Here is a 56,834-nt window from a genome sequence, read left to right on the forward strand (position 1 = left end):
CTATAATCCTGAATGACCTCTAAAATCACCCCTACCGTCGCTTGATTGGCATTCACCGTATCACTGATCCTGGCAACTTTCGCAGGCCACTGCTGCACGAAATCCCCACTAGATAATTGAATATAAGCACTTAAATCCAATTGATCAGCTCGAGGACGACCATCGGCATGAGCGGTATATTGCGTTAAGCTAGACGCTAATACTTGCATATCATGCAGTGCGATCTGCGCATCGATCTCTACCATATCGATACCATGCGCCATCACCATAGTTTGCTGGCTGTTTACGACTTGCTCTTGTTCAATATCAACACTCGATATCCTTGCATCAATGGGCAGCGTGATCACTGTTTTTTCCAACGATCTCTCCGCTTCCGTTACTCTAGATTGGTTGACTTCAAACTGGGCTACGGTAACCTTTCTTTCATTCGGCAAGACAATGAGCTGATTTTCGATATCCTGAACAACCTTTTGATTTGATAAAGCATTCTGCTGTTCTAAATCAACTGCTGATTGTGATGTCAGCCCTTTTACGCGTAACTCTTGCTTACGGGCTAACTCTTTCCTACTGATCGCTAAGCGGTTTTTTTCAATTTTCAGTGTTGTTTTAAGGTTCTGCTCTTCTTGGGCTAATTTAGCAAGTTGAGCCTGACTGGCACTGACATCAGCCTGCGCTTGTGCCAGCAGTAATTCATAGTCCAACGGATCAATTTTCAGCAGTACTGTGCCTGCATCTAATACACGGCCTTTATTTAAATCAGGATGTCGATAAACGACCTTTCCCGATACTTCGGCAATCGCCTGCCATTCGACTTTAGGTGCCACGCGACCAAAACCAGCCGCTTCTGGTGCGATCAACTGCTGCTGTAAACTGATAACATCGACCACGCGAGCTCGCTCAAGTGCAGGCTTTACCTCCGGTGAAGGGCGGAGCTTAATGGCCATCACAAGGATCAACGCACCAAGGAATATTGCTGGAAAAATGAGAAGTTTTCGGTTTTTCAACATGCTGTACTCTCTTCCTTTGGCACCATTAGTCCATGTATTAGCAAATTAACATTGTGCTCAGCTAACTCTGCTAAATAAGCTTCATTCATTTCCACCCCCTGCCGTTCAAGCATGGAAGGAGGGGCGAGGAAAGGGAATATCATCAAACTAATAAAGCTCATCCGCGCTTTATCCGGGCACACGCCAGGCTGAAGTTGTCCCTGCTCTTGAAGTTGCTTGAACATCAGGTTGGCAACCGGACGAGCAACATCTTGCATTATTTTTTCCATTGTTTGACGCTGCAGATCGGTCGATTCCATCATCATCGATCGTGCAATCAATTTGGGCATATCAGGGGTAGGCGCCATGATCCGATAATAAGTACGCATCAAGTCCCCCAAGGAGTCAAAATCCCCCTTACTTTGGACGATCTCTAACTGGGCGCGGATAGGCGCGATCGTTTCACGCAACATGGTTTCGTACAAACCGGCTTTATTGGCAAAATAATACCGGATCAACGCCACGTTCACTTCTGCTCGCGCAGCTATCATTCGCGTCGAAACCTTACTGTAAGGTAAAATGACGAACAGCTTTCTCGCCTCATCTATCAACCGCTCACGAGCGTCAGATTCACCAACAGGGCGCCCCGCTTTTCCAGCCATCACTCCACCTCTATATGCTTGCCATTCAAGCTTAATTTAATTAATCAGCTGATTAATATTAGCCCATCACACCAGTAAGAAAATCAGAATAATTAGCCACTATTTAAACAAATGATTAATTAACTATACGCGACTCCCAACAGCCGAAAGTGACACCGTTAACAAATAAAAAACAATTTACGTAACCTTATTGTTATGAATAGCGCCGTCAGACATTCACTGGGGCTATACCCTCTCATTGAATACAACTGGTCTGATATCTACCTATAATGTTAATAATCAACTTAATAACCACAAAAACAAAATAAACATGCAATTAATGGTTGACGGTAGCACTGTCTATTTGGTATTCATTTGTTAACCAACTTTGTGGATATATTTCAATTATGAAAACACGTTTCTCAATGCTCCTAAGCCTCCTCCTTATCGTGAATAATTTGCGCGGGTAGCTTATGGGTGGGAAACACCACTAAGAATTCAAAAAACCCGCGCAGTCAGCGCGGGTTTTTTCATATTACAAAGCCAGCGCAAGCGGATGCAGACTAAGCCAATACAGGCAGGCGAACGAAAGGAAGTTGCAATGAAAGATCAAGTCATTATTTTCGATACCACTTTGCGTGATGGTGAGCAGGCCCTATCAGCCAGCTTGACGGTAAAAGAAAAACTACAAATTGCCTACGCCCTTGAGCGTCTAGGTGTTGATGTGATTGAAGCCGGTTTTCCAATTTCTTCACCGGGTGACTTTGAGTCAGTTCAAACCATTGCTAAGCACATTAAAAATAGTCGAATTTGTGCACTTTCTCGTGCCGTTGCCAAAGACATCGATGTCGCAGCCGAATCGCTAAAGGTCGCAGAAGCTTTCCGTATCCATACTTTCATCTCAACCTCGACCGTCCACGTTCAAGACAAGCTGCGCCGCAGCTATGACGACGTAATTGAAATGGGTGTAGCAGCAGTAAAACGCGCACGTAACTACACCGACGATGTTGAGTTTTCTTGTGAAGATGCGGGTCGTACCCCAATTGATAATCTGTGCCGCATGGTAGAAGCCGCGATCAACGCCGGTGCAAACACCATCAATATTCCAGATACCGTAGGTTACACCTTACCCAATGAGTTTGGCGGTATCGTTAGCCAGTTATTCGAACGTGTACCAAACATCGATAAAGCCATTATCTCAGTACACTGTCATGATGACTTGGGCATGTCGGTCGCAAACTCAATGGCAGCCGTTCAAGCGGGTGCTCGTCAAGTCGAAGGAACAATTAATGGACTGGGTGAGCGTGCAGGTAACTGTTCACTAGAAGAAATCGCGATGATCATCAAAACACGCGCTGATTTCCTGGGTGTTCACACCAACCTTAAGCATGATGAAATTCACCGCACCAGCAAGATGGTTAGCCAGCTTTGTAATATGCCTATTCAAGCAAACAAAGCCATTGTTGGGGCCAACGCCTTTAGCCACTCATCAGGTATTCACCAAGATGGCATGCTAAAGAACAAAAACACCTACGAGATCATGACCCCCGAGACAATTGGTCTTAAGAATCAAGCCTTGAACCTAACGTCACGCTCTGGCCGTGCCGCAGTGAAAAGCCATATGGATACATTGGGTTATACCGAAAACGAGTACAACCTAGATGAACTATATGCCGACTTCCTAAAACTTGCCGACCGCAAAGGCCAAGTGTTCGACTATGACCTAGAAGCCCTAATGCATTTTGCTAACCTGCGCGATGAAGATGACTTCTTCAAGCTGAACTACCTTAGTGTTCAATCGGGCAGTGTTATGGCCACCACCAGCATCAAACTGCAATGTGGCGATGAAGAGAAATGTGAAGCGGCTGTCGGCAACGGTCCGGTTGATGCGCTATACCAGTGTATCTACCGCCTAACAGGCTATGAAATCGTATTGGATAAGTTCGACCTTACAGCCAAAGGTGAAGGTGAAGATGGCCTAGGCCAAGCAGACATTATCGCCAACTACAAAGGTCGTAAGTACCACGGTACAGGTCTAGCAACAGATATCGTTGAAGCATCAGGTCAAGCCCTACTACACGTGATAAATAGTATTCATCGCGCAGATCAAATTGAAGAAATTAAACAAAAATCCCAAATGGAGACAGTATAACCATGGCAGGTACATATAAAATTGCCGTTTTACCGGGTGACGGTATTGGTCCAGAAGTAATGCAACAAGCACACAAGGTGCTAGATGCCGCTCAAGAAAAATTTGGTTTCACCCTTACCTGCAACGAATATGATGTCGGTGGTATTGCTATCGACAACCATGGTTGTCCTCTTCCTGATGCAACATTAAAAGGTTGTGAAGAGTCAGATGCCGTTCTATTTGGCTCGGTAGGTGGTCCAAAATGGGAGCACCTTGCACCGAATGATCAACCAGAGCGTGGGGCGCTGCTACCATTACGCAAGCATTTCCAACTGTTCTGTAACCTACGTCCAGCACAGATCCACAGTGGCCTAGAAGCATTCTCACCACTACGCGCAGATATTTCAGAGCGTGGCTTTGATATTGTTGTCGTACGTGAGCTAACAGGTGGCATCTACTTCGGTCAGCCAAAAGGTCGCGAAGGCGAAGGTCCACAAGAAAAAGCTTATGATACCGAAGTGTATCATCGCTATGAAATTGACCGTATTGCCCGTATCGCGTTTGAATCTGCCATGTTACGTAAAAAGAACGTCTACTCAATTGATAAAGCAAACGTGCTACAAAGCTCTATCTTATGGCGTGAAGTGGTTGAAGAAGTTGCAAAAGACTACCCAGAAGTCACGCTAAACCACATGTACATTGATAACGCGACCATGCAGTTGATCAAAGATCCTTCACAGTTTGATGTAATGCTGTGTTCTAACATCTTTGGTGACATCATCTCTGATGAGTGCGCAATGATCACCGGCTCTATGGGCATGCTTCCGTCAGCCAGCCTAAACCAAGACAAGTTCGGCATGTATGAGCCAGCAGGTGGTTCTGCGCCTGATATCGCTGGTAAAAACATCGCCAACCCTGTTGCTCAAATCCTATCAGCGGCATTAATGCTGCGCTATAGCTTAGGTGAAGACGATGCAGCTCGCGCTATCGAGCTGGCAGTATCACAAGCACTGGAAGCCGGTGAGTTAACAGCTGACCTAGCGGGGAATACCCCAGCTCTAAGCACCAGTGAGATGGGCGATAAGATTGCCCAGTACATTCGTCAAGCCTAAGATCGCAACAAGGAGCAAGAGCAATGTCAAATAACAAAGCGCCTAAGACGCTATATGAAAAAGTCTACGATGCCCACGTTGCGGTCGCCGCTGAAGGTGAAAACCCGATTTTATACATCGACCGTCACCTAGTACATGAAGTGACCTCACCGCAGGCATTCGACGGACTACGAGAAAAAGGCCGTAAGGTACGCCAAGTGGGCAAAACATTTGCCACGATGGATCATAATGTATCAACGCAGACCAAAGACATTAACGCGTCTGGTGAAATGGCGCGTATTCAGATGGAAACCCTGGCCAAAAACTGTGAAGAATTTGGCGTCACTCTGTATGACCTTAATCACAAGTACCAAGGTATCGTCCATGTAATGGGGCCTGAGCTTGGCATTACCCTACCGGGTATGACCATTGTTTGTGGTGATTCACACACCGCAACTCACGGTGCATTCGGTTCATTAGCATTTGGTATCGGTACGTCTGAAGTTGAGCATGTATTGGCAACGCAAACCTTAAAGCAGGCACGAGCCAAGACCATGAAAATTGAGGTCAAAGGCCAAGTTGCTGAAGGCATTACCGCAAAAGATATCGTACTGGCGATCATTGGCAAAACGACCGCGGCAGGTGGTACAGGCTATGTAGTTGAGTTCTGTGGTGAAGCCATCACCGACCTAACGATGGAAGGTCGAATGACGGTTTGTAACATGGCCATTGAACTTGGTGCTAAAGCTGGTTTGATCGCACCGGATCAAACCACCTTCGATTACATCAAAGATCGCAAGTTCTCGCCAACAGGCGGTAACCTTGATGCCGCTATCGAATACTGGAAGACCCTGAAAACAGATGCCAACGCAGAGTTTGATGCTGTCGTAACACTAGAAGCGAAAGACATCAAACCGCAGGTAACTTGGGGAACAAACCCTGGCCAAGTGATTGCCGTTGATCAACCAATTCCAACCCCTACGGACTTTACCGATCCAGTAGAGCAAGCTTCTGCAGAGAAAGCATTGGCTTATATGGGCTTAGAAGCTGGCAAAAAACTGTCTGATTTCAGTATCGATAAAGTGTTTATAGGTTCTTGCACCAACTCGCGTATAGAAGATATGCGAGCAGCGGCTGCAATCGCTAAAGGTCGTAAAGTAGCAGCAAATGTTCAGGCGCTTGTTGTACCAGGTTCTGAACAAGTTAAAGCACAAGCCGAGAAAGAAGGTTTGGATAAAATCTTCATCGATGCAGGTTTTGAATGGCGCCTACCAGGCTGTTCAATGTGCCTAGCAATGAACAATGATCGCCTTGGCCCTGGCGAGCGCTGCGCGTCAACCAGCAACCGTAACTTTGAAGGCCGCCAAGGCCGTGATGGCCGAACGCATCTAGTCAGCCCAGCCATGGCTGCAGCAGCGGCATGTGCTGGTCACTTTGTCGATATCCGTGAACTAGATAACGTTGCAGTAACTGCTTGAGAAAAGGAACGAAACAATGACAGGATTTAAACAACATACTGGCTTGGTTGTTCCATTGGATGCCGCCAACGTCGACACCGATGCCATCATTCCAAAGCAGTTTTTACAGAAAGTAACTCGCACCGGTTTTGGTCAGCATCTATTCAATGATTGGCGTTTCCTTGATGATGCAGGCAAACAGCCAAACCCTGAGTTTGTGATGAATGCCCCACGCTATCAAGGTGCAAGCATCTTGCTAGCTCGCGAAAACTTTGGTTGTGGTTCATCTCGCGAACACGCCCCTTGGGCATTAGCCGATTACGGTATCCAAGTGATGATCGCACCGAGCTTTGCTGACATCTTCTATGGCAACTCAATCAATAACCAAATGGTACCTGTTCGTCTAACCGATCAAGAAGTTGATGAGATCTTCCAATTTGTTGAAGCCAATGAAGGCGCGGAAGTGACGGTTGATCTAGAAGCGATGCGCGTGACAGCCAACGGCAAACAATACAGCTTTGAAATTGATGAATTCCGTCGCCACTGTCTGTTAAACGGCTTGGATAACATCGGCCTGACCTTACAGCATGAAGATAAGATTTCAGCTTATGAAGAAAACATTCCCGCTTTTCTTGCATAATCTTCTGCGGTAATTAACTATCAACACCTCGGTTAGCGCCGGGGTGTTTTTTTATCTAGGCATGAAATAAATATTGATAAACCAAGGTCATATATAATTAATACCAATCTGGGTAAATAACAAAAAAGCCAGCAAGCCCACACTAAGGATTTCTCATGCGCCTATTCGCCGCCTGTTTACTGCTACTCACTTCAACATTCTCACTGGCAGCCCCCAAGGCCGATCTCTGGGCTTATTGGCAAGCAAACAATGCATCCAATCAACAAGTTATTGACCACCAGCGTTGGCAAACACTACTTGATAAATACCTAAAAGTTCAGTCAAACCAAACTCTTTTTCGCTATCAGACGGTCACGAGTGATGACAAATATGAGTTAAATCGCTATATCCGAGAACTCACTGACAGCGATCCGCGTCAATTGAATCGTAACGAACAGTTTGCTTACTGGGTAAACCTCTACAATGCACTAACAGTACAGCTGATCCTCGACAACTACCCAGTTAAATCCATCACCAAATTAGGCGGCTTTTTTAGTTTTGGGCCATGGAATGAAAAGCTGATCACCATCAGTGGCCAGACGCTATCCCTAAATGACATTGAACATCGGATCTTACGTCCGATCTGGCAAGACCCTCGTATTCACTATGCTGTAAACTGTGCCAGTCTCGGTTGCCCTGATCTGCTACCAACAGCCTTTACATCGAAGAGCAATGAATCATTACTTGAGCAAGCAGCGCATCGCTTTATCAATAGCAGTAAAGGTGTAAGTGCCGCAGGCACGAGTGTTCGCTTGTCATCCATTTATGACTGGTATAGCAGTGACTTTGGTACTTTGTCACAGCTACAAAATCACATCAATCAATATCATCAGGGCGCAACGATCCAGCTCAATAAGGTGCGTTATGACTACAATTGGTCATTAAATGAAGCGCGTTAAGCGCCTTGCCGCGTCGTAAGTAATCACCGTTTTGCGCTGGCAACAAAATAGTAGGCACATTACAATAGCGCTCGTCTTCGTTGGGGTTTCCCCAACCCACCTTCCTCTCGCAGGATGCGAGAGTATCAGGAGCGCACCGTGAAACAGCTATTACCCATCATTACCCTTTCTATCGCAGCAAGTTCCGCTTGGGCTTCAGACAATACCCTTACCGTGTATACCTACAGTTCATTCGCTTCAGATTGGGGACCCGGTCCAGCAATCAAGCAAGCATTTGAAGCCGAGTGTGATTGTGATCTTGAGATGATTGCGTTGGATGATGGGGTATCAATCCTGAATCGTGTCCGCCTAGAGGGCAAGAACACCAAGGCCGATGTACTGCTGGGGCTTGATAACAATCTTATCAGCGAAGCAAAGAAGACAGGGCTTCTGGCCGAACACCAAGTTGATACCAGCAACGTGAACTTGCCAAATGGCTGGTCAGATACCACTTTCGTACCGTATGACTTTGGCTATTTTGCCTTTGTTTATGACAGCAGCAAGCTGACGAACCCACCTAAAAGTCTGAAAGAACTCGTTGCTAGGGATGATCTCAGCATTATCTATCAAGATCCCCGCACTTCAACACCAGGGCAAGGGCTGATGCTGTGGGTGAAATCCGTCTACGGTGACAAGTCTGCAGAAGCTTGGCAGCAACTAGCAAAGAAAACCGTTACGGTGACTAAAGGTTGGTCTGAAGCCTATAGCATGTTCCTCAAAGGGGAGTCTGATATGGTGCTGTCATATACGACCTCACCCGCCTATCACCTAATTGCGGAAAGCGACGATAAATACAAAGCCGCTGACTTTAGCGAAGGGCACTATATGCAGGTCGAGGTTGCCGCGAAATTAAAAAGTAGCCCCAACCAGGCACTGGCAGATCAATTCATGGCTTTTATCTTAACGCCTGAATTCCAATCTGTGATCCCAACTGGTAATTGGATGTACCCTGTCATTAAGCAAACGCTTCCTGAGGGGTTTGAACAGCTTACCCTCCCAGCCACATCGCTAGAGTTTGATGCTGATAAAGTATCGGATCAGCGACGAAATTGGATTAGAGAGTGGCAACAAGCGCTAACCCGATAGTAGGCACTCACATTTGAACACCCGTATTCGCACTTTATTGCCCGGCATTATCACCGCCGGGCTGATCATATGCCTCGTTATTGCAGCACTCAGCGCATTAGTGGGTGAAGCTCTTGAGCTGAATATACTCACGCTATGGCAAGATAGTTACCTTCGCCATGTCACTCGCTTCACCTTTATCCAAGCTTTACTGTCGACCTTGCTAAGTGTACTGCCTGCCATTCCAACGGCTTACGCACTGTCACGCAGGCAGTTCCCGGGAAAGGCTTTGCTGCTGAGGTTGTTTGCGATGACCTTGGTACTGCCTGTTTTAGTCGCTGTTTTTGGCTTACTCGCCATTTACGGTAAAAGCGGCTTAATAAACCAATACCTCCAAGCTGTGGGCTGGCAAGGCTCACTGTCGATTTATGGCCTCAATGGTATCTTGCTCGCGCATGTTTTTCTGAACCTACCGCTCGCCGCTCGCTTGTTATTACAGAGCCTTGAAGGCATCCCTTTTGAGCAACACCAATTAGCCACCCATCTTGGACTATCAAGCTGGCAGAAATTCAAGCTGGTCGCATGGCCTCGTTTACGTCAACAACTACCCCATGTGGTTGGTCTGATCTTCATGCTCTGCTTTACCAGCTTTGCCGTGATCATGTCTCTAGGAGGCGGTCCAAAAGCAACCACCATTGAGCTCGCGATTTATCAAGCATTACGTTATGACTTTGATTTAGCCGGCGGTGCAATGTTAGCCCTGTGGCAAATGCTGCTTTGCTGTAGCTTGGTATTATTTAGCCAGCGTTTTACGAAACCGCTGCCTACATCCAATCAATCCGTCGCGAAAACCCTCCCAAGCCGTTTTGATAGCAATAGGTCAAAGCTCTGGGACTGTGCCTGGATTGGCTTGTCGATGCTGTTGGTTTTACCGCCTCTTATTGCCGTATTCATCGCGGGAATAAACAATCAAACCATCGCCCTATTAACCACGCCCAGCCTATGGCAAGCCGTGATGAATTCACTTCAAATCGCCCTCTTGTCATGTGCCTTAGCATTAACCGGAGGCATCGCCATTTTACTGACCAGCCGTCAGTGGCGGCTGCAATTTAAGAAATGGCGGGCAGATGGCATTGAGCTTATTGGCACCATGATTTTAGTCACGCCCGGCTTAGTGCTCAGCACCGGAATTTTCTTACTGCTACGCCAGTATACCGATGCCTTTGCAGCGGCTTTTTGGGTTGTAGTTGCCGTTAATGCCCTCATGGCGCTGCCGTATGTACTCAAGACGCTAAGTCAGCCGATGCTCCATGTCGCTCAGCAATATGAACCGCTATGCCAAAGCCTTGGCATGTCTGGCTTTGCTCGTCTAAAACTGGTTGAATGGCGGGCCTTGAAAGCCCCTATCGCCCAAGCTCTGGCTATTGGCTTTGTTCTATCATTAGGCGATCTCAGTGCCATCGCACTCTTTGGCAGTAATGACTTTCAAACCTTGCCGCTGTACTTATTTCAATTACTGGGCAGCTACCAAATGGATGCCGCAGCCGTTGCTGCACTGATCTTGCTAACCCTGAGTTTGGGGCTGTTTAGCCTCGTAGAAAAAATGATCATTCGGACCTCGTCATGCTAACAATTCAGCAATTAAGCCATCGCTATCGACACCCTACCCATCAGGATAAATCAACCACACTGTGTTTCGATCTGAATGTTGAACAAGGGGAGATTGTTGCTTTGCTTGGGCCAAGTGGCGCAGGAAAAAGTACGTTATTGGCTATGATTGCGGGCTTTTTATCGCCTGATAGTGGCCAGTTAATCATTAACGGCAAGCTCATTGAACATCAGCATCCAGCCCAAAGGCCGCTGTCGATTTTATTTCAAGAACATAATTTATTTCCCCACTTGAGCGTATTTGAAAATATCGGCCTTGGATTACATCCAGGATTAAAGTTAACGAACAGTGAAAAAGAAAGCATCGTGGTGACGGCCGCCAAGGTGGGGATTCAAAGTTATCTCGACCGCCTGCCAGAGCAGCTGTCTGGAGGCCAACGCCAACGGGTCGCGCTGGCCCGTTGCTTGATCCGCCAACGTCCAGTGCTTTTATTGGATGAGCCCTTCTCAGCCCTAGATCCTGCCCTGCGTAAAGAAATGCTCGAGCTGGTAAAAAAACTGGCAAAAAAACATGCTACGACCGTACTAATGGTGACCCATAGTCCAGAAGATGCACTGAAGATTGCCGATAAATGCGCCTTTATTGAACAAGGGAAAGTGACCGTTTTTGGTCCGACTAAAGACGTTATCGAATCGCCGAATCATGAAGCACTGATTCGTTACCTCGGACATTAATCTCAATCACGGCTTCATATTAAAAAAGGAGTGATGCTGGTGCACCACTCCTTGTTATGGTTGTAAGTTTCATTCTAAGCTAACAAAAAACTATAGGTTTTCTTCTGCAAATTCAGCCAAACGGCTACGTACAACACCGTTAAGGTAAATGTTGGCGCTACCCTCGAAGTTTTTGAATCGCTCGACGATATAGGTCAAGCCCGAGGTGACGGGAGAAAGGTAACTGGAATCAATCTGCGCTAAGTTACCGGAACAGACAAGCTTGGTGCCTTCCCCACAGCGGGTAATAATGGTTTTGATCTGTGAGGCGGTTAAATTTTGACATTCGTCCAATAGAACAAATGCATTCTGGATAGAGCGACCACGCATAAAGTTAATCGATTTGAACTGGATGTTGGCTTTATCGTAAATGTATTTCATCGAACCATCGGTACACACATCATTCTGATGCAATGCTTCCATGGTATCGGTCACGGCAGCGAGCCATGGCATCATTTTTTCTTCTTCGGTGCCCGGTAGATAACCGATCGACTCTGCTATCTCTGGGGTATTTCGGGTGACGATAATTTTATCATACATCCCTTTTTCGATAACTTGCTCAAGCGCTGTCGCCATCGCAAGAATGGTTTTACCGCAACCAGCAGGACCCGTTAGGATCACTAGGTCAATACTCGGATCCATCATGGCATCAATCGCCATGCCTTGATAAATATTTTTCGGATGGATCCCCCACGCTTGGCGATGCATGAGTCGCTCATGGCCGATGTCTTTCAGGGTTAATGTCTCCCCCTTAATCGCTTGTACTCGCCCAGCAAAATCAGACTCTTCATCGATTAAGTACTGATTAACAAAAGGCGTTTCAAATAATTCCGCAGGTAAGGTATGCAGCGTTGAACGACCTCGACTTTCCGAATGGCATTCGGCCACCCTCTCCCAGAAATTTCCCGGATATTTATGGAAACCTTTGGTTAGTAGTTTCACATCATCAATAAGCTGATCTGAGCGGTAGTCATCAACATAACAAACCCCAGCCCCTTTTGCTCGCAAGCGCATGTTGATGTCTTTGGTAATGAGCACCACTTCACGGGGAGCGTAATGTGCCTGTAGGTAAAGCACGCCGTTTAAAATCCGGTTATCACCGGCTTTATCAGTAAAAGCGTGCACAGTTTCAGTGACTTCGTAATCGGCAAAGATCGCAATCGTGCCTGATTTTCCTCCTTGTTTATGAAATGAAATCCCTTCAGCTATCTGTTCCGGTGTCGCATCATGAAAGATATCTTCTAGGGCGCGGATAGCAACTCGAGCATCACGGGCGACATCGCGCTTACTGTCTTTGATGCGATCAAGCTCTTCAAGCACCGTCATCGGGATCACAACGTCATGCTCATTGAAGGAATAAATAGCGAGGGGTTCATGAAGTAGAATATTGGTGTCTAATACAAAGACTTTCCGTCCTACGTCATCCATAGGTACCTCCTTGGTAATAAGTTAACAGTAAAAATTACTGTTGTTTTTGAAGCATCAGCCAAATCGCTGCTGTTACTATTAAAGACCGGAGATAATTAAATAAATGTGACACTTAGATAATGCGAGTTTCTTGACACTTTAGCCGTGACCTTGCTCACGGCATGCAGTAACATAACTCCCCTTTTTTACCGATGCGAATTCTGGCTTACACTTATATACCGACAACCTTGCAATTAGCAGGAAGTTTTCTTTCTGTTGTACGGTATTACTTTGAGTGTAGTTCAAAAATGCTAGCGCATCGGTTTAGCATTTTCCTTAATATCAAATAATTAGAAGGTTTTAACCACTATGCCATTTGCTTTGGGTCAACGTTGGATCAGTGATACTGAAAGTGACTTAGGTTTGGGTACTGTTGTTGCAGCTGATGCCAGAACCGTATCCCTAATGTTCTCTGCCTGTGAAGAGAACCGCCTGTATGCTCGAAATGACGCTCCCGTGACCCGCGTAATGTTCAATGTCGGTGATGTGGTTGAAAGCCATGAAGGTTGGTCGCTGAAAGTAGAGCGTGTCGACGAAGACGGCGGTGTTTTCACGTATGTGGGTACACGTACTGATACCGAAGAAGAAGATGTCACGTTGCGTGAAATCTTCCTGAGCAACCAAATCCGCTTCAACAAGCCACAAGATAAGCTCTTTGCAGGTCAGATCGACCGGATGGATCGCTTTGCGCTCCGCTACCGAGCACTGAAGAATCAGTATGAACAACATAAAAGCCCGCTGCGTGGCCTTTGTGGCATGCGCGCAGGCCTGATCCCGCATCAGCTCTATATTGCTCATGAGGTTGGTCGTCGCTACGCGCCACGTGTGTTACTGGCCGATGAAGTTGGTTTAGGTAAAACAATCGAAGCCGGTATGATCATCCACCAGCAAGTGCTGTCTGGCCGTGCCGAACGCATTTTGATCCTTGTGCCTGAAACACTTCAGCACCAATGGCTGGTTGAAATGATGCGTCGCTTTAACCTTTATTTTTCCATCTTTGATGAAGAACGCTGTGTTGAGGCTTTTGCTGACTCCGCGAACCCATTCGATACTGCTCAGTATGTACTGTGTTCGCTCGATTTCTTGCGTAAGAGCCGTCGTCGCTTCGAGCAAGCACTCGATGCCGACTGGGACTTAATGGTTGTGGATGAAGCCCACCACCTAGAGTGGAGTGAAGACAAGCCAAGTCGCCAATATCAAGTTGTCGAGCAACTAGCAGAAAAGACCCCAGGGGTACTGCTACTAACGGCAACGCCTGAGCAGCTTGGTCATGAAAGTCACTTTGCCCGTCTACGCTTACTCGATCCCGATCGCTTCTATGACTATGAAGCCTTTGTCGAGGAAGAGCGTCAATATGCCCCCGTTGCTGATGCTGTCTCCCGCCTACTTTCGGGTGAAGCACTGGATGGTAACGCCAAGAATACACTTGTTGAATTGCTGCCAGAACAAGATATCACTCCAATGCTTCACACCATTGAAGCCGCAGACGTTGATACCGAGCAGCAAGAAAACATTCGCCATGAGTTGATCGATAACCTTATGGATCGCCATGGTACAGGTCGCGTATTGTTCCGTAATACTCGTTCAGCAATCAAAGGTTTTCCGCAACGCCACCTCAATATGTACCCGCTCGCGCTACCAGCCCAATATCAAACGGCAATGCGTGTCGCTGCGATGATGGGTGGTCAAATGAACGAAGAGCAGAAGGCTGTTAAGCTGCTCTACCCTGAAGATATTTATCAGGAGTTTGAAGGCGAATCAGCAACGTGGTGGAACTTTGATCCACGTGTTAACTGGTTGCTAGACATGCTAAAAGCCAATCGCCAAGAAAAAGTCTTGGTCATTTGTTCGCGTGCCCAAACAGCATTAACCCTTGAGCAAGCATTACGTGAACGTGAAGGTATTCGTGCTACCGTGTTCCATGAAGGTATGTCGATTATCGAACGCGATAAAGCCGCGGCATACTTTGCTCAAGAAGACGAAGGCGCACAAGTTCTGCTTTGTTCTGAGATTGGTTCGGAAGGACGTAACTTCCAATTTGCCAATCAGTTAGTGATGTTCGATCTGCCCAATAACCCTGATCTTCTGGAACAGCGTATTGGCCGTCTTGATCGTATCGGTCAACAACGTGATATCGAAATTCATGTACCTCATCTGCAAGGTACATCGCAAGCATTGCTAGCGCGTTGGTACAACGAAGGTTTAAATGCCTTTGAAGAAACCTGTCCAACAGGCCGCGCTATCTACGATGCTTTCAGCAGTGATTTGATCACTCTGCTTGCTAGTGATAAGCCTTGCGGTGAAAAGCTTGAACAGCTGATCGAGCAAAGTGCCGTCATGCACCAAACACTGAAGAGTAAACTCGAGCAAGGCCGCGACCGCCTATTGGAAATTCACTCAAACGGTGGTGACAAAGCGCAGCAGCTGGTAGAACAAATCAGTGCCAAAGATGGCGATACCAATTTGGTCACCTTTGCATTGGGCCTATTCGATACCATTGGTCTTAACCAAGATGATAAAGGCGAGAACGCTATTGTCGTTACACCATCGGAACACATGATGGTGGCAAGCTATCCAGGCTTGCCTTATGACGGCTGTACCATCACATTTGAACGTGATACTGCGTTATCACGTGAAGATCTGCACTTTCTCAGCTGGGAGCATCCGATGATCCAAGGTGGCATTGATTTGCTACTGTCAGAAGGTGTCGGAACAACTGCGGTATCTCTGCTTAAAAACAAAGCCTTACCTGCAGGCACGCTACTACTTGAATTAGTGTATGTGGTTGACGCCCAAGCACCGAAACAATCGGGTATTGGTCGTTTCTTACCAAAAACACCGATCCGTATTCTGCTTGATGCCAAAGGCAACAATTTATCGGCCAATGTAGAGTTCGAAGGCTTCAATCGCCAGTTAAGCCCAGTTAACCGCCACCTTGGTAGTAAGTTAGTTAACTCGGTACAAAAAGACATTCATGTCTTAATTGAGCATGCTGAAGAGGCTGTTGCCAAAGAGCTGGTTACCGTTCGCGAAAACGCTCAAGTCGAAATGGAAACTAACCTACGTGCTGAGCTTGCTCGCCTACAGGCACTGAAAGCGGTCAACCCGAATATTCGTGATGACGAGTTAGAGTTGCTGGAAAACCAAATCCAAGAGCTCACAGGCTACATTGCCAAAGCGCAAGTTCAGCTTGATTCATTACGCTTGATTGTTGTTAGCCACGGTTAAATTTATCAATCAATGTAATACTCAAAGCCGCCATTCATATGGCGGCTTTTTAATGCCTGCTAATAACCATATCAGTATGCTCAACACTAGGGGGGACTCACCGTGCTGTGATATTATTCCCGCCCTCGCAACTAGATGATCAGGTCTTTGATGAAACCCTTGCCCGTATTGGATTACCACCCACCAACCGACCCTTGGCTCGATATTTTATACCTCGATGACGATCTCATCGCTATCGATAAGCCATCGGGGTTGCTTTCAAACCCGGGCCGGGACCCAATCCACTATGACAGCGTTTTTAGCCGGGTGATCCGAGATTATCCTGACGCCCAGTTAGTTCACCGACTGGATATGTCCACCTCTGGATTAATGATCCTTGCTTTGCATAAAGAAGCTGAACGCAATCTAAAAATACAATTTCAGGACCGCAAAACTGAAAAGGTTTATTACGCCCGAACCTATGGTGCTGTTGAGCAAGCCTCCGGCACTGTTGATCTTCCACTGATCTGTGATTGGCCCAACCGCCCTAAGCAAAAAGTCTGCTTTGAACATGGCAAGCCATCTGTCACCCACTACCAACGGCTCAGTCATGATGAACAATCGAGCCTTGTTCGTTTAAGGCCAGTAACAGGCCGCTCGCATCAGCTACGAGTCCACCTTTTGGCGCTCGGTCACCCCATTCTTGGCGATCGGTTTTATGCCAACGAAAAAGGGCGCGCCATGGCGGAGCGATTGCAACTGCACGCTGCGGAGTTGTCATTCTTCCACCCAACAACGGGGGAGGCAATGCACCTGTTTGCCCCTTGTGATTTTTACCCTGAAGCGCCGAAGAACACACTGTTAAACCAAGAAAGTTAGCGTTGGTTCAAAAATTCGATACGACATATTGAGGCTAGGTATAGAAGTAAGGTTAACTGATACTATTATCCCTATACCCAGACTCAAATTATGCCGTCACCCGCAACTGAAACCATTGTTTTTCTTGACCGAGACACGATCCCTCCGCATATTCAGCTTTCCGCCCCAAACTTTCCTCACCAATGGATTGATCACCCTGCGACTGAGCCAGAGCAAATTGTTGAACGCTTGGCGAATGCCACGATTGTAATCACCAATAAAGTAGTGCTTGATGCCACCATACTGAGTCAGTTGCCTCAGCTTAAAATGATCGCAATTTCTGCCACCGGCACCAATAATGTGGATCTTAATTATTGCCGAAGTAATGGCATTATTGTCAGTAACATTCAAGGCTACGCGGTAGATTCCGTGCCTGAGCACGCCATTGCGATGATGTTTGCATTACGCCGTAATCTAATGGGCTATCATCGGGATATTCAAAATGGTGTATGGGCAGAAAAAGGGCAATTTTGTTTTTTCACCCACCCTATTGGCGATATTCGAGGTGCGACGCTTGGGATCATCGGCAGTGGTGGTCTTGGTCAAGCAATGGCAAATTTAGGCAAGACACTAGGAATGAACGTCGTATTTGCTGAACGCAAAGGGGCATCGACCTGCCGCGAGGGGTATCACTCGTTTGATGAAGTCATTTCACATGCGGATATAATTAGCCTTCACTGTCCGCTAACAGAACAAACAACGAACCTGATTAGCAAACCAGAACTTGAAAGCATGAAAAACAGCGCATTACTGCTCAATACCGCCCGCGGTGGCCTTATTGATGAACAAGCTTTGGTCGATGCTCTAAAATCAGGCTCTATTGCAGGGGCGGGCATTGATGTATTCACTGCTGAACCAGCCCCACATGACAATCCATTAATTGCCAACGCCAATCTACCCAACTTATTACTAACGCCGCATGTCGCTTGGGGCTCTGACAGCGCCATTCAGGGGCTCGCCGATCGCTTGATTGATAACCTCAACGCCTTTGCCGCGGGAACGCCACAAAACAGGGTATAACCCCTTCTTCTAGAAACTCTAAATCATCGCTAAAAAAACAAAAAACGAGAGCTTTAGCTCTCGTTTTTATTGACAAGCAAACTCGATAAAACGGATTGAGCTTACTTAAACCCTTTTTCCTTACGGATTAAATCATAAGCAGCCTGTAGCTCTTGGGTCTTCTGTTTTGCTAATTCCATCATTTCAGGTGGTAGCCCTTTTGCTGCCAACTTATCGGGATGATGTTCATTCATTTGTTTCCGGTATGCCCGCTTCAGCTCTTGCGCTGTGGCCGTTTCTTTTACACCAAGCACTTCATAGGCATCAGCAAGTTGATCTTGCGTCGGCGCTTGCTGAAAACCGCCTTGCTGGTTGAAACCACCTTGCTGAAAACGAAAGGCTGCTTCTTGCATATGTAGGCGCTGCTCTAATTGGCGCTCTGAGAACCCCAAATACCGCGCAATAACATGCAACAGTTGACGCTCGCTCGGATGCAACGTGCCATCAGCAAAAGCAGCTTGAATTTGCAGCTCAAGGAAAAACTGTAATAAATCCGCTCGACCCGCACAGCCTGTCCGTACTTTGCTCAATGTCTCTTCGAGTGGAAAGCCTTCTTCTTTGCCATCACGAAACGCATTTTGGGCTTGACGACGAGATTCACCATGAAGTCCCATCCTATCCATAATGGCACTCGCGACTCGGATCTCATCTTCTGTTACATGCCCTTTTGCTTTAGCAACATGCCCCATAACCGCAAAGCCTGCATGAAAAAACTCAGCCTGACGCTCGGCATTTGATGCCTGATTTCCACCAAACCCCGCAAAACTTCTTCTTCGGTAAACTATTGATCGTGCTTTATCGAACTTATGCCCCAAAAAGAGACCTAATAACAAACCAAATGGTCCACCGAGAAGGAAACCAAAAAATGCCCCTAAGATTTTGCCCCAAACTTGCATTCGCTACTCTCTGGTAATTTGCTAAATTTAGAAATATTTATAATAAATTAAACCCGATACAATAACGCCAAAAGATGCCGTCGGGTAGAATTTGCATTATGATAGCTGGCATTTCTCGGGAATGCTTGTGAAAACCCGGTCAGCAATAACAAATGCGCTAAAAAAATTTAATACAGGAATGTTTATTTAGATGTCATCAACTTCCCGCAGCTTATTGGCAACCATGATCAGCCTCGCGCTATTCGGCCCGACAATGGCTTATGCAACACCTGCAACCGATGAAGAGGTTAATGACCATTCATCGGTCAAAGATGGCACTGATGAACTAGAAATGGTTCGTGGCGTGTGTATTGCGCCACAGGATATGCCAGCTGACCCAAACAACGAGCCCATTTTTGTTTCAGCGGATCATGCTGAAGCCAAAACAAACCAGAAAGTGACCTACTCTGGCGATGTAGTATTGCAGCAAGGAAATCGCACTGTTGCCGCAGACAACGCCACGCTACGCCAGCCCGAGAACATAGTGACGGCTGAAGGTAATGTTTATTATCATGATGGTACGCTCGAAGTGTACTCAGATCGGATTCAAAATAATTTGGATACCGACGACGCAGAAATGAACAATGCCGTCTACAGCATGACCTGTGAAGCTGGCCGGGGCGAGGCAGAGAGGGTCACAAAAAGTGGTTTGTCTTATTACCGCTTGAAAAACGGCACCTATACCACATGCCCACCGGGTGATAAAAGCTGGCAGTTTTCCGCCTCTAGCATTGAGCGAGAAAACGATTCTCCTTTTGCAGATATGTATAATGCCCGCTTTGAAATTGCCAATGTCCCTGTTTTCTACATGCCATATTTACGCGTGCCTGTCGGAAAAGAGCGCTTAACGGGTTTTCTCTACCCCACCGTAAGCTTCGGCTCTCGTGATGGCTTTGAAATGGAAGCCCCGTTCTATTGGAACATCGCCCCTAACTACGACATGACCATTACGCCAAAGTATATGAGCAATCGTGGCCTACAACTGAACTCTAAGTTCCGATACCTCACCGATCTTGGCAGCGGTAGCTTAGAGGGCGAGTATTTAGGTGATGACAAGCTGGCGACCGAAGAAGATTCACGCTGGGCCTTTAACTGGTCTCACCGCGGCTCTTATCAAGGGCACTGGCTCTTCGAGGTTGACTACAGCAAAGTCAGCGATCCAACATACTTTTCTGATATTAGCTCCGGTATTGGTAATCGAGAAGATAACAACCTACTCCAAACGGGTGAAGTGTCATATCGAGATCTTAATTGGGATTCAACACTCAGGGTGCGTAATTTCCAGCCGTTAACCCTTGGCGTATCCTCGAATTACCGCCTCATGCCGCAGCTAGAGTTTAACTATTATCAAGACGATATCCCTTATGGTTTTGATTTTAAGATGAACAGCCACATCAGCCGCTTTGAAAATGATGACTCAAGCAAGCCATCGGCTGATCGTGTTCACCTTGAGCCAACACTAATGCTGCCCTACGCAACACCATGGTGGTCCATGACGAGCGAAGCCAAACTGATGTATACCTATTACAATCAGGACTTCGATGCGTCATTAAATCCAGAGTTGGAAGAAACAGCGTCACGCACCGTGCCGAGCATTCGTCTCCACAGCGGGCTTTATCTTGAGCGTGATACTTTACTTTGGGGAGAGAGTTATACCCAAAGTTTGGAACCTCAAGTCCAATACCTATACGTGAAAGACGTTGAGCAAGATGATATTTTTGCCGCGTACGATACAACGCTGATGCAGACCGACTACTACGGCCTGTTCCGTGACAAACGCTACTCAAGCGTCGATCGCATCGCTGCTGCCAACCAGTTCACTGTCGGCGCAACCTCGCGCTACTTTGATAATGGCTTCAAGGAACGCTTTAACATCGCGGTAGGACAAATATTCTTCCTCAATGACTCTGGGCGTAACTTAGAAGACGGTGATGAGGTCACGCCGAATTACTCTGCGACCGCTTTTGAGTCTGAGTTCAACTACGATGACTGGTTATTCTTCCATGGCGGATTGCAATATGACGCCAACAAAAAGGATCTCCAGTTCGCCAACGGTGCACTCGAATACCGCGAAGGCGGCCTTTTCAGTCAAATCAACTACCGTTATATCTCTCGAGATTATTTACTAGAAAACGTTCTTGATGAGGATGATTTAGATCGCTACACCGAAGACGGAATTTCTCAACTGGGCTTCTCTACCGGGTTCCCCGTTGCTGATGGCGTTACACTCCGTGGCGATTACTATCATGACCTGACTGAAAACCAAATGCTGGAAGGGCAAATCACCCTGAACTTCCGCACCGCGTGTTGGATGATTAGCCTTGGCTATAACGAGTACCTCAAAACGCGAGGTAACGTGTCTACCAGCGCTGCGGAGTATGAGCAGAACTTTAGTATCTCATTTAGCTTACTCGGCTTAGCGGGTGTGCCTGCGGTTGGTTCGAGCTCCGATGGAAACTCAATTAGCTACGGTCGTCCATTTTATCTAAACAACTAATGTTACTGGTAGCTTGCTGCTAGAACCTTGATTTACTGCGCCTTCGCGCCACATGGAAATATGATATGAAAAATTGGAAGTCTGGCCTGCTTGGCCTTGCTCTATGGGGGCTAACTGCGGGAAGCATTGCCGCTCCACAAGAACTCGATCGCGTTGTCACTATCGTCAATGAAAGTGTGATTTTACAAAGTGACGTCGATGGTATGTTAAAAACAGTTCGCATGAATGCTGATGCTCAAAACCAGCCTTTGCCACCTGAGGAGCTACTCTCAGAGCAAATTATGGAAAAATTGATCATTGAAACGCTGCAAATTCAACAGGCCGAGCAGTTCGGTATTCGTGTTGATGATACACGCCTTGATCAGTCTATTGCTCAGATGGCTGCAGAGCGCCAGGTAACCGTGGCACAACTGCAAAACGATCTCGCTCAATACGGCATCAGCTTCTCGATGTTCCGTGAGCAAATGCGCCGTGACATTACTGCTGAAGAAGTTCGTACAATCCAAGTTCGTCGTCGTATTAATATCTTGCCACAAGAAGTGGAGTTGCTTGCCGAGCAGCTTAATCAACAAGAGCAGCAAAGTGTACGTTATAACCTTAGCCACATTCAGCTTCGTGTTGAAGAAGGGGCTAGTGCCGCAGAACGTGCAAAAGTTGCTGATCAAGCTAAGCAAATTATCAGCGAGCTTCAAGGTGGGGCAGATTTCGCCAATTTAGCTTATAGCTACTCGAAAGGCCCTAAAGCCTTAGAAGGCGGTGAATGGGGATGGATGCGAGAAGAAGAAATGCCAACCATTTTTGCCGACCAAGTAAAATCACACGGTACTGGCGCTATCATTGGTCCATTCCGTAGTGGTGTGGGCTACCACATTCTTAAAATCAACCAAGTTGAAGGCCTCGAAACGGTATCCGTCACTGAAGTCAATGCTCGTCATGTCTTAGTCAATACATCAGTAATTCTGAGCGATGAGGCAGCACAAAGACAATTGATGGAAGCACGACGCGCAATCATTGCGGGCGAACGTAGCTTTGCCGATGTTGCTCAAGCGCTAAGTGCCGACCCTGGCTCAGCAGCCAATGGTGGTGAGCTAGGCTGGCAAACGCCTGATTTATACGTACCGGAATTTAAAGAGAAAGTAGAAACATTACCAAAAGGCACAATCAGCGAACCATTCAAAACCGTTCATGGCTGGCACATTGTGGAAGTGCTTGAACGTCGTGATGTTGACCGCACCGATGCTGCAGTAAAGAACCGTGCTTATCGCATTCTGTTTAGCCGCAAATTCAATGAAGAAGCACAGACTTGGTTACAAGAGCTGCGTGCTGGTGCTTTCATCGAGCAACCGGAAGAAAATAATGACCAAAGTTAATCGTATCGCAATCACTCCAGGAGAGCCTGCAGGGATCGGGCCTGACTTGGTGTTATCATTGGCTCAACAAGACTGGCCACACCAATTAGTCATTTGTGCTAATGCTCAGGTTATGGTAGAACGTGCAGCCACATTGGGTTTGCCCATTGAGGTGATCCAATATGATGCCACATTGCCCGCTCAGCCTCACAAGGCTGGGACGTTAGTGGTCGCAAACCATGATTTAGCGGCTCCAGTCGTTGCTGGTGAGCTAAATGATAAAAATGGTCATTATGTACTACATACTCTGACACAAGCGGCTGAAGGGTGTATGAGCGGTGAATTCGCGGCGGTTGTGACTGGCCCTGTACATAAAGGGGCGATCAACCGAGCCGGTGTTTCATTTAGCGGCCATACCGAATTTTTTGCCCAGCAGTCAGATACGGATCAAGTGGTAATGATGCTGGCAACAGAAGGACTGCGTGTCGCTTTAGTGACCACGCATATTCCTCTAGCCTATGTATCAAAAGCGGTGACCGAGGAACGCTTACAGCAAGTAATTCGAATTTTACATGCTGATCTTGTCAGCAAATTCGGCCTCGCAAACCCTAAAATATATGTGTGTGGGCTTAACCCACACGCTGGTGAAGATGGCTGCTTAGGGACGGAAGAGATTGATGTAATCAATCCGGCTCTAGAGCAACTCCGCCAACAGGAAGGTATGAATTTGATCGGCCCACTGCCGGCAGATACTATTTTCCAAGAAAAATATTTGGCCGATGCCGATACGGTATTGGCTATGTATCACGATCAAGGGCTACCAGTGCTGAAATACAAAGGCTTTGGTAAATCTGTCAACATTACGTTAGGCCTGCCCTTTATCAGAACCTCAGTAGATCATGGTACCGCACTGGAACTCGCCGGTACCGGACAGGCGGACACCGGTAGCCTTTGGACAGCGCTATCGCACGCCCTTGAATTGGTAGAAAAACAAACATGAGCAGCGATCAGGTCCATTTAGGCCACCGTGCGCGTAAGCGCTTTGGTCAGAACTTTTTAAAAGACCCTTATATCATTGACGGCATTGTGTCTTCAATTAACCCTCTTCCAGGTCAAAACTTGGTTGAGATCGGCCCTGGTCTTGGTGCGATCACCGAACCTGTCGGAAAACTGGTTGATAAATTTTCGGTTATCGAATTAGACCGTGATTTGGCTGAGCGCCTACGTAATCATCCAGACCTAGGCAGTAAGCTAACAATTCATGAAGGCGATGCAATGCGCTTCGACTTCACTCAGCTTATTAAGACCAACAATAAGCTACGTATTTTTGGTAACTTGCCATATAACATCTCGACGCCGCTGATGTTCCACCTTTTCTCATTCCATGAGCATATTGAAGATATGCACTTCATGCTGCAGAAAGAAGTGGTGAATCGTTTAGCCGCAGGCCCTGGCAGCAAAGCCTATGGTCGATTGACCGTAATGGCTCAGTACTACTCTCGCGTAATGCCAGTTTTAGAAGTGCCGCCAGAGTCATTTGTACCAGCACCAAAGGTTGACTCAGCAGTTGTACGTATTACACCGTATGAAACCCTACCGCATCCATGTACTAACCTTAAGTGGTTAGATCGTGTCTGTCGTGAAGGCTTCAATCAGCGTCGTAAAACCATTCGTAACTGCTACAAAGCTCTACTCACAACCGAGCAATTAGAAGACCTGGGGATCAACCCTGCTCTTCGCCCTGAAAACCTGACACTAGAGCAGTTTGTGGGGATGGCTAACTGGCTGGATGCCAACCACGTCAATAAATAGGCCCAGCTGTCACATCGCCTAATTTGATAAGCCCGCGCATTAGGCTTTGCCTAATGCGCAGTTTTAGAAAGGATGCAAAACAATGACATCGACTGTGACACCAACGATAAAATGCCGTGTAGTCACTCACTACATTGAAGATCAATCTGAACCTGAAAATCAGCGTTATGTTTTTTCTTATACCATCACCATTGCAAACTTAGGCAGTGGCAATGCCCAACTTATTAGCAGGCACTGGCTTATCACCGATGCTAATGGTAAAAAACTCGTGATTGAAGGTGAAGGCGTGGTTGGCGAGCAACCGCTTATTCCAGCGAAAGAAGAATATACTTACACCAGTGGCACGATCATCGAGACCCCCCTCGGCGTCATGCAAGGACACTATGTCATGGTTAATGAACATGGCGATGAATTCAACGCGGAAATTTCTCCATTTCGCCTTTCTATACCCAACATTCTCCATTAAGGGCACCTATGTCGACTTACCTTGTCGGTGATATTCAAGGCTGTTTTGACGATCTGTGTGAACTACTTGATCAAGCAAACTTTAATTCGCAACAAGATGAACTTTGGCTCGCAGGTGATCTCGTTGCCCGAGGTCCAAAATCACTCGAAACACTCCGCTTTGTTAAAGGGTTAGGCCACCAAGCCACCACGGTACTCGGAAACCATGATCTTCACTTATTAGCTGTCGCCAACGGTATTGCCAAAAGTAAGCCCAAAGACAAAACCCAAGCCATTTTAGATGCCCCAGATCGCGATGAACTCCTTGATTGGCTACGTCATCAGCCTTTATTGGCTGAACACCCAACACATCAACTCGTAATGAGCCATGCTGGCATTAGCCCACAATGGGATCTAGAAACTGCGCATCAACAAGCCCGTGAAGTCGAACAGCTCCTCCAAGGAGAAGACTACCTCTGGCTGCTTAAAAATATGTATGGGAATGGCCCAGACCAATGGTCTTCAGCATTGCAGGGGATCGAGCGTTACCGCTATACCATCAACACCTTTACCCGCATGCGATTTTGTTACCCTGACGGGCAATTAGATATGGGTTGCAAGCTCTCACCAGAGCAAGCTGCTTCAAGTGAGCTCAGGCCTTGGTTTGCCCTTCCTCGTCAACCGATCAACAAGAAAATAATTTTCGGTCACTGGGCCGCTCTGATGGGTTATGAGGATGAACAAGTCATTGGTTTAGACACTGGTTGTGTCTGGGGAAATAGCATGACACTACTTCGCTGGGAAGATGGGGCAAGATTCGAACGCGCCTGCCCGGTTCATGCGTAGATCTGCGTTTATCGCCATTTAAGTATGGCTGTTGGGCAGGCAATACCTGCCCAAAGCGGTCAGTGGCGCTCTAGGATCACAAAACGCATATCATGAGCATTCTTTTCATCTGCACTATACGCTTCGTTGTGAACTTCTTGCCATCCTTCTCCCCAATCAGGGAAGCAAGTATCGCCATCGACATCGAAGTTGATAAACGTTAAGTACAAGCGATCTGACTCAGGCAGACAAACACTATAAATACTTCCTCCGCCAATGATCATAAGCTCTTCGACCTCACCAGCGGCTTTTTTCGCTTCAGCTATATCTGAAACAACCGTTATACCTTCGGCTTTAAATTCAGGATTTCGGCTGATCACAATGTTTAATCGACCAGGTAATGGACGACCAATTGATTCAAATGTTTTGCGCCCCATCACAATTGGCTTACCCAGTGTCGCTTGTTTAAACCAAGCAAAATCTGCGGGTAAATGCCATGGCATGGCATTGTCTTTACCAATCACTCGTCCATTTGCCATTGCAGCGATCATGCTGATCTTCATCTTATCTCCCTCAATTTTTGGTTACACCACTGGTCGGCGACGATAAAACAATAAGCCAGGCATTGCCAGTCCAATTGCTAGCGCAGCCACAACAAATACCGCTTTAAGCACATTCTCGATAAGCAATGCCCACAACTCCGGTGTAAAGCCGCGATGATTAATTTCAACCAAAGCGATCATCGCTTTAAACGCAAAAACACCGGGTACCATCGGGATCATGGCAGCAACCGTAAATACTTTAGGGTGTGCCAAAAAACGATGTGACCAATGTACGCCAATCATGCCGACAAGCGTCGCAGCACACAACGTCGCCCATTCAACCGATAAACCATAGTGCATCAACGTAAAACGGCACCCATGCCCTATAGCACCACCTATTGCGCAATATTTCAGGGCTTTAACAGGTACATTAAATACCAAGGCAAACCCGACGGCAGGAATAGCAGCAAAAAACATATCATCAAGCAATGCGATTAAAAATGCTGAAGTGATCATGACAACCACCCCCATACACCAAGTATATTCATCGCGCCCACTATGCCCATGCTTGTCGCGAGTGTCAGTAAGGTTGCCATTGTCCAACGGGCAATCCCCATATTCACGAACCCTTTGACCATATCAGAAATGGCATTAATTAAAGGAAAACCAGGTACTAACATCAGCACCGAAGAAGCCATCGCCAAAAAGGGAGCCTCGCCAATGTGATAAACCTGACCGAGCCCCGCAATCAACGTTGTGACAAATGCCGTCACTCCAAAATTTAGGAGGGGATTAAAATGGCGATGGGCAATTTCTTGTCGAACAAACATACCAACAGAAGAGGCAGCAAAAGTCAGCAGGAATACTGGCCAATCGCCTCCCGCCAAACGACTAAAAGAAGCACAAGATAATCCAATCATAAAGATAACCAGATAGCGGTTATAGCGCAGAGGCTTAATTTTTTCTAACCGTTGATGCACGCCGTCAATATCTAGCATTCCGCGCTCAGCCATAATGCAAACACGCTGAATTTCAGTCACGACCTGCATATTAATCCCTCGGTCCTGACAACGTCGCGTTGTCGTAATACACCGTCCGTGGCTTAATGTCGTCAGTACCATTGAGCTGGCCGACAATGAAACCTCAACACTCTCGGCACCTAAGGCTAATCCTAACCGCCTAGTGACATCCATCACCAATGTACTCTCTGCTCCATGCTGTAATAGCCGCTGCCCTGCAAGTACAGAAAGTCGAGATATTTCTCTCTGTATCAACTCAGGCAATGGATTATCCTCCGCTTGCATAATTGCACCTATCACTTCAATCGAAATAAACCTCATTAATTATCATACAAATTGAAGCATCGAGGATTGACAAGGCACAAAAAAAGCCGCTATCAAAGCGGCTTTTTATCTGGCGTTATGTGGACTCGCAATTATGGCTTGTAGATGATCTCTACATCATAATCGTCTTCGTCCCAATCATCCCAGTCATCATCGTCATCACTCTTATCAGCTTGCTTAACTTGCTGCTCGTGATAATCATCCCACTTGAACTCGGCTTTTTTATCTTCAGTCTCGTCTTCAACATCGTTATAGACAACAGCGGGCATAGATTCGATTTGAGTCATAAGATCATACGTTAGATCTTTTGTTCCCGTACGATTCAGTGCTGAAATACAGTAATGCTTGTCTTCCCATGCCAATGCATCCAAGATCTCCTCGATCTTCGCCTGGGCTTCTTCTTCTGGCATCAAGTCAGCTTTATTAAAGACAATCCAACGAGGTTTATTCGTCAGCTTGTCACTGTACTGATTTAATTCGTTAATAATCGTAAATGCATTTTCGACCGGATCTGAACCATCAGCTGGTAGTAGATCAATCATGTGAAGTAACACACGACAACGCTCTAGGTGTTTAAGGAAACGAATACCCAGACCTGCACCGTCAGCCGCCCCTTCGATCAGTCCCGGAATGTCCGCAACCACAAAGCTACGATCGCTATCGACACGTACCACACCAAGGCTTGGCACTAATGTTGTAAATGGGTAGTCAGCAACTTTTGGCTTCGCTGCAGAAACAGAACGAATAAACGTCGATTTACCTGCATTCGGTAAACCAAGCATACCAACATCAGCCAGCAACAATAGCTCTAGTCGAAGGTGACGCACTTCGCCTTTCGTACCCATCGATTTTTGACGAGGCGCGCGATTAACGGAAGACTTATAGCGAGTGTTACCCAAACCGTGGAAACCACCTTTCGCAACCATGATCTTCATACCATGCTGCGTCAAGTCTGCAATCACCTCACCCGTTTCTTCATCGATAGCACGGCTACCAACTGGAACGGATAAGACTTTGTCGGCACCACGCTTACCAGTACAATTACCACCGCGACCATTTTCGCCACGTTCAGCGGCATAGAATCGTACAAAGCGATAGTCAATCAGCGTATTAAGGTTTTCATCGGCCAGTAGGTAAACATCACCACCATCACCACCGTCACCACCGTCAGGGCCGCCTTTCGGTACATACTTTTCAGTACGAAAACTAACGGTACCATTACCACCGTCACCAGCATCGGCGCGAATTACCGCTTCATCTACAAACTTCATCTTTTTCTCCGCACTGTGGCGTTAAAATTCTTCACTTGAGTAGCCTTTGCCACTCAGGTGCTATTAACCTATTGTAATACCAAATACCACGCTTAACAGGCTTCCCCTTCAGGGCTGTACTGACGAAGTACTGGTTTTGACCTTAACTCAGCTTCTTGGCCGTATTAGCTTGTGGCCTATGGCGCAGAACATCGCACCACTCACTACCACAATCGCTCCCATATACCCAAAAGTATTCAGTGAAGCAGGCGTAAAATACGCTGGCCAGACAAGGCTCGCGAGGTCAACAAATAAAATAGTAAATAAGGGAGCTAAGGTGATCACAGCACTCACTTGTGAGGCCTGCCACCGTGCCATTGCTTCGGCAAATGCTCCATAACCAACTAGCGTATTCATACAGCAAAATAGCAGCATACCCAATTGGCGTTGATCCATCAGTAGGATCTGATCTGGCTGTGCTAACGGTGTCAGCATCAAAGTACAGATCACATAGATCATCAATAAGATCTGTGGCGAGCTGTAGTGCTTGAGCATCGTTTTTTGAGCGAGCCCATATACTACCCAAACGATAGCAGCTAAAACGGCAAACAACACGCCGGTTGTATAGCCACTGAAGCTAGTAAACAGCTCAGCAAGACGCTCGTTAAAGAACAGCAACAGTCCTGCAAGTAAACACGTTACTCCAATGATCTGATGCCGTCCTAATGTTTCTTTGAACACCCAGACACTCGTCAGCAGCAGCATCACAGGAGCCAACTGCATAATGACCTGCACAACAGGTGGGTTCAAGTACTCCAAAGAGCTATTAAACAACACAAAGTTACCTGCCAGCCCTAGGCTTGCGAGAAATAAAATCGTGCCATTTTTCACACCTAAGGTTTTCACTGACGGCAGCTGCTTCCTAAAAGAAAGCCATAAGCCAAGGCCTACGGATGCAGTAATAAAGCGATACCAAACGATGGTAAACGGATCCATTACTTCAACAGCTTGCTTCATTGCAATTGGTAAGGCTCCCCAGAACACTGCGGTCAGTAATGCCAGCATAATCCCCATAGTGGGGTTGTATTGCGGCATGGTGCCTCCAATAACAAAAAGCCCCGCCAATAGGCAGGGCTTTATAATTCGTTACGAGACTGAATTATTCAGCTTCGATAGATACGAATTTACGGTTTTTAGGACCTTTAACTTCAAACTTCACTTTACCGTCAGATAGAGCGAAAAGAGTATGGTCTTTACCTAGGCCTACGTTGTTACCAGCGTGGAATTTAGTACCACGTTGACGAACGATGATGTTACCTGCTAGTACAGATTCGCCACCGAAACGCTTAACACCAAGACGTTTACTTTCTGAATCGCGGCCGTTGTTAGTAGAACCGCCAGCTTTTTTGTGTGCCATCTTTAAATTCTCCTGTTATTAAGCGCTGATGCCAGTAATTTTGACTTCAGTGAACCACTGACGGTGGCCCGCTTGCTTACGAGAGTGCTTACGACGACGGAACTTAACGATTTTAATTTTATCGCCACGACCGTGTGTAACTACTTCAGCAGTTACTTTGCCGCCAGCTACGAAAGGTGCACCTACAGTTACTTCTTCGCCATTGGCTACTAGAAGTACTGAATCAAATTCAACATTAGCGCCAGTTTCAGCGTCTAATTTTTCTAAGCGTAAGGTCTGGCCTTCGCTTACACGGTGTTGTTTACCACCACTTTGGAAAACAGCGTACATGTCTTACTCCGCTTGTCCGCATAGGCCATTAGCCACATATAAATCGGGCTATGGGTATGCGCTTAATCTTGTCATCAATAGGGCGCGAATGTTACGTGAAAACGGAGCTACTGGCAACCCATTAGACAAAGAAAATTGGTGAAAAGCTGGTCAGTAATAAAAGTCGTTGATTTAAACACAATCGAGATTATGAAGATGGTAGTCTTTTAGTGTAATATTCGATAATTATTTTTAGCAGCAGATTAACAATCTTTAGACTAAACAACCTACTTGTGGTTTAGTTATCAAACGTTTTTACCCAACGCATATTGCTGTTGCATAAGACCGGTTGATAAACACCGTTTGTTGTAAGTGTACTGTCAATTTGCAGACTTAACATTCCGCCGATGTGCGGCAAACTATTTGCTGGATGTACAATGGATTTCAAAGCTATCCAAGCGCTCACTGCCAACGATATGGCAGAGGTCGACGCGAAGATACTGGCTCAACTGAACTCAGATGTAGCCCTCATTAATCAACTAGGCTTCTACATTGTCAGCGGTGGTGGTAAACGCCTTCGTCCAATGCTTGCTGTTCTTGGCGCTCGAGCACTTGGCTATGAGGGCGATAAACACACAACAGCAGCTGCCTTTGTCGAATTTATCCATACCGCCACATTGTTGCATGACGATGTGGTTGATGAATCAGACATGCGCCGTGGCAAAGAAACGGCTAATGCCTTATTTGGCAACGCCGCAAGTGTGCTTGTTGGTGATTATATTTACACCCGTTCATTCCAAATGATGACAAGCCTAAGATCCTTAAGGATCCTTGACATTATGAGCGAAGCAACCAATGTCATTGCCGAAGGTGAAGTGCAGCAATTAATGAACTGCAATGATCCTGATACGACCGAAGACAGCTACATGCAGGTTATCTATTCGAAGACGGCCCGTTTGTTTGAAGCAGCCACTCAGATTTCTGCTATTTTAGCTGAAGCGCCTGCAGATATTGAATCTGCAATGCAAGATTATGGCCGCTACTTAGGCACAGCCTTCCAGCTAATTGACGACGTACTTGACTATAATGCTGATGGTGCTGAAATGGGAAAAAATGTGGGTGACGACCTTGCTGAAGGTAAACCTACACTACCATTATTGCATGCTATGCATCATGGTAATCGCGAGCAAGCATCAATGATCCGAGAAGCTATAGAAAAAGGTAATGGTCTAGATAAGCTTGAGCCTATCCTCGCCTGTATGCGTGAAGTGGGGTCACTAGAATACACTCAACAACGTGCAGAAGAAGAAGCAGAAAAAGCAATTGCCTGCTTGTCGATTCTTGCTGAGAGTGATTACAAATCAGCCCTTGTAGCTCTTGCCCACCTTGCAGTAAACCGCAATAAATAAGCGGACGTAAACTTCCCCCTGATAAAGCCTGCTTTGAGCAGGCTTTTTTGATCTTATACCATTCTCGCTCCGCTCCATAGACTCGTTAAACCAGTTCCCAATCAACTATAGTTAACTCATGGATCCTGATGATCCTTCAAGGAGCGTGCCATGCAAGCAAAAGAGCTAAAGCCCGGAATGAGAGTGGAATGCCAACACGGAATTTCGGAAATCATCGACGTTGATCAAACCCACAATACTGCGATCATAGAAAGCATGGCGGATCATCGTCGTGTAAACATCAACTGCGATGATATTCTCGATCAACCTCAGTTACATACGGGTTGCGATAGCTACTACTAACTTAAGATACCTACACAGACTCACCAAGCAGTACTGACTTGAGGTGAACGCGATCAAAAAAAGCGGCCATAGGCCGCTTTTTTAATGCGCGAGTATTACTAGAGCATTACTTTGCGAATTCTTCGCCCTTCGTGATATCACCATGAAGTGTTTCTAGCATGCTTTCTAAAGCATCTTGCTCGAAGCTGCTTAGCGTGCCGTAGTCCATCACTTCCTCGACACCTTCTTTACCTAGCAAAACTGGTTGAGCGAAGAAGCGAGCGTGTTTGCCATCACCTTCCACATAAGCACACTCAACAACACCACCTTCACCTTGCAGTGCTTTCACTAAAGAAAGACCGAAGCGGCATGCTGCCTGACCCATTGATAGCGTCGCTGAACCGCCGCCCGCTTTAGCTTCAACAACCTCAGTGCCTGCATTTTGAATACGTGGAGTCAATGCTTCGATTTCTTCTGCTGTGAACTCGACACCTTCAACTTGTGAAAGTAGAGGAAGAATTGTCACACCAGAGTGACCACCGATCACAGGTACACGTACCTGATTAGGCGCAACGCCTTTTAGTTCAGCAACAAAAGTTTCTGAACGAATCACATCCAGTGTCGTTACACCGAACAGCTTGCGCTTGTCGTAAACACCTGCTTTTTTCAAAACATCGGCAGCAATTGCCACAGTCGTATTGACAGGATTCGTGATAATACCCACACAAGCTTTAGGACAAACTACCGCGATTTTCTCCGCCAATGATTTTACGATACCAGCATTTACATTGAATAGATCAGCACGATCCATACCTGGTTTACGTGCAACACCGGCAGAAATTAGAACAACATCCGCACCTTCTAGTGCAGGTGTTGGATCTTCACCACCATAACCCTTAATAGAAACAGGAGTTGGGATATGGCTTAAATCAGCAGCAACACCTGGAGTGACTGGCGCGATATCATACAGAGCTAAATCAGACCCTGCAGGCAGGCTGTTTTTTAGCAATAATGCCAACGCCTGACCAATACCACCGGCCGCACCAATTACAGCAACTTTCATGTTCGTTCTCCTTTACGATAGAAGTATATGATTTTCAGACCTAATTATATGAAATCACAATAAATTAATAATATGATTTCATATCACAAGCTAGTAATCACTGACGTTATAGCAAGCTCATCGTAAATACAATCAAACACAGTGAGCTTTGCGATGTTGCGCATAGGCTAGAATAAAATGTGCTACATGATCGTAACATTTAACCGCAAGTGCCTGGTTGTAGAAAATTCAAAATAATGCATATATCACAATATTTATTCATTCTGAGCCTCTATAATGGTGATACAAGCACCAGTTTACTTGAACACTGTTTGCTAGTGGTCAAAAGGTTATGCCAAAATACAGCACCTCGTCCTGTACATGAAATTTACTTATGCGAAATTCAGATAAACAAGAACGCCTTGTTAAAGCATTCAAAGCGATCCTAAAAGAAGAGAAGTTCAGCTCTCAAGGCGAGATCGTCGACGCTTTGAAGGCTCAGGGCTTCGATAACATCAACCAATCTAAGGTATCACGTATGCTCACCAAATTTGGTGCCGTACGTACCCGTAATGCCAAAATGGAAATGGTGTACTGCTTACCTATTGAACTTGGTGTTCCAACCACCAGCAGTCCATTGAAAGAACTCGTAATGGAAATAGGCTACAACAGTGCACTTGTTGTGATCCATACAGGGCCTGGCGCTGCACAGGTTATCGCTCGCCTACTTGATTCTTTAGGTAAAGCTGAAGGGATCTTAGGTGTAGTGGCTGGTGATGACACCATTTTCATCACCCCAACGAATACGATTTCTACAGAGGAACTATTCGACTCTGTATGCGATCTATTTGATTACAGTAAGTAAACTCACCTCTTCTTACTTCTCGATACTGGGCAGGAACCACCTTTTTCCGACCATCCTGCCTGGTATTAATGAGAGTTACATCACAATCAAGCAAACTTTTATCGATAAGATAATCCCTCTGCAAATCATTGATAGTTTTATATAATTATTCTTAATTATTATACTGTCAGCTCCAATTTCCACTTATAAAACTCAAAAAACCATTAACATAATTTTAATTTCATTCTCCTATTTTGCTATCATCTTGATGATTTAGATGTGTAATACCCAAGGTATATGCCTTTTCCATCGATGGAAAAACTCCTTAACGGGAATAACAATAATTAGGAAGGGACAAACATGGCATTGAAACAATTCATCACAATGAGTGCGCTTGCAGCAGCAGTTATGACAACTGGTATGGCTAGTGCGCAAGCTCAGAGTTTTATTACTATTGGTACAGGTTCTGTAACTGGCGTTTACTACCCAACAGGTGGTGCTATTTGCCGACTCGTCAATGCTGATCGCAAAGAACATAATGTTCGCTGTTCAGTAGAGTCAACAGGCGGCTCTATCTACAACGTAAATACCATGCGTGCAGGTGAACTTGATTTTGGTATTGTGCAATCAGATTGGCAGTACCACGGCTACAACGGTACCAGCAAATTTGAAGAGCAGGGTCCATATAAGAAATTACGCGCAGTATTCTCACTTCACACCGAACCATTCAACATTATTGCCCGTACCGATGCTGGTATTAACGGTGTTGAAGACCTAAAAGGTAAACGTGTCAATATCGGTAACCCAGGCTCTGGCGACCGTGCAACCATGGGTGTTGTCATGGACGCGATGGGTTGGACAAACAAAGACTTTAAACTCACTTCTGAGCTAAAGGGTTCTGAACGTTCTCAAGCTTTGTGTGATAACAAAATTGATGCCTTTGTATATGTTGTTGGCCATCCAAACGGTTCAATCAAAGAAGCAACAACGTCTTGTGATGCTAAGCTGATCTCAGCAACAGGCCCAGCTATCGATAAAATCGTCGAAGATAACCCTTATTATGCAAAAAGCACTGTTCCAGGTGGTATGTATAAAGGCACAGTCGATGACGTAAATAGCTTCGGTGTTGCGGCAACTCTTGTTTCGTCAACCGATGTTTCAGATGATGTTGTATACGCGCTTGTAAAATCCGTATTTGAAAATTTTGATACGTTTAAACGTCTACACCCTGCCTTCGCTAACTTGAAGCCAGAGGACATGGTCAAAGAAGGCCTATCAATCCCACTTCACCCAGGTGCAGTAAAATACTACAAAGAAGCTGGCTACTTATAATCTAGCCCAGACTCACCATGGCATTTTTGCCATTTATGCGCCGCTCATGCGGCGCATATTGTTTTGATTAGCCCAGATTTAACACAATTATTTTTAATACCTAGACCATCAAAAAAGGATTATGCATGGCGAAGACAACCCAATCGTCGACTGATGTGCAAGATATGGTGGCTCAGGCTGATACAGGGGCAAGAAGCCCTGCAGGACTGTCTGGTCGTATCTTGTGGTTCGTTCCACTGTGCTGGTCACTGTTCCAGCTTTGGTATGCATCACCATTACCATTTATCTTTAATTTTGGCGTACTAAATGACACCGAGGCGCGCTCAATTCACCTCGCTTTTGCCATTTTCTTAGCCTTTACCGCTTACCCAGCCCTCAAGCGCTCACCAAGAGATCGGATCCCGGCCGCTGACTGGATCCTGGCTCTCGCTGGCAGCTTTTCATCAGCGTATATCTACTTATTCTATACCGAGCTTGCAGGTCGTTCAGGAGCGCCAACCCAACCCGACATTATCGTCGCAGCCATTGGTATGCTACTGCTACTTGAAGCAACCCGTCGTGCACTGGGTCCACCATTGATGGTCGTAGCTGCAGTATTTCTACTGTACACGTTCGGCGGCCCACACATGCCGGATGTTATTGCCCACAAAGGAGCAAGCCTCAATAAGGCAATGTCCCACTTATGGCTAACAACCGAAGGGGTATTTGGGATAGCTGTCGGGGTTTCAACCTCATTTGTTTTCCTATTTGTCCTGTTTGGCGCAATGCTCGATCGTGCAGGTGCTGGTGCTTATTTTATTAAAGTCGCTTTTTCACTACTCGGACATATGCGTGGCGGTCCAGCGAAAGCTGCTGTCGTAGCATCTGGCTTATCTGGTTTAGTCTCTGGCTCGTCGATTGCGAACGTTGTAACAACAGGTACCTTTACCATTCCACTGATGAAAAAAGTGGGCTTTCCAGGCACCAAAGCTGGCGCTGTTGAAGTCGCGGCGTCGACCAATGGTCAGCTAACCCCTCCAATTATGGGAGCGGCAGCGTTTTTGATGGTTGAATACGTCGGTATTTCTTATGTTGAAGTGATAAAAGCAGCATTGCTTCCAGCACTGATTTCATATATCGCACTGATCTATATTGTTCACCTTGAAGCTTGTAAAGCCGGTATGTCTGGCCTTAAACGCCGCTATAAACCTACGATTTCTCAAAGTTTCTTCTCATTTGCGACCACTGTTGTCGGCCTAATCGTAATGAGCGCGATTGTTTATTACGGTATTGGTTGGACTAAAGGTGTATTTGGTGCGGCAGCAACACCAATGATCGCAGTATTAATCTTGATTGCCTATGTCGCTCTCGTGAAATACTCCGCTAATTATCAAGATCATACGCTTGAAGATCCAAATGCCGAGATCACTGAAGTACCCGACCCAGGCCCGACCGTGAAGTCAGGACTTTACTTCCTGCTGCCAATTGTCGTGCTGGTATGGTGCCTCACTGTTGAGCGTTTCTCTCCAGGCCTCTCTGCATTCTGGGCAACCGTCTTCATGATTTTCATTTTATTAACTCAGCGTCCACTATTAGCGCTATTTAATAAAGAAAAGACATTGCCAGATGCAGCATTGGAAGGCGTTCATGACTTACTGGAAAGTTTAGTCTCCGGTGCCCGTAATATGATTGGCATTGGTGTTGCTACAGCTGCAGCAGGGATCGTGGTTGGCGTTGTGACACTGACAGGGATCGGCCTTGTCATGACCGAGTTTGTAGAGTTTATCTCCGGTGGTAACATCATACTGATGTTGTTATTTACCGCTTTAATTAGCTTGATCCTCGGTATGGGTCTACCAACAACGGCAAACTACATCGTCGTTTCAACCCTAATGGCACCCGTTATCGTTACACTTGGCGCACAAAATGGGCTTATTATCCCATTAATTGCAGTCCACCTCTTTGTGTTTTACTTTGGTATTCTGGCTGATGACACCCCGCCTGTTGGGCTTGCAGCATTCGCCGCGGCCGCTATAGCTAAAAGTGATCCGATCCGTACTGGTATTCAAGGCTTTACTTATGATATCCGTACTGCCATTTTGCCGTTCATGTTTATCTTTAATACCCAATTATTATTGATGAATATCGATTCTTGGTGGCACCTAACACTAACGGTGTTATCCGCCATTATTGCCATGCTGACCTTCTCAGCTGCAACACAGGGTTGGTGGTTCACTAAAACAAAATGGTGGGAGGTTATCGCCTTACTGCTTATCACCTTTACGCTATTCCGGCCTGGTTTCTGGTGGGATATGGTTTATCCAGCCAAGCACGAAATGCCTGGTACCTTCATTACCGAAGCTGCAGGTAAGCTTAATATCGGCCAACCGCTAGAGCTTCAAGTCAGTGGCGAAACTCTTGAAGGTAAGTGGGTATCAAAGCATGTGCTACTCCCATTTGATGAAACCGCAGTAACCCCAGAAGAGCGAATTAGTTCCATGGGCTTAATGCTTCGCCAAGATGACACGAAAATGATCGTCGACATGATTGAATTTGGTAGCTCTGCAGAAGCAGCTGGTATCGACTTCGATTGGGAGATCACAACGGTTAGCTTACCTGCAATAAGGCCAATGAAAGAGTGGGTGTTTGTGCCTACGTTGTTAATATTAGGTGCGATCGGAGCTAATCAGCGCCGCCGAGCAAAACAGCTAGGTCATGCTTAATTGGCATTGATAGGATGATCCCTCTCAAAATGGGATCATCCTTACTGATGTACACTATAGGAAGTAACTATCCCATTTGGTAAAGAGATACACTATGTATAAGCAGATATTGGTTCCTGTCGATTTAAATGAGCAAGGCTTTGCAGATAAAGCGGTTGAACTTGCGGTATGGCACGCCAAACATTCAAATGCCACTATCCACTTGCTCAACGTGTTACCGGGGATCCATATGGCAATGGTTTCAAGCTATTTCCCCAAAGATGCTGCACGCAAAATGATGCAAGATGCTCAAAAGCAGCTAAAGGCATTTGCTGAAAATTACATTCCAGCAGAAATAGTTCATCATCAATATGTTTCTGAAGGAAAAACGTGGACCACGATTTTAGATCATGCCGAACGTGTCGGCGCAGATCTTATTATTATGCCAAGTCATAAGCGCTCTAAAATCGATAAGGTCATGCTTGGCTCAGTCGCAGCTAAAGTGGTAGAAAACTCTCCAATCAACGTGTTAGTGCTGAAACCACAAGAGCATTTAAGTGAATAAAAGAAGCCCGCAATGTTTGCGGGCTTCTTTTTGTTTGTTTAAATGATTCAATTAAAAATCATTGCCTATGGTCATACCCCCATCGCGGAACAAGCCCTTGCTCTACGCCAAGGTGATCGAGTATGCGCGCCACCATAAAATCGACTAAGTCTTCAATACTGGTTGGTTGGTGATAAAACCCCGGCGCCGCAGGCATAATCGTTACCCCCATCTTTGACAACTTAAGCATGTTCTCTAGGTGTAATGTTGAAAAAGGGGTTTCACGAACGACCATTAACAACTGGCCTCGCTCTTTCATCACGACATCAGCTGCACGTTCAAGTAAATTATCTGACATACCGTGTGCAACTGAAGCCAATGTACCGGCCGAACATGGGCAGACTACCATCGTTTGGGGTGCAGCAGATCCTGATGCAACAGGCGAAAACCAGTCTTCCTTACCACACACTTCAAGTCGTTCAGTCCCACAGCTTAAGTGCTTACATAGCGCAGCTTTCGCGGCCTCTGATCCCGATGGTAACTTCAAGCCATGTTCAGTTGCTAACACAACTCTTGCTGCAGAGGAGATCAGTAGATACACGTGATAGTCTGCTGCTAGCAAGCATTCGAGCAAACGTAACCCATACGGCGCACCAGATGCCCCCGTCCAAGCTAAAGTGATCCGTTTATCGTGCATTTTATTTCTCGTTTGCATTGGAGAGTGCCGTCAGTAGTTTGTTATGGATCCCACCGAAACCACCATTACTCATGACCAGAATATTGTCGCCCGGACGAGCTGAAGCAACAATACGCTCAACCAATACATCTAAATCAGCCTCGGTATAAGCGGGTTGATGGCAAAGCTCCGCAATTTCATCGACAGACCACGGAATCGTGTCTGGTTGATAAATATAAACCTCATCAGCAGCTTGAAGCGCTGGCGCAAGTTCAAGCTTATGCACACCAAGCTTCATGGTATTCGACCGAGGCTCTAAAACAGCCAGAATACGCTGTTCACCCACCTTGGCACGTAACCCCTCCAAAGTAAGCTCTACTGCTGTTGGGTGATGAGCAAAATCGTCATACACACGTATACCTTGCTGCTCACCTTTAAGTTCTAAACGGCGTTTAGTATTAATAAACTTACCCAACGCCTCACAAGCCAGATCTGGAGTAACTCCAACATGCCTTGCAGCAGCAATGGCCATTAGCGCATTCTGAACATTATGCTCACCAATGAGATCCCAGTTAACGGTACCTACTTTTACTTTCTCAAAGTAAACATCAAAACAACCACCAGCCTCATCTTGCTTCTTCGCTTGCCAATGGCCATCTTCACCGCTGTATTCCAGCTCACTCCAGCATCCCATCGCTAGAGTTTCATCTATCGCAGTAACACCTTTCGGTGCAAAAATTCGGCCATTACCAGGAACGGTACGGACCAAATGATGGAATTGACGCTGAATCGCTTTCAAATCATCAAAAATATCTGCGTGATCGAACTCAAGATTGTTCATTACGAGCGTTCTTGGTCGATAATGAACAAACTTAGAACGTTTATCGAAAAAAGCACTATCGTATTCGTCCGCTTCGACGACAAAGAACATACTTTCACCTAACCGCGCGGAAACACCGAAGTTTCCGAGCACCCCCCCGACAAGAAATCCGGGCTGGTAACCGCAATATTCCAAGACCCAAGCCAGCATACTGGCAGTGGTAGTCTTACCATGAGTCCCCGCAACCGCAAGCACCCACCGGTCATGCAATAAAATTTCCTGTAGCCACTGTGGTCCAGAGGTATAGCGCAGATTGTTATTAAGCACATACTCCACACAGGGGTTTCCGCGACTCATTGCATTACCAACAACGACAAGATCGGGAGCAGGATTCAGTTGAGAAGGATCATATCCTTGTATTATTTCAATACCTTGCGATTCAAGCAAAGTACTCATCGGCGGATAAACATTGGCATCGCAACCGGTCACTTTATGGCCAAGCTGACGCGCAAGCACAGCTGCACCGCCCATAAATGTGCCGCAAATACCTAAAATATGAATATGCATAGCTGTCGACTCACAGGTAAATGATGATAACTTCACGCAAATGCGTTACTTCAGTACCATAAAAAAGATCTTTATATACAATTCTTTATACAGAAATAGACCACACACTATAAACATAGGCGAAAAGCCTACACAGGTATATCAATTGTCCGTTAGAGACATTGTACCTGACTTAACTACCCCCGATGACAACTTGATGCAAGGATTGTATATGTCCGATATTAGAACCCTTGGTGAGTTCATTGTCGAGAAACAAACTGACTTCCCCCATGCGAGTGGTGAACTATCTTCACTACTTGGCTCAATTAAACTTGCAGCTCAAATCGTCAACCGTGAAATCAACAAAGCAGGATTAGTTGATATTACCGGTGCGATTGGTGGTGAGAATATTCAAGGTGAAGAACAGCAAAAGCTCGACGTTTACGCCAACGATAAATTTAAAGCAGCCTTAGAAGCACGCGACCAAGTGTGTGGCGTAGCCAGTGAAGAAGAAGACGAAGCCGTTGCCTTCGACAGAGAACTTAACCGCAACTCAAAATACGTTGTGTTAATGGATCCACTAGATGGTTCTTCAAACATCGACGTAAACGTTTCCGTTGGTACCATCTTCTCAATTTACCGCCGTGTGTCACCAGCAGGTACCCCAGCAGTAGAAGAAGACTTCTTGCAGCCCGGCAACCGTCAAATTGCTGCAGGTTATATCATTTATGGTTCATCAACCATGCTGGTATATACAACCGGTAACGGTGTACACGGCTTCACTTATGACCCTTCAATTGGTGTGTTCTGTCTTTCTCACGAAAATATGACGATTCCACAAGATGGAAAGATCTACTCAATTAATGAAGGTAATTACATTCGCTTCCCGATGGGTGTGAAAAAGTACATCAAATATTGTCAGGAAAGTGTGCCAGAGGATAACCGTCCTTATACCTCACGCTATATTGGCTCGCTTGTGTCCGATTTCCACCGCAACTTATTGAAGGGCGGAATTTACCTGTACCCAAGTACGGCAACTCACCCTAACGGTAAACTACGCTTATTATATGAATGCAACCCTATGGCATTTATCATGGAGCAAGCTGGAGGGATTGCATCTGATGGTGCGAATCGCATCATGGACATTAAACCAACAGAGCTTCACCAACGCGTACCGTTCTTCGTCGGATCAACTAATATGGTCCACAAAGTCGAAGCGTTTATCAAAGAGTTCCCCGAGCAACACTAATCTAACCGCTGACAGGCTGCATTTGCAGCCTGTTTCTTTTCGCATCATGTAATAATGCCAAGCCTGCCGATAATTATATCGTTGTTAATTGTTGCTATTAGACAAAGAAATGGCGATGTTGCTATTATAATTTCAACATCACCAACAATTAGTTAACTTAACAAAAGGAAGAGATCATGAGCCTGAATCAGGTACCTGCCGGAAAGGACATCCCAGAAGATATCTATGTAGTCATTGAAATCCCAGCAAATGCTGACCCAATAAAATATGAAGTAGATAAAGATACTGGCGCTATTTTTGTTGATCGCTTTATGTCGACCCCCATGTTCTACCCATGTAACTACGGCTACGTAAACCACACACTCTCTCTCGATGGCGACCCTGTTGATGTGTTAGTACCAACCCCTCACCCACTTGTACCTGGATCAGTCATTCGTTGTCGCCCTGTAGGCGTACTCAAAATGTCTGATGAGTCAGGCGAAGATGCTAAAGTTGTTGCCGTTCCTCACAGTAAGCTGAGCAAAGAGTATGATCATATCAATGATGTGGATGATCTACCTGAGTTATTAAAAGCACAAATCACACACTTCTTTGAGCGTTATAAAGAGCTTGAAGCGGGTAAGTGGGTAAAAGTCGATGGCTGGGAAGATGCTGCTGCAGCGAAAGAAGAGATCCTAGAGTCGTTTAAACGCGCTCAAGAGCAATAACAGATTAAAAGGTTGCTGATGCATATCAGCGACCTTACCCTTTAGTCTCATCATCGTAAGTGAAGAAGGCAAGTAAAATGCGACGACGTATCATCACGACATTATCAGCGCTTATTTTCGTGCTTTCCGCTGCAACACAAGCAGAAACAGTAACACCTGAACAATTTTGGCAGCAGCACAAAAGTGTACAAAAAGGTAAGCCGTTACTTATTGATGTCCGCACCAATGAAGAATTTATTGCTGGTCACTTACCCAACGCAATTAACATTCCTTATGATCAAATAGACCGTCTATCGACGATTGCGGCAGATAAAAGTCAAGTGATCTTTCTCTACTGCCGCTCAGGGCGACGTTCGGCCATTGCTGAAAGCTCTGTGCTTAAACAAGGCTACGAGCATGTGTATAACGGAGAAAGCTATGAGGCACTATTACAAGCATTACCACGCAATTTACAGCCTCAATAATCGCTTACAGCTCCCTTAAGCACCAATCCCCTTGCTTAATCACCGGGAAATTTGCCACGGGATAATTATAAACATATACCCAAGCTTGACCAAAGGCCGTCTTGACAAGCACCCGAGAGTATAAGACAGGATACTCTTCAAGCAGGTCGAGTTCGCCCATCACGTCATCAGACACCTCATAGACCTCGCCAGTAATAGGCATGGAAGGCGTCGCTGATATAATTGCGGGGTAATCACCTAAGTTATATAACCGATAGCCATTATTCACTTGGCATCGCCCTAGATAAATTTCCCGTACCAGCAAGTGATGGTTATTCTCCCCCTTTCTCAAGGTGCCATACACAAATACTTTTCCCATGTACCCTCAGCTTGTCACTCGGCAGGCGACATATCACCCAAAATTGTCATATGCACCTACCTGAGATCCCATGGTTTTAATTAAACTCAAACTGGTAAAGTAAATCCACTGCACTATCAAGCCCAGAAACGACTTCAACATATAGATCTTTCATTAAACGATAACGAACCGTAAATTCACCGATCGAGTCAAATATCCCGACACCGTACTTTACTTGTAGGCCCGGTGCGATATAGCCACTGATCGTTACCTGAGACTCACTGCCAGAACCCGCAGTATCAAGTGCCAAGTCTTGTACACCAAAGGCTTCACCAACATTACCCACCAGCTGCCCACTTTGTGCTAAGCCCATACTGATCAAAGCCGTTGTCATGGCATCACCACTATCACCAGATTCACTATCAAGATCTTTGCCTCGTAGGATATACGACAAAGCATTTTGCTGTGGCATAGATGGATCCGAAAATATATCAATCCGAGGCTCGTCCGCAGGGCCTGTTACCCTGATCCCTGCAATCACATCATCTTCGATATTTTCAGGGTCCCGAATAGCTTCAATTGACAGATAAGGCTGATCAGCAGGGCCATTAAACAAAATCTGTCCTTTTCGGATCACCAGCTCTTGTGCAAATGAGCGATAGGTACCGTCTGTTAAGTTAATTTCACCGTATACCAATGGACCCTTATTGTTCTGACGAACATTTAACTCTCCAATCAGGCCTGATTTCAAGCCAAATGCAGAGAGTTGAACATCATCCCCCACCTTGACCAACACATTCGTTTTTACTGCGAAAGGCACAACAGGATCTTTATCTATCGGCTGTAGATCATCGGTTAGCAATACCTCATCACTCGAAACGGATACCGCTGATTCTGGTAACTGATCAACCGTAATGCGTCCCCATGGAATACCAATACTACCTGTTATTTCAGCAAGCTTAGGTGAAGCTTTAATGGTTAAATCAGGTGATACTTTAAGAGCAATCATCGGCGGAACACTCACCTGAAGCTCGCGACCATTAACCCTTAACTGGCTTTCCCAGTTGGCTAAATCCTGCCAGTCAGCACTGCCCTTGAGTGCCAGTTTGCCATCAGGGGTAACTACATCACCGTGCAACTGTGCCGAATAACCACTGAACGTTGCTGTAATATCTGCTTTCTCAATATCAACAGGAACGGTGCGGCCAATTGCTTCAACATTCATGACTTTCAATACCCCATTCACTTTGGGGTGCATCACAGGGCCTGACATCGATAGATTAGCATCCACTTGTCCATCAAACTGGTGGTAGTCTCTTAGCAGTGGTTGTAAAAATCCCAACATGAAGCTGTCAATTTTGAGGTTAGCTTCCAGCTGCTGATCACTCGTTAGCTGAGTTACGGTAGCCCGACCAGAAAGGTCACCATTGTCTTTAACTGCAATCAGCCAATCGGCATTGAGCGTATCCTGCTTCATTTCTGCATTCAGTGTCACGCTATCCCAACCCATGCTAATCGCAGGTTCATCAGCCTCAAGTTGCTGAGTAACAGAGCCTGAGGGCAATCGAACATTTGCTTTTACATAAGGCGCAGATTCAGGCGCCCAAGTCGCTTCAGCATTTGCACCTATCTCGCCGTTCAATTCCACGTTTTCAGGTAGATAAGGAGCAACTAAGTCAAAATCAAAATGATTAATAGCGACCTTGGCATGACCTGATGCGCCCGCTTCAAGATTTTCCGTCAAACACAGCGATGCGTTGTTTTGCTGCCAACAATGTGCCGCCACATTAGCCAATTGGGTCTTGAGGTTATAGCCCAATGCCGTAGGACGACTCAGCCGCCAAGGACCGATCTCTGTTGCAATCTCACCATGCTCCAACTTGCCTTGCCAGCCTTGCTGGCGATCCAATGCACCAGCTAAGCGTAGAGAAGTGCTCACAGGCGTTGCATCCATATCAAGTTCAAGTTGATGCTGGCTCTCTGTTCCATTGAATAGTAATGAAAGCTGGTTAAGCTCAACACTGCCAGCTTTTCCTTTCGAAGCGAATAATGAAATATCTGCATTGAGGGTTGGTACAGGCTGAACCTTACCCTTAACAATTAAACTCTCTAATGAAGCGACATCTTGCCAACCCAAGGTTTGGCCAACAAGGTCGACCTGCAAGTTCGGCTCAGCCATTTTCCCGCTCAGAGCTACATCCCCAGCAACACTGCCGCGAAGTCCAGGTACCGATTGTGATAAATCTGGCGCGTTAATTTTAGCTGTCATATCCCATGTTTTAGCCAGCCGCCCCTCTGCCTTCAGGCTATTGGGGCCATGTCGCACAGAGAGGCCTTGAGTATTTAGCTCAATATCTCCTTTGCCGGCTAAATCTTTAGCTGTTAATTGGCCATCGAGATCCAAAGGCTGCTTCATCACAGTGCCATCAACATCCAACATTGGCAGTTCAACATACCAACCACCAGACGCAGTCAGGCCACCAGATGTTTTTAGCTTGCCGTTTACATTGCCTTGGACATCAGGCCATTCAAGCTCTGGCTGGATCTGTGTAAACGCCAACTCACCCTGCCAGTTAACCAGCTCTTTCCAATTAGCCTTGGCCTTACCTGTTACTTTCCCTCCCAGCGTTTTAAGTTCCAAACGGCTTAAATCAACTTGTGTTGTACTACCACTTCCGACTAAATCAGCTCCAACCGCTGGCATTGGTTTACCATCAATGTCACTTTTAGCTGAGAAGATAAATTTATCGAGATCACCTTTTGCATCAATTTGAGTCTCGGCAAGAACAAATTCTGCCTCTTGATCGAGCGGCCATTGAATATGCTGACTACGCAAGTTTAAATCAAAAGGTAAGGTCGATTTCAATGGCGATATTTGTCCTGCTAACACCGCATCCAGCGTGCCTTTTAAACTGGCATCAAGAATTAATTCATCCAAACTTCCCGTCACATTTAGTGCTAATTGATGACCACTAAGCGGGGGCATCGCAATATCAAGCCCTGCATCGAGAGACAGTGGATAGTTCTTAGTCAAACTGATTATGCCATTGGCATCCAACTTTGCCTGAGGAATATCCAATTCAAGTTTCGTTAATGCTATGTCACTGCCAGTCGCTGTTGCCACCAGCTCTAACTTCTCAACTGTTTGTGGGGCATCACCTTTTAGCTCAAACCCTGTTACGGTAAATCGCTGCACATCGATAGATAAAGGGAGCACAATGGTAGGTAGCACGATATCGGAGCTATCACTAGCTTCAGTTGACTCTGTCTCTGCTACGGGCTCTTCTTCCGATGCTGCCAGCATTAACGTAATACCCTGCCAATCTGTTGGTTTCAGAGTCAAGTTTCCGCTATTCATTTCAGCTGCAGTTGTAAAACGCTGCCAAGCAATTTTATTACCCAATATATCTAAATCGATATTATTAAGGGCAAGCTGCTCAAGCCTTATGGGTAAAGGAAGAGCAATCTCCGTTGTCGGCTCTGACGGCGCAGACTCAGTTTCAACGGAACTGTCAGGCAGAGTCGGTAAAGATAAAGTCACCCCATCAACGGTCAGTGCCGAAATACAGATAGCAGGCTCCAGCAAACACTTATCATCAATCACCAAATTAAGAGATTGAACCGATAATGCGGTACTGCCGTCATCATAAGAAACCTGAGCAAGAGAAAAACCAGACAACAAACTTCCAGAACTCTTTCCAACAGATAATGCAGGTAATGCTTTTTGCGCCCCCCATAAGGCCACTTTCACGCCTGCAGGGGTATACAATAAAGCAGCTATCGCGATAACAAGAATAACGAATAAAGCCAATAAGACTAATGTAATACGCTTTATCCAAATCATATCTCTGGCCCTAAAATAAAGTGAATTTGGAACTTGTCATCTTCCTTATCAAGCCCCCACGCAAAGTCTAAACGGATCGGACCAACGGGTGATGCCCATCGAACACCGACCCCCGCACCGCTCAGCCATGTAGGTGTATCTATCCATGCAGAGCCATAGTCATAAAAAACAGCACCCCACCAATCACCATATACTCGGTACTGATACTCAAGCGTTGATGTCAACATGTACTGACCACCACGACGCAGGCCATCACTGTCTCTTGGTGCGATAGACTGGTAGCTGTAACCACGCAAACTATTATCCCCGCCCACAAAAAAACGCATAGAAGGGGGAATATCTTCAAGCTTATCGGCAATCACAGCACCACCATCTAACCGAAATAAACCGCGATGATTGTCTTGATAGCTTCTTATCCATGCGGAACGTCCTCTGAAGCGGGCTAATCGCGTATCGGAACCTAGAGCAGGGTCTGAATACTCAATAGATATAAGCTGTTTATCCCCCCATGTCGGCATTGCACCTCCACGCACCCGGGTTTTTTCATAACTAATCCCTGGGAGCACCATTGCTAGCACGCCAGATTCTTGTTTACCCTGCTTATAGTCTTCATATAACAAACGTAACGAGGCGACCCGCTTCCAGCCAGACTCCAACCGCCAATGCCGTTCTAAGCCAAGGTTATATTCAGTACTCACAGTGTCATGGTTATCAACATAACGAATACCACCAACAACTTGGTAATAGTCATTAAGTACATCATCCAAGGGGATTTTATATGCCGCTTCAATTTTAGGTTGGAGTTTAGAGAGTTCTGCTTTCACATTTAGGCTATGCCCTGCACTGTTAAGCCAAGGCTTACGCCAATTAAGCTTCAGGTTCATCCCTACATCCGTCGAGTAACCAATACCCGTTTCTACCTGATTTTTTACCTGAGGGGATACGACAACATTTATTGGTACATTGTCATCTTCAAGGTTCGCGACATCTCCGCCCACAAAAAGAGAAGAAAACCAGCCAACGCCCGATAAGCGCTGATTAAACTCACCTAATGTCGAAGCAAGGTATGGGTCACCTTCATCGTATGGAATTAACGACTGAAGGCGGTCGAGTTCAATTTGACTCCCTTCAAACGTTGTTTCACCAAAGTTATAACGCTGTCCAGCAGCAAACTCTATTGTGATAAAGGCTTCATTACGGCTAGGGGCAACTTCCAATTTGCTACTTTTTAACTCGGCATCAAAATAGCCTTTTCTTAGAGCTAAGCTACTCAATGATGATTTTAATGATTCATATTTACCGTGGTTAAGTGTTTTCCCCAGCCCTAACCCACTATTTCTGATTAATGAAATAAAATCAGGATCACTCTGAGCCATCCCCGTTAATCGAAGGTTACTCTTCGCTATAACGGTTTTAGGTCCAGGGTCGACGTTAACGACTAGCCTTTCATCGTTACCATCGACTTGGCTTTCATAGGTTATAATAGGGTTGTAGCGCCCCAACGCCTTTAAACCATTGCGAATTTCGCCTTCAAGCTGCTCTCTAAATCGTAATGATGTGCTGTATTCTTTTTTAGGGATCGCAGAAACGTAAGCATCAACATTATCTTCCAAACTTCCTTTAAGGCCTTTAATCGTTAGCGACGTTTCGGCGTATACATCCAATGTTGCCGAGAGTGCAAGTACGGCAAGGCTGCACCGTAAAATTATTTTTTTCATTCTTATTTTTACTTCATCAATAAGAGCATGATTGATATTCATCTTTGAGCATTTCTTAATTCTGACAAAGCTCGGCCATAACTGCCAACATTTTGACTTTAAAAAGTAATGAAGTTGAATCTCTTTCCCGTTTCCTCTACCTTGAAAAAAAGACAGCATTATTAAGGACGTCAAGATGCCTAACAGTAAAAGTACACTACCCAATGCAGATTCCGCGTTAATTGGTAGAGCAACACCCATTATCCCGTCAGTGTTACATGCCATAAACAACACCCCACTTAATGACATGATCCCAGATGGGTTTGAGGAAATCATGTTTGGTATGGGCTGTTTTTGGGGAGCCGAACGACTTTTTTGGCAACAGCCAGGGGTATACAGCACTGCAGTTGGTTATAGTGGAGGCTTCACTCCAAACCCAAGCTACGAAGAAGTGTGCAGTGGTAAAACAGGGCATACGGAGGTTGTTAGGGTTATTTATAATCCTATCGAACTCTCGATTTCGAAGCTTCTAACGCTCTTTTGGGAAAACCACAACCCAACTCAAGGGATGCGCCAAGGTAATGACCAAGGAACTCAATACCGATCGGCTATTTATACTTTCACCGAAGAGCAGTCTCAAGCGGCAAAGAAAAGTCAACTCAGCTATCAATCCGCTCTACAAAACCGTGTGATTACAACTGAAATTGCAGATGCTGGTACATTCTACTTCGCTGAAGATTACCACCAACAATATTTAGCTAAAAACCCAGGAGGATACTGTGGTCTTGGTGGTACAGGCATCTGTATGCCTCCTGAGCCAGAATAAATCAGCTGATTTCTGCAAGGTGCTGAATTTCTCGATTAACTTCTCCAAGAACGTTCAGCGCTTTCTTATCTTGCCTTTTCGGTGGCAATAAGCGCCCACAGTCAAATTCATAAGCACCAACACCCATAATAAACAAACGACCTCGAAAGTAACTTTTTACATAACGAGCAATTTGATTCGGTCGGTATTGTTTAAATATTCTCAGCATAATTCCCTCTCAATCAGTCTTAGTACAGACCGCTATCACAGCGAATGGTTTCAATAAAAAGCACCAAAAAGTAAAAGCAATTTTCTTGCCACCTTTGTTCTTTAATGTCAAAGGCTAGATAAAATCTCTATCGCACCTTGAATAGCCTTTTTAAAGTAGCTTTTTTCACTATCTGTGTGATGGAACTCAAAAACTAACAACTGGTTTAACCAGTCTGCATTACTTATTCTAAGATAATGGAACCTCAATAATTTCTGGAATAAAGACGATGAATAAGAAGCCTGCAATTGCTTTACTTGCTGCACTATTGCCAACATTTACGATGGCGCACAACCTAGCGGTTGGTGAATCGCTGCCATCAGTATCTGTTGCTGATAAGGGTGAAATATTGGTTCAGGATGATAAAATCGCTTACCAAGAGTGGAGCAGCAGCCAGTTAGCTGGCAAGGTGCGTATTATCCAGGCCATTGCTGGCCGTAGTGCTGCAAAAGCAATGAATGCCGATCTTATGGCTGCTATCACAGACGCCGATTTCCCAGAAGGTATGTACCAAACAACCACCATCATTAATCAAGATGATGCAATGTGGGGCACAGGAGGCTTTGTTAAATCATCAGCAGAAGACAGCAAGCGTGATTTCTCATGGTCTTCAATGGTGCTTGATGGAAATGGGAAAGTACATGGGGCTTGGGAGCTAACCGCTGAAAACTCCGCAATCATTGTGCTTGATAAAGAGAGTAACGTACTCTTTGTTAAAGAAGGAAAGTTAACTAATGACGAGATCCAAGAAGCCCTCAATTTAGTCAAAAATAACCTCTAGCAAAGTAAATTATTACACGTTCCTTAACTAAGTCATGACCCATACAGCAAACTAATGTTATATTATAACATCTTTGGGTCATGATATTTGTGTGCGATTTTGAGACAGGATATTTTTCATAAATCTATACCTCTACTCCTAGGGCTTCTTATTGGTCTAATGATCATCATTGGCCCCGTATCAGCATTACACAAACTAGAAGCAGTTAAACCTCATCATCACACTGAAAGCTGCTTAACATGCCACGTTCTTCACGCTGCGGTAGTACCAACACTTCAGCATTTTGCTTTACAGCACCCATATTATCCGATCAGCGTTTTATTATCCGATTCCTTAGTACATGCGCTAAGATCTCGGCCTAATGCACGAGCGCCTCCCAAGCTCCAATAATACGAATACAGAGCTAACTATTTCTATTTATTGGAGCCAAAAATGAAAAGTGTCAAATCGCAACTTTATATCGCAACTATCGCCTCTTTATTTGCAAGTTCAGTTTTTGCTGAACAAACTTTCCGCCAACATGACGCACATGTACACGGGGTTGTTGAACTCAATATTGCTCAAGAAGACAATCAACTTTTGCTCGAAATAACAGCACCAGGATCAGATGTTGTTGGTTTTGAGCATTCACCACAATCTGAAGAGCAGCACCAAATGCTCAATCAAGCAGTAACACAACTTGAAGCCGCTGATACGCTATTTATTTTCCCAGATAACGCCCAATGCCAATTAAAAGAAGCATCCGTTAATGAAACATTAAGCCATGAACATGAGCATGAGCATGAGCATGAGCATGAGCATGAGCATGAGCATGAGCATGAGCAACATGATAGCCACCACGATCATAAGCACGGAGAATTTACAGCTCTATATAGTTTTAGCTGTAATAACATCAATGATCTAAATAGCATCGAAGTCCGCTGGTTCACACACTTTCCTGCAACACAAAGCATTACAGTAAACGCCATCACAGAAACGCAGCAGTTGGCTGTTAAATTACTACCCAATAATGCGGTATTTACATTCTAACGAATGGAAATTCATGGGGAGCTAGCTCCCCATTTCAGGAAAAACAGATGAATACAATTGAACTTAGTGCCTTAATCTTTCGTTGGCCAAACCAAACAAAAAATCTATTAGATATCCCCTCCTTGACCATCAAAAAAGGAGAAAAAGTATTTATAAAAGGACCAAGTGGCAGTGGTAAATCGAGTTTATTAAGTCTTTTAGCAGGTATATCCCAACCAACAGAAGGTATTGTTGAATTATTACAGCAACCTTTTAGCCAGCTTAAATCGACCCAACGCGATCAATTTAGAGCTGACAATATTGGCTATATTTTCCAAATGTTCAATTTGCTACCGTACTTATCCGTGATTGATAACGTACTCTTACCTTGTCGATTTTCAAAACAGCGAAGTAAACAGATCAATGGTCATTTACATGCCGAAGCAAAGCGCCTGTTATCACAACTCCAACTACCCGACGAGTGCCTACAACGCCCGATTTCTGAACTCAGTATAGGGCAACAACAAAGGGTAGCCGCCGCAAGGGCTCTTATCGGCTCACCTCAATTACTCATTGCTGATGAACCAACCTCCGCACTTGATCATGACAACAGAGAAGCATTTATCAAGCTGTTAATGGACGAATGTAGCCGCACCGATATCACTTTACTCTTCGTCAGTCATGATGAAACACTCGAAGTGCTTTTTGACCGAAGCATTTCTCTCAATAAAATAAATCTAGCGACAAAAGAGGCTAAATAATGGCAATCATTAGACTGGCACTCCAAAGTTTAGCCAATCGAAAAACAACGGCACTTCTTACCTTATTAACCGTCGCGATTTCAGTAACACTGTTATTAGGCGTTGAAAGAGTTAGAACGCAAGCAAAATCAAGCTTCGCCAATACGATCTCAGGCACCGACCTCATCGTCGGATCTCGATCTGGACAAGTAAACCTTCTTCTCTATTCTGTTTTTCGAATAGGTAATGCGACGAATAATATTGATTGGAATAGCTATCAAGATATCAGTAATCATCGCTCTGTAAACTGGGCAATCCCAATCTCACTAGGGGACTCACATCAAGGCTTTCGAGTTATAGGCACAACCCAAGCGTATTTTGACCACTATCAATATGGTAAAAAACAATCATTAGAATTTAGGCAAGGAAGGGCCTTTAATGGCCTCTTTGAAACTGTAATTGGGGCTGATGTTGCCAAAAAGCTTAAATATGCTATCGGTGATGAAATTATTATTGCTCATGGGATTAGCGATAAGGCCTTTAACCGGCACGATAATCTTCCATTCAAAATTACCGGAATACTAGAGCCAACGGGCACACCCGTCGATAAAAGCGTTCATGTCACTCTTGAAGCAATCGAGGCTATACACGTTGGATGGGAAAGCGGGGCAAATTTAGGTGCAACGCCTTCAGTCGAAATGCTAGAGCAATATCAGTTTGAACCCAAACAGATCACAGCATTCATGCTTGGTTTAAATTCAAAAATTCAAACTTTTGCTCTTCAACGATATATTAATACTTATTCAAAAGAGCCACTGAGTGCAATCATGCCAGGAATCGCTCTCCATGAGCTATGGGGTATGATGTCGATAGCAGAGCAAGCCCTTTTAGTCGTTTCAGGTTTCGTCGTCATAGCAGGCTTACTAGGAATGCTGACAAGCTTATTAACAAGTTTGAATGAACGTAGACGCGAAATGGCGATCTTACGTGCAATGGGGGCAAAACCAAGCCATATCTTCTTTTTATTAACAAGTGAGGCCGCAGCTTTAACTGCCCTAGGTATTCTATTTGGTACAGCACTGCTATATAGCCTATTGCTCGTAACTCAACCCTTACTTCAAGAACAATTTGGTTTACTAATTGCGATTACACCGTTAACGTCACATGAGTTAATGCTGCTTGGCCTTGTGCAGCTTTCAGGCATAATTGTAGGAACGGTTCCTGCTATAAGAGCCTATCAACATTCATTATCAGATGGCATGACCATAAAGGTATAAATTGGAATGAAAAAATGGATAATTTTACTTTGTTTCTGGCTCCCCGTTACTAGCTTTGCTAACGAAGTATTGACGCTTGACTGGATCGACCTTGTTCCAAAAGAAGAACGTCAACAGTTCAACCAAAATCAAATGCCAGTTCTTAGCCATGACGGAGAAGCCGCTCAGCAAACACTAATTGGCAAAGTGCGAGAGGAGTTGAATGGCAGTAAGGTTAGAATCCCCGGTTTTGTGATCCCTCTTGAAGGTGATGATAAAGCAATTACAGAGTTCTTGCTCGTGCCATATTTTGGGGCATGTATCCATGTACCACCACCGCCACCAAACCAAATCATTTATGTGAAATACCCTGATGGCGCCCCTATCCAACAACTTTGGGATGTCGTTTACATTATAGGAACACTAAAAACTCAAACTATCAGCCATGAGCTTGCCGAAGTCGGTTACCTAATAGAGGGTAGTGACTTGGAAGAATATGACGATATGTAATCGCGTCGAAAATACCTACCAGTAGTAATGCTACTGGTAGGTATCAAACATTTATATTAAAAATAGTCAGTACTGATGAATCACAACATTAAACAACCTCATTGTTGGTTAGATGACTAATACAACATAGCAATCGTCGCGAGGAAAATAATGAGTAACGATCAAACTGATCTGATAAATACAGACTTCACCGATAAATCATCAAGAGTAGATGGACAAATAAAAACTAACGATGCAACTTACAACTATATCGAGAAAGTTGCTAAGGAGTATGGGGTTAGCTTCCTAATAAACCCAAAAGATGAAAGTAATCTTCACCAGCGTAGTAGAGAGCGCTTAGAAAGCGATCAAAATCGCCAGCAAGATAACTTAGAAAAAATATTTAAACTTGCTAGTGATCATTATAAGGCAATAAAAGCGGCAAAATTCGATCCTGATTGGCTATTCCATTTTATATCAATAGCTAAAAATATTCGTAACCACTCAATGCAGCACTTGTGGGCCAGAATACTAAAGCAAGAATTAACGATACCCAACTCGGTTTCACTTAAAACGCTTGATACTCTTCGTAACATGACACATAAAGAAACACAGATATTCCACCGAGCTTCAATGCTTTCCTGCCAAATCAGTAATGATAGCTGTAAAAAAATAATAACGAGCTTAAAAATAAAACCATCCCTATTGCCCAACCTTTTTTCTACTAAAGTTAAAAAGCTTAGCCTAGGATACTTCCAGCTACCCTACTCCGATGTACTGGTTTTAATGGATTTAGGCTTGTTAATTAAGACTGAACTTGAATCCGGTAGCTTAGAACCAAAAGTAAGCTTTCCCTTTCGCTATCAGCAGTACACATACAACCTCACACCAATACAAAAAGAAATTAGCTTTACCTACTATCGCTTTTCACCTGTAGGAGAAGAACTAGCAGAGCTACTAGGGGAGAAAACCAATGAACCTTTTCGTGAGAGTATACTCGAGTTGATCAATACATATTTCATTGTAGAAGCAAACTAAACAGAGCTTAATTAATCACCCAATAAAATACGCTTACTCGCACTATTACACTTACCAGTGTGATCAATCTCTTGCTGAAATTGCTTAGTTTTTTAAAGCCAGTTTAGCTCACGTGAATAGTTATGAGAGATATCTGCTAACCAACTGAATTTACCCCATATCACGAGATCATTTTCCAAGATCTACCCCATAGTTCGAGATATTACCTTCTTAGCACCTATCGTTGTCCAAACAGAGGAACTAGAAGCGCAGATTGTTCAATGGTTCCCCCCTCTGCCCCCCTGCAATCATACGGTTGTGTACTTGGCCCTGTGGGTTTGCACACTGACGATATAGTGATAGTTTTGACAACACCCGTACCATAAAGTCCGCCCCTATTACCCTAAATTAAATCCAATAGAACAAATACAGTGCTAGATGTTGCACTAATCTATCTTCAGGGATTATAAGGCTTGGAGACATTGGATAGAGAACAACAAAGGGTGATAGAAATATTTTTAAGACTGTGGATTTAATGGGTTGGACGTCAGTAAGAAGAATAGATATAAAGAACCGACTCGTTAGACTCGAGTTTAGTATCAGTGGCAGAAGACTGGGCTGGCATTCAAGCGGGACTCATTTAACCGAAGGATAAACTACAAATATAGAGACGTAATAAAGCCCAAGTCTTTAGGCGGTGTACCTAGTCTTGGGCTATTTGGCCGTAGGCCAAACATTGTTTACTGATACAAAAAAGCCTCAGCATTTCTGCTGAGGCTTTCGAAGAAGTGGCGGAGCGGACGGGACTCGAACCCGCGACCCCCGGCGTGACAGGCCGGTATTCTAACCAACTGAACTACCGCTCCACACGGACATGGATGTTACCATCACATGCGATTTTCATCGTTCAATATGAAAATCTAAATTGGGAGCCTGGCGATGTCCTACTCTCACATGGGGAAACCCCACACTACCATCGGCGCTATTACGTTTCACTACTGAGTTCGGCATGGGATCAGGTGGGTCCATAATGCTATGGTCGCCAAGCAAATTCTGTTTTATTCACTGCCTCAAGGCAGTAAATAGCAATCTGGGAAAATCTGACCAGTTCTCAAACACCATTCAAGTGTTTCGTGGAGTCCATAAAAACCCCTTGGGTGTTGTATGGTTAAGCCTCACGGGCAATTAGTATCAGTTAGCTCAATGCCTCGCA

51 protein-coding genes, 1 tRNA gene and 1 rRNA gene (1 of these 53 only partly in view) are annotated in these 56,834 nt (G+C 45.3%); 33 read left to right on the top strand and 20 right to left on the bottom strand.

The window, feature by feature from the left end; translation table 11 throughout:
• A protein-coding gene (locus tag L4D09_RS10175) for an efflux RND transporter periplasmic adaptor subunit (RefSeq protein ID WP_428457392.1) crosses the window boundary here: on the bottom strand, positions 1–1,007 show its 5' portion. Its footprint begins 334 nt before the window's first position; 1,007 of the gene's 1,341 nt are visible here — the first part of the coding sequence; its start codon is at positions 1,005–1,007; its stop codon lies off the left edge, out of view.
• The gene (locus L4D09_RS10180; RefSeq protein ID WP_428457393.1) at positions 1,001–1,648 is read right to left on the bottom strand and encodes a TetR/AcrR family transcriptional regulator; all 648 of its coding nucleotides are present in this window, start codon (positions 1,646–1,648) and stop codon (positions 1,001–1,003) included. The genes L4D09_RS10175 and L4D09_RS10180 overlap by 7 nt, the downstream gene beginning before the upstream one ends.
• A 580-nt stretch (positions 1,649–2,228) precedes the next feature.
• Between L4D09_RS10180 and leuA the strand changes: the two genes are divergently transcribed.
• The 8 genes from leuA (at position 2,229) to thiQ (ending at position 11,331) form a co-directional block, all read left to right on the top strand.
• Positions 2,229–3,779 carry a 2-isopropylmalate synthase gene (gene leuA / locus L4D09_RS10185; protein ID WP_428457394.1) on the top strand — a complete coding sequence of 517 codons (1,551 nt, stop codon included), beginning with the start codon at positions 2,229–2,231 and terminating at the stop codon, positions 3,777–3,779.
• Positions 3,780–3,781: 2 nt separating this feature from the next.
• Positions 3,782–4,870: a 3-isopropylmalate dehydrogenase gene (gene leuB, locus L4D09_RS10190; RefSeq protein ID WP_428457395.1), complete on the top strand. Its 1,089-nt coding sequence runs from the start codon at positions 3,782–3,784 to the stop codon at positions 4,868–4,870.
• Between the two features lie 23 nt (positions 4,871–4,893).
• Positions 4,894–6,327, top strand: a complete 1,434-nt coding sequence (leuC, locus tag L4D09_RS10195) for a 3-isopropylmalate dehydratase large subunit (protein WP_428457396.1) — start codon at positions 4,894–4,896, stop codon at positions 6,325–6,327.
• Between the two features lie 16 nt (positions 6,328–6,343).
• On the top strand, positions 6,344–6,946 hold the full coding sequence (leuD, locus tag L4D09_RS10200; protein ID WP_428457397.1) for a 3-isopropylmalate dehydratase small subunit: 603 nt from the start codon (positions 6,344–6,346) through the stop codon (positions 6,944–6,946).
• Positions 6,947–7,101: 155 nt separating this feature from the next.
• Positions 7,102–7,884, top strand: a complete 783-nt coding sequence (locus tag L4D09_RS10205) for a DUF547 domain-containing protein (RefSeq protein ID WP_428457398.1) — start codon at positions 7,102–7,104, stop codon at positions 7,882–7,884.
• 114 nt (positions 7,885–7,998) lie between these two features.
• Positions 7,999–9,009: a thiamine ABC transporter substrate binding subunit gene (gene thiB, locus L4D09_RS10210; RefSeq protein WP_428457399.1), complete on the top strand. Its 1,011-nt coding sequence runs from the start codon at positions 7,999–8,001 to the stop codon at positions 9,007–9,009.
• 13 nt (positions 9,010–9,022) lie between these two features.
• Complete coding sequence (gene thiP / locus L4D09_RS10215) at positions 9,023–10,618, top strand: thiamine/thiamine pyrophosphate ABC transporter permease ThiP (RefSeq protein ID WP_428457400.1); 1,596 nt, start codon at positions 9,023–9,025, stop codon at positions 10,616–10,618.
• A complete protein-coding gene (thiQ, locus tag L4D09_RS10220) occupies positions 10,612–11,331 on the top strand; it encodes a thiamine ABC transporter ATP-binding protein (protein ID WP_428457401.1) in 720 nt (239 codons plus the stop codon). The genes thiP and thiQ overlap by 7 nt, the downstream gene beginning before the upstream one ends.
• A 90-nt stretch (positions 11,332–11,421) precedes the next feature.
• Here thiQ and L4D09_RS10225 read toward each other — a convergent pair whose 3' ends face one another.
• The gene (locus L4D09_RS10225; RefSeq protein WP_428457402.1) at positions 11,422–12,798 is read right to left on the bottom strand and encodes a PhoH family protein; all 1,377 of its coding nucleotides are present in this window, start codon (positions 12,796–12,798) and stop codon (positions 11,422–11,424) included.
• A gap of 348 nt (positions 12,799–13,146) precedes the next feature.
• On the opposite strand from L4D09_RS10225, the gene rapA reads away from it, so the two are divergent.
• From rapA to L4D09_RS10240, 3 genes are all read left to right on the top strand, one after another.
• Positions 13,147–16,065 (top strand): RNA polymerase-associated protein RapA, encoded by a 2,919-nt coding sequence (rapA, locus tag L4D09_RS10230; protein WP_428457403.1) that lies wholly within the window; start codon positions 13,147–13,149, stop codon positions 16,063–16,065.
• A 150-nt stretch (positions 16,066–16,215) separates the two neighbouring features.
• Positions 16,216–16,923 carry a bifunctional tRNA pseudouridine(32) synthase/23S rRNA pseudouridine(746) synthase RluA gene (gene rluA, locus L4D09_RS10235; RefSeq protein ID WP_428457404.1) on the top strand — a complete coding sequence of 236 codons (708 nt, stop codon included), beginning with the start codon at positions 16,216–16,218 and terminating at the stop codon, positions 16,921–16,923.
• 90 nt (positions 16,924–17,013) lie between these two features.
• Entirely contained in the window at positions 17,014–17,982 is a 969-nt protein-coding gene (locus L4D09_RS10240) for a D-2-hydroxyacid dehydrogenase (protein WP_428457405.1), read from the top strand.
• A 101-nt stretch (positions 17,983–18,083) separates the two neighbouring features.
• Here the strand turns inward: L4D09_RS10240 and djlA are convergent, their stop codons facing one another.
• Positions 18,084–18,917, bottom strand: a complete 834-nt coding sequence (djlA, locus tag L4D09_RS10245) for a co-chaperone DjlA (protein ID WP_428457406.1) — start codon at positions 18,915–18,917, stop codon at positions 18,084–18,086.
• Between the two features lie 190 nt (positions 18,918–19,107).
• Here djlA and lptD point away from each other — a divergent pair, with 190 nt between their 5' ends.
• The 6 genes from lptD (at position 19,108) to apaH (ending at position 25,904) form a co-directional block, all read left to right on the top strand.
• Positions 19,108–21,453 (top strand): LPS assembly protein LptD, encoded by a 2,346-nt coding sequence (gene lptD, locus L4D09_RS10250; RefSeq protein WP_428457407.1) that lies wholly within the window; start codon positions 19,108–19,110, stop codon positions 21,451–21,453.
• A gap of 65 nt (positions 21,454–21,518) precedes the next feature.
• The gene (gene surA / locus L4D09_RS10255) at positions 21,519–22,823 is read left to right on the top strand and encodes a peptidylprolyl isomerase SurA (RefSeq protein ID WP_428457408.1); all 1,305 of its coding nucleotides are present in this window, start codon (positions 21,519–21,521) and stop codon (positions 22,821–22,823) included.
• Positions 22,810–23,802, top strand: coding sequence for a 4-hydroxythreonine-4-phosphate dehydrogenase PdxA (pdxA, locus tag L4D09_RS10260; RefSeq protein WP_428457409.1), 993 nt, complete (start codon positions 22,810–22,812; stop codon positions 23,800–23,802). The genes surA and pdxA overlap by 14 nt, the downstream gene beginning before the upstream one ends.
• On the top strand, positions 23,799–24,614 hold the full coding sequence (gene rsmA, locus L4D09_RS10265) for a 16S rRNA (adenine(1518)-N(6)/adenine(1519)-N(6))-dimethyltransferase RsmA (protein ID WP_428457410.1): 816 nt from the start codon (positions 23,799–23,801) through the stop codon (positions 24,612–24,614). The genes pdxA and rsmA overlap by 4 nt, the downstream gene beginning before the upstream one ends.
• A gap of 82 nt (positions 24,615–24,696) precedes the next feature.
• The gene (apaG, locus tag L4D09_RS10270) at positions 24,697–25,080 is read left to right on the top strand and encodes a Co2+/Mg2+ efflux protein ApaG (RefSeq protein ID WP_428457411.1); all 384 of its coding nucleotides are present in this window, start codon (positions 24,697–24,699) and stop codon (positions 25,078–25,080) included.
• 8 nt (positions 25,081–25,088) lie between these two features.
• Entirely contained in the window at positions 25,089–25,904 is an 816-nt protein-coding gene (gene apaH, locus L4D09_RS10275) for a bis(5'-nucleosyl)-tetraphosphatase (symmetrical) ApaH (RefSeq protein ID WP_428457412.1), read from the top strand.
• A gap of 59 nt (positions 25,905–25,963) precedes the next feature.
• Here the strand turns inward: apaH and folA are convergent, their stop codons facing one another.
• The 7 genes from folA to rplU all read right to left on the bottom strand — a co-directional run bounded on the left by folA (position 25,964) and on the right by rplU (position 30,765).
• Entirely contained in the window at positions 25,964–26,446 is a 483-nt protein-coding gene (gene folA / locus L4D09_RS10280) for a type 3 dihydrofolate reductase (RefSeq protein ID WP_428457413.1), read from the bottom strand.
• A gap of 21 nt (positions 26,447–26,467) precedes the next feature.
• A complete protein-coding gene (locus L4D09_RS10285; RefSeq protein ID WP_428457414.1) occupies positions 26,468–26,941 on the bottom strand; it encodes a threonine/serine exporter family protein in 474 nt (157 codons plus the stop codon).
• Positions 26,938–27,729, bottom strand: a complete 792-nt coding sequence (locus tag L4D09_RS10290) for a threonine/serine exporter family protein (protein ID WP_428457415.1) — start codon at positions 27,727–27,729, stop codon at positions 26,938–26,940. Before L4D09_RS10290 ends, L4D09_RS10285 begins: the two co-directional genes overlap by 4 nt.
• Before the next feature lie 131 nt (positions 27,730–27,860).
• On the bottom strand, positions 27,861–29,039 hold the full coding sequence (gene cgtA / locus L4D09_RS10295; protein ID WP_428457416.1) for an Obg family GTPase CgtA: 1,179 nt from the start codon (positions 29,037–29,039) through the stop codon (positions 27,861–27,863).
• 147 nt (positions 29,040–29,186) lie between these two features.
• Entirely contained in the window at positions 29,187–30,113 is a 927-nt protein-coding gene (locus L4D09_RS10300; RefSeq protein ID WP_428457417.1) for a DMT family transporter, read from the bottom strand.
• A 64-nt stretch (positions 30,114–30,177) separates the two neighbouring features.
• Positions 30,178–30,435, bottom strand: coding sequence for a 50S ribosomal protein L27 (gene rpmA / locus L4D09_RS10305; RefSeq protein WP_005369901.1), 258 nt, complete (start codon positions 30,433–30,435; stop codon positions 30,178–30,180).
• A gap of 18 nt (positions 30,436–30,453) precedes the next feature.
• Positions 30,454–30,765: a 50S ribosomal protein L21 gene (gene rplU, locus L4D09_RS10310; RefSeq protein ID WP_428457418.1), complete on the bottom strand. Its 312-nt coding sequence runs from the start codon at positions 30,763–30,765 to the stop codon at positions 30,454–30,456.
• A gap of 416 nt (positions 30,766–31,181) precedes the next feature.
• Between rplU and ispB the strand changes: the two genes are divergently transcribed.
• Together ispB and L4D09_RS10320 are read left to right on the top strand one after the other, a co-directional pair.
• The gene (gene ispB / locus L4D09_RS10315; RefSeq protein WP_428457419.1) at positions 31,182–32,153 is read left to right on the top strand and encodes an octaprenyl diphosphate synthase; all 972 of its coding nucleotides are present in this window, start codon (positions 31,182–31,184) and stop codon (positions 32,151–32,153) included.
• A 150-nt stretch (positions 32,154–32,303) separates the two neighbouring features.
• Complete coding sequence (locus L4D09_RS10320) at positions 32,304–32,495, top strand: hypothetical protein (RefSeq protein WP_428457420.1); 192 nt, start codon at positions 32,304–32,306, stop codon at positions 32,493–32,495.
• A gap of 106 nt (positions 32,496–32,601) precedes the next feature.
• On the opposite strand, the gene mdh is transcribed toward L4D09_RS10320, so the two are convergent.
• Positions 32,602–33,537 (bottom strand): malate dehydrogenase, encoded by a 936-nt coding sequence (mdh, locus tag L4D09_RS10325; protein WP_428457421.1) that lies wholly within the window; start codon positions 33,535–33,537, stop codon positions 32,602–32,604.
• A gap of 373 nt (positions 33,538–33,910) precedes the next feature.
• Between mdh and argR the strand changes: the two genes are divergently transcribed.
• The 4 genes from argR (at position 33,911) to L4D09_RS10345 (ending at position 38,938) form a co-directional block, all read left to right on the top strand.
• Positions 33,911–34,381 (top strand): transcriptional regulator ArgR, encoded by a 471-nt coding sequence (argR, locus tag L4D09_RS10330; RefSeq protein WP_428457422.1) that lies wholly within the window; start codon positions 33,911–33,913, stop codon positions 34,379–34,381.
• A gap of 339 nt (positions 34,382–34,720) precedes the next feature.
• Positions 34,721–35,692 (top strand): TAXI family TRAP transporter solute-binding subunit, encoded by a 972-nt coding sequence (locus L4D09_RS10335; RefSeq protein WP_428457423.1) that lies wholly within the window; start codon positions 34,721–34,723, stop codon positions 35,690–35,692.
• A 125-nt stretch (positions 35,693–35,817) separates the two neighbouring features.
• A complete protein-coding gene (locus tag L4D09_RS10340) occupies positions 35,818–38,394 on the top strand; it encodes a TRAP transporter permease (RefSeq protein ID WP_428457424.1) in 2,577 nt (858 codons plus the stop codon).
• A gap of 94 nt (positions 38,395–38,488) precedes the next feature.
• Complete coding sequence (locus L4D09_RS10345; RefSeq protein WP_428457425.1) at positions 38,489–38,938, top strand: universal stress protein; 450 nt, start codon at positions 38,489–38,491, stop codon at positions 38,936–38,938.
• Between the two features lie 58 nt (positions 38,939–38,996).
• On the opposite strand, the gene L4D09_RS10350 is transcribed toward L4D09_RS10345, so the two are convergent.
• Together L4D09_RS10350 and mpl are read right to left on the bottom strand one after the other, a co-directional pair.
• The gene (locus L4D09_RS10350; RefSeq protein ID WP_428457445.1) at positions 38,997–39,614 is read right to left on the bottom strand and encodes a flavin prenyltransferase UbiX; all 618 of its coding nucleotides are present in this window, start codon (positions 39,612–39,614) and stop codon (positions 38,997–38,999) included.
• A gap of 1 nt (position 39,615) precedes the next feature.
• Positions 39,616–40,980 (bottom strand): UDP-N-acetylmuramate:L-alanyl-gamma-D-glutamyl-meso-diaminopimelate ligase, encoded by a 1,365-nt coding sequence (gene mpl / locus L4D09_RS10355; RefSeq protein ID WP_428457426.1) that lies wholly within the window; start codon positions 40,978–40,980, stop codon positions 39,616–39,618.
• A 211-nt stretch (positions 40,981–41,191) separates the two neighbouring features.
• Between mpl and fbp the strand changes: the two genes are divergently transcribed.
• The 3 genes from fbp (at position 41,192) to L4D09_RS10370 (ending at position 43,379) form a co-directional block, all read left to right on the top strand.
• Positions 41,192–42,208 carry a class 1 fructose-bisphosphatase gene (gene fbp, locus L4D09_RS10360; RefSeq protein ID WP_428457427.1) on the top strand — a complete coding sequence of 339 codons (1,017 nt, stop codon included), beginning with the start codon at positions 41,192–41,194 and terminating at the stop codon, positions 42,206–42,208.
• 176 nt (positions 42,209–42,384) lie between these two features.
• Positions 42,385–42,915, top strand: coding sequence for an inorganic diphosphatase (ppa, locus tag L4D09_RS10365; RefSeq protein ID WP_428457428.1), 531 nt, complete (start codon positions 42,385–42,387; stop codon positions 42,913–42,915).
• A gap of 77 nt (positions 42,916–42,992) precedes the next feature.
• Positions 42,993–43,379, top strand: a complete 387-nt coding sequence (locus L4D09_RS10370) for a rhodanese-like domain-containing protein (RefSeq protein ID WP_428457429.1) — start codon at positions 42,993–42,995, stop codon at positions 43,377–43,379.
• Between the two features lie 4 nt (positions 43,380–43,383).
• On the opposite strand, the gene L4D09_RS10375 is transcribed toward L4D09_RS10370, so the two are convergent.
• From L4D09_RS10375 to tamA, 3 genes are all read right to left on the bottom strand, one after another.
• A complete protein-coding gene (locus L4D09_RS10375; RefSeq protein WP_428457430.1) occupies positions 43,384–43,737 on the bottom strand; it encodes a gamma-glutamylcyclotransferase family protein in 354 nt (117 codons plus the stop codon).
• A 76-nt stretch (positions 43,738–43,813) separates the two neighbouring features.
• Complete coding sequence (gene tamB / locus L4D09_RS10380) at positions 43,814–47,560, bottom strand: autotransporter assembly complex protein TamB (RefSeq protein WP_428457431.1); 3,747 nt, start codon at positions 47,558–47,560, stop codon at positions 43,814–43,816.
• Positions 47,557–49,278: an autotransporter assembly complex protein TamA gene (tamA, locus tag L4D09_RS10385; RefSeq protein ID WP_428457432.1), complete on the bottom strand. Its 1,722-nt coding sequence runs from the start codon at positions 49,276–49,278 to the stop codon at positions 47,557–47,559. The genes tamB and tamA overlap by 4 nt, the downstream gene beginning before the upstream one ends.
• Before the next feature lie 175 nt (positions 49,279–49,453).
• On the opposite strand from tamA, the gene msrA reads away from it, so the two are divergent.
• Entirely contained in the window at positions 49,454–50,083 is a 630-nt protein-coding gene (gene msrA / locus L4D09_RS10390; protein ID WP_428457433.1) for a peptide-methionine (S)-S-oxide reductase MsrA, read from the top strand.
• A 1-nt stretch (position 50,084) separates the two neighbouring features.
• Here the strand turns inward: msrA and L4D09_RS10395 are convergent, their stop codons facing one another.
• Complete coding sequence (locus L4D09_RS10395; RefSeq protein WP_428457434.1) at positions 50,085–50,291, bottom strand: DUF1107 domain-containing protein; 207 nt, start codon at positions 50,289–50,291, stop codon at positions 50,085–50,087.
• A gap of 268 nt (positions 50,292–50,559) precedes the next feature.
• Between L4D09_RS10395 and L4D09_RS10400 the strand changes: the two genes are divergently transcribed.
• The 6 genes from L4D09_RS10400 (at position 50,560) to L4D09_RS10425 (ending at position 55,642) form a co-directional block, all read left to right on the top strand.
• Positions 50,560–51,111 carry a YtfJ family protein gene (locus L4D09_RS10400; RefSeq protein ID WP_428457435.1) on the top strand — a complete coding sequence of 184 codons (552 nt, stop codon included), beginning with the start codon at positions 50,560–50,562 and terminating at the stop codon, positions 51,109–51,111.
• A gap of 432 nt (positions 51,112–51,543) precedes the next feature.
• The gene (gene zrgA, locus L4D09_RS10405) at positions 51,544–52,140 is read left to right on the top strand and encodes a zinc uptake protein ZrgA (RefSeq protein ID WP_428457436.1); all 597 of its coding nucleotides are present in this window, start codon (positions 51,544–51,546) and stop codon (positions 52,138–52,140) included.
• 47 nt (positions 52,141–52,187) lie between these two features.
• On the top strand, positions 52,188–52,880 hold the full coding sequence (locus tag L4D09_RS10410; RefSeq protein WP_428457437.1) for an ATP-binding cassette domain-containing protein: 693 nt from the start codon (positions 52,188–52,190) through the stop codon (positions 52,878–52,880).
• Entirely contained in the window at positions 52,880–54,136 is a 1,257-nt protein-coding gene (locus L4D09_RS10415) for an ABC transporter permease (protein ID WP_428457438.1), read from the top strand. The genes L4D09_RS10410 and L4D09_RS10415 overlap by 1 nt, the downstream gene beginning before the upstream one ends.
• 6 nt (positions 54,137–54,142) lie before the next feature.
• A complete protein-coding gene (locus L4D09_RS10420) occupies positions 54,143–54,625 on the top strand; it encodes a DUF3299 domain-containing protein (RefSeq protein WP_428457439.1) in 483 nt (160 codons plus the stop codon).
• A gap of 150 nt (positions 54,626–54,775) precedes the next feature.
• Positions 54,776–55,642, top strand: a complete 867-nt coding sequence (locus L4D09_RS10425) for a TIGR03899 family protein (RefSeq protein ID WP_428457440.1) — start codon at positions 54,776–54,778, stop codon at positions 55,640–55,642.
• Positions 55,643–56,410: 768 nt separating this feature from the next.
• Here the strand turns inward: L4D09_RS10425 and L4D09_RS10430 are convergent.
• A tRNA-Asp gene (locus L4D09_RS10430) sits at positions 56,411–56,487 on the bottom strand.
• A 65-nt stretch (positions 56,488–56,552) separates the two neighbouring features.
• Positions 56,553–56,668, bottom strand: a 5S ribosomal RNA gene (gene rrf, locus L4D09_RS10435).
• Between the last annotated feature and the right edge of the window lie 166 nt (positions 56,669–56,834).

This window comes from Photobacterium makurazakiensis (assembly GCF_050336715.1).
GTDB lineage: Bacteria > Pseudomonadota > Gammaproteobacteria > Enterobacterales > Vibrionaceae > Photobacterium > Photobacterium makurazakiensis.

Excerpts from the sequence above, each read along its gene's own strand:
- argR (WP_428457422.1), top strand. The coding sequence starts at position 33,911 with ATGCGAAATTCAGATAAACAAGAACGCCTTGTTAAAGCATTCAAAGCG.
- L4D09_RS10395 (WP_428457434.1), bottom strand. The coding sequence starts at position 50,291 with ATGCTGAGAATATTTAAACAATACCGACCGAATCAAATTGCTCGTTAT.
- L4D09_RS10350 (WP_428457445.1), bottom strand. The coding sequence starts at position 39,614 with ATGCACGATAAACGGATCACTTTAGCTTGGACGGGGGCATCTGGTGCG.
- leuD (WP_428457397.1), top strand. The coding sequence starts at position 6,344 with ATGACAGGATTTAAACAACATACTGGCTTGGTTGTTCCATTGGATGCC.
- fbp (WP_428457427.1), top strand. The coding sequence starts at position 41,192 with ATGTCCGATATTAGAACCCTTGGTGAGTTCATTGTCGAGAAACAAACT.
- rluA (WP_428457404.1), top strand. The coding sequence starts at position 16,216 with ATGAAACCCTTGCCCGTATTGGATTACCACCCACCAACCGACCCTTGG.
- rplU (WP_428457418.1), bottom strand. The coding sequence starts at position 30,765 with ATGTACGCTGTTTTCCAAAGTGGTGGTAAACAACACCGTGTAAGCGAA.
- leuB (WP_428457395.1), top strand. The coding sequence starts at position 3,782 with ATGGCAGGTACATATAAAATTGCCGTTTTACCGGGTGACGGTATTGGT.
- mpl (WP_428457426.1), bottom strand. The coding sequence starts at position 40,980 with ATGCATATTCATATTTTAGGTATTTGCGGCACATTTATGGGCGGTGCA.
- L4D09_RS10375 (WP_428457430.1), bottom strand. The coding sequence starts at position 43,737 with ATGGGAAAAGTATTTGTGTATGGCACCTTGAGAAAGGGGGAGAATAAC.
- thiB (WP_428457399.1), top strand. The coding sequence starts at position 7,999 with ATGCGAGAGTATCAGGAGCGCACCGTGAAACAGCTATTACCCATCATT.
- leuA (WP_428457394.1), top strand. The coding sequence starts at position 2,229 with ATGAAAGATCAAGTCATTATTTTCGATACCACTTTGCGTGATGGTGAG.
- L4D09_RS10335 (WP_428457423.1), top strand. The coding sequence starts at position 34,721 with ATGGCATTGAAACAATTCATCACAATGAGTGCGCTTGCAGCAGCAGTT.
- tamB (WP_428457431.1), bottom strand. The coding sequence starts at position 47,560 with ATGATTTGGATAAAGCGTATTACATTAGTCTTATTGGCTTTATTCGTT.
- djlA (WP_428457406.1), bottom strand. The coding sequence starts at position 18,917 with ATGCAAGTTTGGGGCAAAATCTTAGGGGCATTTTTTGGTTTCCTTCTC.
- apaH (WP_428457412.1), top strand. The coding sequence starts at position 25,089 with ATGTCGACTTACCTTGTCGGTGATATTCAAGGCTGTTTTGACGATCTG.
- msrA (WP_428457433.1), top strand. The coding sequence starts at position 49,454 with ATGCCTAACAGTAAAAGTACACTACCCAATGCAGATTCCGCGTTAATT.
- L4D09_RS10285 (WP_428457414.1), bottom strand. The coding sequence starts at position 26,941 with ATGATCACTTCAGCATTTTTAATCGCATTGCTTGATGATATGTTTTTT.
- rapA (WP_428457403.1), top strand. The coding sequence starts at position 13,147 with ATGCCATTTGCTTTGGGTCAACGTTGGATCAGTGATACTGAAAGTGAC.
- L4D09_RS10320 (WP_428457420.1), top strand. The coding sequence starts at position 32,304 with ATGCAAGCAAAAGAGCTAAAGCCCGGAATGAGAGTGGAATGCCAACAC.
- L4D09_RS10400 (WP_428457435.1), top strand. The coding sequence starts at position 50,560 with ATGAATAAGAAGCCTGCAATTGCTTTACTTGCTGCACTATTGCCAACA.
- surA (WP_428457408.1), top strand. The coding sequence starts at position 21,519 with ATGAAAAATTGGAAGTCTGGCCTGCTTGGCCTTGCTCTATGGGGGCTA.
- L4D09_RS10345 (WP_428457425.1), top strand. The coding sequence starts at position 38,489 with ATGTATAAGCAGATATTGGTTCCTGTCGATTTAAATGAGCAAGGCTTT.
- folA (WP_428457413.1), bottom strand. The coding sequence starts at position 26,446 with ATGAAGATCAGCATGATCGCTGCAATGGCAAATGGACGAGTGATTGGT.
- L4D09_RS10180 (WP_428457393.1), bottom strand. The coding sequence starts at position 1,648 with ATGGCTGGAAAAGCGGGGCGCCCTGTTGGTGAATCTGACGCTCGTGAG.
- L4D09_RS10370 (WP_428457429.1), top strand. The coding sequence starts at position 42,993 with ATGCGACGACGTATCATCACGACATTATCAGCGCTTATTTTCGTGCTT.
- L4D09_RS10300 (WP_428457417.1), bottom strand. The coding sequence starts at position 30,113 with ATGCCGCAATACAACCCCACTATGGGGATTATGCTGGCATTACTGACC.
- L4D09_RS10225 (WP_428457402.1), bottom strand. The coding sequence starts at position 12,798 with ATGGATGACGTAGGACGGAAAGTCTTTGTATTAGACACCAATATTCTA.
- rsmA (WP_428457410.1), top strand. The coding sequence starts at position 23,799 with ATGAGCAGCGATCAGGTCCATTTAGGCCACCGTGCGCGTAAGCGCTTT.
- cgtA (WP_428457416.1), bottom strand. The coding sequence starts at position 29,039 with ATGAAGTTTGTAGATGAAGCGGTAATTCGCGCCGATGCTGGTGACGGT.
- L4D09_RS10240 (WP_428457405.1), top strand. The coding sequence starts at position 17,014 with ATGCCGTCACCCGCAACTGAAACCATTGTTTTTCTTGACCGAGACACG.
- leuC (WP_428457396.1), top strand. The coding sequence starts at position 4,894 with ATGTCAAATAACAAAGCGCCTAAGACGCTATATGAAAAAGTCTACGAT.
- L4D09_RS10205 (WP_428457398.1), top strand. The coding sequence starts at position 7,102 with ATGCGCCTATTCGCCGCCTGTTTACTGCTACTCACTTCAACATTCTCA.
- L4D09_RS10425 (WP_428457440.1), top strand. The coding sequence starts at position 54,776 with ATGAGTAACGATCAAACTGATCTGATAAATACAGACTTCACCGATAAA.
- pdxA (WP_428457409.1), top strand. The coding sequence starts at position 22,810 with ATGACCAAAGTTAATCGTATCGCAATCACTCCAGGAGAGCCTGCAGGG.
- apaG (WP_428457411.1), top strand. The coding sequence starts at position 24,697 with ATGACATCGACTGTGACACCAACGATAAAATGCCGTGTAGTCACTCAC.
- mdh (WP_428457421.1), bottom strand. The coding sequence starts at position 33,537 with ATGAAAGTTGCTGTAATTGGTGCGGCCGGTGGTATTGGTCAGGCGTTG.
- L4D09_RS10415 (WP_428457438.1), top strand. The coding sequence starts at position 52,880 with ATGGCAATCATTAGACTGGCACTCCAAAGTTTAGCCAATCGAAAAACA.
- L4D09_RS10340 (WP_428457424.1), top strand. The coding sequence starts at position 35,818 with ATGGCGAAGACAACCCAATCGTCGACTGATGTGCAAGATATGGTGGCT.
- zrgA (WP_428457436.1), top strand. The coding sequence starts at position 51,544 with ATGAAAAGTGTCAAATCGCAACTTTATATCGCAACTATCGCCTCTTTA.
- L4D09_RS10290 (WP_428457415.1), bottom strand. The coding sequence starts at position 27,729 with ATGCAAGCGGAGGATAATCCATTGCCTGAGTTGATACAGAGAGAAATA.
- lptD (WP_428457407.1), top strand. The coding sequence starts at position 19,108 with ATGTCATCAACTTCCCGCAGCTTATTGGCAACCATGATCAGCCTCGCG.
- thiQ (WP_428457401.1), top strand. The coding sequence starts at position 10,612 with ATGCTAACAATTCAGCAATTAAGCCATCGCTATCGACACCCTACCCAT.
- ispB (WP_428457419.1), top strand. The coding sequence starts at position 31,182 with ATGGATTTCAAAGCTATCCAAGCGCTCACTGCCAACGATATGGCAGAG.
- tamA (WP_428457432.1), bottom strand. The coding sequence starts at position 49,278 with ATGAAAAAAATAATTTTACGGTGCAGCCTTGCCGTACTTGCACTCTCG.
- rpmA (WP_005369901.1), bottom strand. The coding sequence starts at position 30,435 with ATGGCACACAAAAAAGCTGGCGGTTCTACTAACAACGGCCGCGATTCA.
- L4D09_RS10420 (WP_428457439.1), top strand. The coding sequence starts at position 54,143 with ATGAAAAAATGGATAATTTTACTTTGTTTCTGGCTCCCCGTTACTAGC.
- ppa (WP_428457428.1), top strand. The coding sequence starts at position 42,385 with ATGAGCCTGAATCAGGTACCTGCCGGAAAGGACATCCCAGAAGATATC.
- L4D09_RS10410 (WP_428457437.1), top strand. The coding sequence starts at position 52,188 with ATGAATACAATTGAACTTAGTGCCTTAATCTTTCGTTGGCCAAACCAA.